General features: G+C 65.1%; 39 protein-coding genes and 1 tRNA gene (1 of these 40 only partly in view). 14 read left to right on the plus strand and 26 right to left on the minus strand.

The features are described from left to right. The 6 genes in view from narH to A9J21_RS08250 are tightly spaced (at most 17 nt apart) and all read left to right on the plus strand, a layout consistent with a single transcriptional unit that may run on beyond the window. Nucleotides 1–95, plus strand: the 3' end of a protein-coding gene (gene narH, locus A9J21_RS08225; protein WP_066733750.1) for a nitrate reductase subunit beta. Its footprint begins 1,456 nt before the window's first position; 95 of the gene's 1,551 nt are visible here — the last part of the coding sequence; the start codon falls outside the window, past its left edge; the stop codon is at nt 93–95. Between the two features lie 17 nt (nt 96–112). Further along, nucleotides 113–799: a nitrate reductase molybdenum cofactor assembly chaperone gene (gene narJ, locus A9J21_RS08230; RefSeq protein WP_066733752.1), complete on the plus strand. Its 687-nt coding sequence runs from the start codon at nt 113–115 to the stop codon at nt 797–799. 15 nt (nt 800–814) lie between these two features. Further along, nucleotides 815–1,498, plus strand: a complete 684-nt coding sequence (gene narI / locus A9J21_RS08235) for a respiratory nitrate reductase subunit gamma (protein ID WP_066733756.1) — start codon at nt 815–817, stop codon at nt 1,496–1,498. Nucleotides 1,499–1,509: 11 nt separating this feature from the next. Then, nucleotides 1,510–2,229 carry a carbonic anhydrase gene (locus A9J21_RS08240; RefSeq protein ID WP_066733759.1) on the plus strand — a complete coding sequence of 240 codons (720 nt, stop codon included), beginning with the start codon at nt 1,510–1,512 and terminating at the stop codon, nt 2,227–2,229. Between the two features lie 4 nt (nt 2,230–2,233). After that, a complete protein-coding gene (locus A9J21_RS08245; RefSeq protein WP_066733762.1) occupies nt 2,234–2,611 on the plus strand; it encodes a putative zinc-binding protein in 378 nt (125 codons plus the stop codon). After that, nucleotides 2,608–3,813, plus strand: a complete 1,206-nt coding sequence (locus A9J21_RS08250; RefSeq protein ID WP_066733765.1) for a nitronate monooxygenase family protein — start codon at nt 2,608–2,610, stop codon at nt 3,811–3,813. Before A9J21_RS08245 ends, A9J21_RS08250 begins: the two co-directional genes overlap by 4 nt. 44 nt (nt 3,814–3,857) lie before the next feature. Here A9J21_RS08250 and A9J21_RS08255 read toward each other — a convergent pair whose 3' ends face one another. Continuing rightward, nucleotides 3,858–5,183 (minus strand): hypothetical protein, encoded by a 1,326-nt coding sequence (locus A9J21_RS08255; protein ID WP_066733767.1) that lies wholly within the window; start codon nt 5,181–5,183, stop codon nt 3,858–3,860. 219 nt (nt 5,184–5,402) lie between these two features. Here A9J21_RS08255 and A9J21_RS08260 point away from each other — a divergent pair, with 219 nt between their 5' ends. Then, a complete protein-coding gene (locus A9J21_RS08260) occupies nt 5,403–7,472 on the plus strand; it encodes a type IV pili methyl-accepting chemotaxis transducer N-terminal domain-containing protein (protein WP_082926305.1) in 2,070 nt (689 codons plus the stop codon). Nucleotides 7,473–7,484: 12 nt separating this feature from the next. After that, nucleotides 7,485–8,150 carry a response regulator gene (locus A9J21_RS08265; RefSeq protein WP_066733771.1) on the plus strand — a complete coding sequence of 222 codons (666 nt, stop codon included), beginning with the start codon at nt 7,485–7,487 and terminating at the stop codon, nt 8,148–8,150. A gap of 30 nt (nt 8,151–8,180) precedes the next feature. On the opposite strand, the gene rpiA is transcribed toward A9J21_RS08265, so the two are convergent. After that, nucleotides 8,181–8,867 carry a ribose-5-phosphate isomerase RpiA gene (gene rpiA, locus A9J21_RS08270; RefSeq protein WP_066733774.1) on the minus strand — a complete coding sequence of 229 codons (687 nt, stop codon included), beginning with the start codon at nt 8,865–8,867 and terminating at the stop codon, nt 8,181–8,183. 212 nt (nt 8,868–9,079) lie between these two features. On the opposite strand from rpiA, the gene tal reads away from it, so the two are divergent. Continuing rightward, entirely contained in the window at nt 9,080–10,036 is a 957-nt protein-coding gene (gene tal / locus A9J21_RS08275) for a transaldolase (RefSeq protein ID WP_066733777.1), read from the plus strand. 93 nt (nt 10,037–10,129) lie between these two features. On the opposite strand, the gene A9J21_RS08280 is transcribed toward tal, so the two are convergent. The 3 genes from A9J21_RS08280 to rnr are packed head-to-tail and all read right to left on the minus strand — an operon-like array spanning nt 10,130 to nt 14,280. After that, nucleotides 10,130–10,873, minus strand: a complete 744-nt coding sequence (locus A9J21_RS08280) for an NAD-dependent deacylase (RefSeq protein WP_066733779.1) — start codon at nt 10,871–10,873, stop codon at nt 10,130–10,132. Nucleotides 10,874–10,875: 2 nt separating this feature from the next. After that, nucleotides 10,876–11,613: a 23S rRNA (guanosine(2251)-2'-O)-methyltransferase RlmB gene (gene rlmB, locus A9J21_RS08285; RefSeq protein WP_066733910.1), complete on the minus strand. Its 738-nt coding sequence runs from the start codon at nt 11,611–11,613 to the stop codon at nt 10,876–10,878. Nucleotides 11,614–11,658: 45 nt separating this feature from the next. Next, nucleotides 11,659–14,280 (minus strand): ribonuclease R, encoded by a 2,622-nt coding sequence (gene rnr, locus A9J21_RS08290; RefSeq protein ID WP_066733781.1) that lies wholly within the window; start codon nt 14,278–14,280, stop codon nt 11,659–11,661. 69 nt (nt 14,281–14,349) lie between these two features. Between rnr and A9J21_RS08295 the strand changes: the two genes are divergently transcribed. The 3 genes from A9J21_RS08295 (at nt 14,350) to A9J21_RS08305 (ending at nt 15,818) form a co-directional block, all read left to right on the plus strand. Continuing rightward, nucleotides 14,350–14,436, plus strand: a tRNA-Leu gene (locus A9J21_RS08295). Nucleotides 14,437–14,709: 273 nt separating this feature from the next. Further along, nucleotides 14,710–15,144, plus strand: a complete 435-nt coding sequence (locus A9J21_RS08300; RefSeq protein WP_066733783.1) for an Rrf2 family transcriptional regulator — start codon at nt 14,710–14,712, stop codon at nt 15,142–15,144. Between the two features lie 62 nt (nt 15,145–15,206). After that, a complete protein-coding gene (locus A9J21_RS08305; RefSeq protein ID WP_066733786.1) occupies nt 15,207–15,818 on the plus strand; it encodes an NAD(P)-dependent oxidoreductase in 612 nt (203 codons plus the stop codon). A gap of 63 nt (nt 15,819–15,881) precedes the next feature. On the opposite strand, the gene A9J21_RS08310 is transcribed toward A9J21_RS08305, so the two are convergent. The 16 genes from A9J21_RS08310 to ndk all read right to left on the minus strand — a co-directional run bounded on the left by A9J21_RS08310 (nt 15,882) and on the right by ndk (nt 33,538). After that, complete coding sequence (locus A9J21_RS08310) at nt 15,882–16,451, minus strand: phosphoribosyltransferase (RefSeq protein ID WP_066733789.1); 570 nt, start codon at nt 16,449–16,451, stop codon at nt 15,882–15,884. 134 nt (nt 16,452–16,585) lie between these two features. Next, nucleotides 16,586–17,929 (minus strand): adenylosuccinate synthase, encoded by a 1,344-nt coding sequence (locus A9J21_RS08315; protein WP_066733792.1) that lies wholly within the window; start codon nt 17,927–17,929, stop codon nt 16,586–16,588. A gap of 189 nt (nt 17,930–18,118) precedes the next feature. Beyond that, nucleotides 18,119–19,270: an ATP phosphoribosyltransferase regulatory subunit gene (locus tag A9J21_RS08320; RefSeq protein WP_066733794.1), complete on the minus strand. Its 1,152-nt coding sequence runs from the start codon at nt 19,268–19,270 to the stop codon at nt 18,119–18,121. A gap of 140 nt (nt 19,271–19,410) precedes the next feature. Next, nucleotides 19,411–20,316 carry a protease modulator HflC gene (gene hflC / locus A9J21_RS08325; RefSeq protein WP_066733797.1) on the minus strand — a complete coding sequence of 302 codons (906 nt, stop codon included), beginning with the start codon at nt 20,314–20,316 and terminating at the stop codon, nt 19,411–19,413. A gap of 11 nt (nt 20,317–20,327) precedes the next feature. Then, a complete protein-coding gene (gene hflK / locus A9J21_RS08330) occupies nt 20,328–21,665 on the minus strand; it encodes an FtsH protease activity modulator HflK (RefSeq protein ID WP_066733799.1) in 1,338 nt (445 codons plus the stop codon). Nucleotides 21,666–21,772: 107 nt separating this feature from the next. Then, complete coding sequence (gene hflX / locus A9J21_RS08335; RefSeq protein ID WP_066733802.1) at nt 21,773–23,029, minus strand: GTPase HflX; 1,257 nt, start codon at nt 23,027–23,029, stop codon at nt 21,773–21,775. Between the two features lie 265 nt (nt 23,030–23,294). After that, entirely contained in the window at nt 23,295–23,534 is a 240-nt protein-coding gene (gene hfq / locus A9J21_RS08340) for an RNA chaperone Hfq (protein WP_066733804.1), read from the minus strand. Between the two features lie 210 nt (nt 23,535–23,744). Then, a complete protein-coding gene (gene der, locus A9J21_RS08345) occupies nt 23,745–25,088 on the minus strand; it encodes a ribosome biogenesis GTPase Der (protein ID WP_066733806.1) in 1,344 nt (447 codons plus the stop codon). 258 nt (nt 25,089–25,346) lie between these two features. Continuing rightward, nucleotides 25,347–26,498 carry an outer membrane protein assembly factor BamB gene (bamB, locus tag A9J21_RS08350; protein ID WP_066733808.1) on the minus strand — a complete coding sequence of 384 codons (1,152 nt, stop codon included), beginning with the start codon at nt 26,496–26,498 and terminating at the stop codon, nt 25,347–25,349. 41 nt (nt 26,499–26,539) lie between these two features. Then, complete coding sequence (locus A9J21_RS08355; RefSeq protein ID WP_066733811.1) at nt 26,540–27,169, minus strand: tetratricopeptide repeat protein; 630 nt, start codon at nt 27,167–27,169, stop codon at nt 26,540–26,542. A gap of 87 nt (nt 27,170–27,256) precedes the next feature. Further along, a complete protein-coding gene (gene hisS, locus A9J21_RS08360) occupies nt 27,257–28,609 on the minus strand; it encodes a histidine--tRNA ligase (RefSeq protein ID WP_066733814.1) in 1,353 nt (450 codons plus the stop codon). 51 nt (nt 28,610–28,660) lie between these two features. Further along, nucleotides 28,661–29,953: a flavodoxin-dependent (E)-4-hydroxy-3-methylbut-2-enyl-diphosphate synthase gene (gene ispG, locus A9J21_RS08365; RefSeq protein WP_066733817.1), complete on the minus strand. Its 1,293-nt coding sequence runs from the start codon at nt 29,951–29,953 to the stop codon at nt 28,661–28,663. Between the two features lie 48 nt (nt 29,954–30,001). Beyond that, nucleotides 30,002–31,141: a RodZ domain-containing protein gene (locus tag A9J21_RS08370; RefSeq protein ID WP_066733824.1), complete on the minus strand. Its 1,140-nt coding sequence runs from the start codon at nt 31,139–31,141 to the stop codon at nt 30,002–30,004. Further along, nucleotides 31,134–31,913 (minus strand): type IV pilus biogenesis/stability protein PilW, encoded by a 780-nt coding sequence (gene pilW / locus A9J21_RS08375; RefSeq protein WP_066733827.1) that lies wholly within the window; start codon nt 31,911–31,913, stop codon nt 31,134–31,136. The genes A9J21_RS08370 and pilW overlap by 8 nt, the downstream gene beginning before the upstream one ends. Continuing rightward, complete coding sequence (gene rlmN, locus A9J21_RS08380) at nt 31,910–33,061, minus strand: 23S rRNA (adenine(2503)-C(2))-methyltransferase RlmN (protein WP_066733830.1); 1,152 nt, start codon at nt 33,059–33,061, stop codon at nt 31,910–31,912. Before rlmN ends, pilW begins: the two co-directional genes overlap by 4 nt. 51 nt (nt 33,062–33,112) lie before the next feature. After that, a complete protein-coding gene (ndk, locus tag A9J21_RS08385; protein ID WP_066733833.1) occupies nt 33,113–33,538 on the minus strand; it encodes a nucleoside-diphosphate kinase in 426 nt (141 codons plus the stop codon). Between the two features lie 338 nt (nt 33,539–33,876). Here ndk and A9J21_RS08390 point away from each other — a divergent pair, with 338 nt between their 5' ends. Beyond that, nucleotides 33,877–34,584: a Bax inhibitor-1/YccA family protein gene (locus A9J21_RS08390; protein ID WP_066733836.1), complete on the plus strand. Its 708-nt coding sequence runs from the start codon at nt 33,877–33,879 to the stop codon at nt 34,582–34,584. 82 nt (nt 34,585–34,666) lie between these two features. On the opposite strand, the gene rlmD is transcribed toward A9J21_RS08390, so the two are convergent. Then, complete coding sequence (gene rlmD / locus A9J21_RS08395; RefSeq protein WP_066733841.1) at nt 34,667–36,052, minus strand: 23S rRNA (uracil(1939)-C(5))-methyltransferase RlmD; 1,386 nt, start codon at nt 36,050–36,052, stop codon at nt 34,667–34,669. A 124-nt stretch (nt 36,053–36,176) separates the two neighbouring features. Here rlmD and A9J21_RS08400 point away from each other — a divergent pair, with 124 nt between their 5' ends. Further along, nucleotides 36,177–37,031, plus strand: coding sequence for an endonuclease/exonuclease/phosphatase family protein (locus A9J21_RS08400; RefSeq protein WP_066733844.1), 855 nt, complete (start codon nt 36,177–36,179; stop codon nt 37,029–37,031). 43 nt (nt 37,032–37,074) lie between these two features. On the opposite strand, the gene A9J21_RS08405 is transcribed toward A9J21_RS08400, so the two are convergent. The 4 genes from A9J21_RS08405 to A9J21_RS08420 form a co-directional block, all read right to left on the minus strand. After that, a complete protein-coding gene (locus A9J21_RS08405) occupies nt 37,075–37,911 on the minus strand; it encodes a 3'-5' exonuclease (RefSeq protein WP_066733853.1) in 837 nt (278 codons plus the stop codon). After that, nucleotides 37,908–39,110, minus strand: coding sequence for an RNA polymerase sigma factor RpoS (rpoS, locus tag A9J21_RS08410; RefSeq protein WP_066733856.1), 1,203 nt, complete (start codon nt 39,108–39,110; stop codon nt 37,908–37,910). Before rpoS ends, A9J21_RS08405 begins: the two co-directional genes overlap by 4 nt. A gap of 6 nt (nt 39,111–39,116) precedes the next feature. Further along, nucleotides 39,117–39,998, minus strand: coding sequence for a peptidoglycan DD-metalloendopeptidase family protein (locus A9J21_RS08415; RefSeq protein WP_066733858.1), 882 nt, complete (start codon nt 39,996–39,998; stop codon nt 39,117–39,119). Nucleotides 39,999–40,006: 8 nt separating this feature from the next. Next, nucleotides 40,007–40,745: protein-L-isoaspartate(D-aspartate) O-methyltransferase (locus A9J21_RS08420; RefSeq protein WP_066733912.1), on the minus strand; the 739-nt coding region annotated here is incomplete at its 5' end.

The following is a 40,745-nucleotide window of genomic DNA, read 5'->3' on the forward strand; positions in this document are numbered from 1 at the left end:
GCACATCGGACGGCACGCTGTTCGGCCGCAAGAAGCCCCAGCCCGAAGTGGCCTATGCCGACCTGCCCCGCTCCCGCAAGGCGCTGGCAACCTGACCGAACCGGAGAACGCCATGACTATTCATCGAGTACTGAGCGCCGTGCTCAGCTATCCGGACCAGGCGCTGGTCGACGGCCTGGCCGAGATCGACTGGGCGCTGGCCGAATGGCCGCAGGCCCGCGAGATGCTCGCGCCGCTGACCGGCGTGCTGCGCCGCGAACCGCTGATCCGGCTGCAGGAAAACTACGTCGCCACGTTCGACCGCAACCCGGCCCATTCGCTGCACCTGTTCGAGCATGTGCACGGCGAAAGCCGGGATCGCGGCCAGGCGATGGTGGACCTGCTGGAGGAATACCGGCGCGACGGCTTCGACCTGACCACCGGCGAGCTGCCTGACTATGTGCCGCTGTTCCTGGAGTATCTGGGCGCCCTGGTCATGGACGGCAAGGAAGCCCGTGCCGAGCAGTTGCTGGGCGACGCCATCCATGTGCTGGCCGCCATTGGCGACCGCCTGGCCCGCAGCGAAAGCCCCTACGCAGCCGCGTTCCTGACGCTGCGCACGCTGACGGACGTCCAGCCGCAGGCGCAGGAAGAGCCGCCCGTGCGCGACATGGACGAAGCGCTGGAGACGTTCGGCCCCGGCGCCGACGGCGTGGAGCCGCTGCTGGCGCGCAAGCCCGACGTCGAGACGGTGCGCTTCTACAAGCGCGACGCGGCGGCCGCCGCGCGCGCGATGCCGTCCGCCATCAACCCCTGCTAACCGAGGACCCTTGCCATGAACCTGGTCCATCAATTCCTGTTCGGGATCTACCCGTATATCGCCGCCGCCATCTTCCTGTTCGGCAGCCTCGCGCGCTTCGAGCGCGAGCAGTACACGTGGAAGTCGGACAGCTCGCAGGTGCTGTACCGCGGCAACCTGCGCATGGGCAACATCCTGTTCCACGTAGGCATCCTCGGCCTGTTCTTCGGTCATATGGCCGGCCTTCTCACGCCGGTGGCGGTGTGGGACGCCCTGGGCGTCTCGCACAGCTTCAAGCAGGCCGTGGCGATGACCGCCGGCGGCGTGATGGGCACCATGTGCCTGGCCGGGCTGCTGATCCTGCTGCATCGCCGCCTGACCAATGCCCGCGTGTCCGCCGTGACCCGTACCGGCGACAAGGTGCTGCTGCTGTGGCTGCTGGTCACGCTGCTGCTGGGGCTGTCGACCATCTTCGCGTCGGCCAGCCACATGGACGGCCACATGATGGTGCAGCTGATGACCTGGGCCCAGCATATCGTCACGCTGCGCGGCGATGCCGCAAGCTACGTGGCCGACGCGCCACTGGTCTTCAAGGCGCACCTGTTCATGGGCATCTCGCTGTTCGCGATCTTCCCGTTCACGCGGCTGGTACATGTGTGGAGCGGCTTCGCCTCGGTGGGCTATCTCGGACGCGCCTGGCAACTGGTGCGCAGCCGCTGAGAGGTATCGCCATGCACACGATCGAGCGCCTGCTGAAAGGGTTCGAGCGTTTCCAGCAGCATTACTTCGAGGATGCCCCGGCGTTGTACGACGCGCTGCGCGTCGGCCAGCATCCTCAGACATTGCTGATTGGATGCAGCGATTCCCGCGTGGACCCCGGCCTGCTGCTCGGCAGCGACCCCGGCGACCTGTTCACCGTCCGAAATGTCGCAAATCTGGTTCCACCGTGTAGCGAAATGGAGACCGGACGGCTCCACGGCGTATCGGCGGCCATCCAATTTGCGGTAGAGCAACTCCGCGTGGCCAGAATTATTGTCATGGGTCATAGCGGATGCGGGGGAATTCGCGCATTGTTGGCGCGGCCCGAGGTCGAGGGCGACACGGCACCGGCGCGGGCCGGCCAGGATTTCATCGGCCCCTGGGTGCGCATTGCGGCACCCGCCCGCCAACTGGTGGAGCAGACCATGCCCGGCGCAAGCGCCGAGCAGCGTCAGCATGCCTGCGAACAGGCATCGATCCTGGTGTCGCTGCGCAACCTCGAGTCGTTCCCGTTCGTGCGCGCAGCGTGCGAGCGTGGCGAACTGACACTGCATGGCTGGTATTTCGATATCGCCGCCGGCGCGCTGCTCGCTTACTCCGACCGCGCCGACAGCTTCCTGCCGCTGGTTTGCCCGCTGCCCGACGCCCCCGTACATGACGCCCGTCACAACGTCACTGCCGTTTGCCCCTGATGCAATGAGTCCGTCGCCCGCTTCTGCCCTGCCACTGGTCTACGCCTGCTCCGGCTGCTCCAGTGTCGCCCAACTCGCCAATCAGTTCGCCGTGCGGCTCGACCGTAGCGGGCGGGCGGAGATGTCCTGCATCAGCGGCGTTGGCGGTGGCGTCCCGGCGCTGACGCGCGTGGCGCGGTCAGGACGGCCGATCCTGGCACTCGACGGCTGTCCGCTGGCCTGCGTCAAGGCATGCCTGGCGTCGGCGGGCGTTGCACCGACCCGCCATCTGGTCCTGAACCGGTTGGGTGCGACCAAGCGCCAGCACGGCACGTGCACCGACGATGAAGAGGCGGCCACCTGGGCCGCCGTTGAGCAAACACTATCCGGAATGGACTCATGACAGAACACTGGCTGAAACTCGCTGGACGGCGGCTGCTGCCGGTCGTCCAGGGCGGCATGGGCATTGGCATTTCCGCCCATCGCCTGGCTGGCACCGTGGCCGCCAACAATGGCGTGGGCACGATTGCCAGCATCGACCTGCGCCACCATCACCCCGACCTGATGGAACAGACGCGCGGGACGCGGGACAAGGAAAAGATCGAGGCGGTGAACCGCGTGGCGCTTGATCGCGAGATCCAGGCTGCGCGTGCGCTGTCGGGGGGCAGCGGCCTGATCGCGGTGAACGTGATGAAGGCGGTGGGCTCGCACGCCCAGCTGGTACGACAGGCCTGCGAGAGCGGCGCCGACGCCATCGTCATGGGTGCCGGGCTGCCGCTCGACCTGCCCGAACTGGCCGCCGGTCATCCCAAGGTGGCACTGATCCCGATCCTGTCCGAAACACGCGGCATTGGCCTGGTCCTGCGCCGCTGGATGAAGAAGGGCCGCCTGCCCGACGCCATCGTGATCGAGCATCCCGCGCACGCGGGCGGTCATCTCGGGGCCGCCACGATCGAAGACCTCGGCAACGAGCGCTTTTCCTTCTCCCGCGTGCTGAACGAATGCCGCGAACTGTTCCAGACGCTGGGGCTGGCCTGGGACAGCATCCCGCTGATCCTGGCTGGCGGTATCAATACGCACGAGAAGGTGCGTCACTGGCTGGGTGAAGGCGCGTCGGCCGTGCAACTGGGCACGGCGTTCGCCGTGACCGAGGAATGCGATGCCCATCCGGACTTCAAGCATGTGCTGGCGACGGCGACCCCGGAAACCCTGCGCGAGTTCACCAGCGTGGCCGGGCTGCCGGCGCGCGCCGTGCTGACACCATGGCTTTCACGCTACCTGTCGAGCGAAAGCCGGCTGCAACGCCGCGCCAAGGCGCGCGATTGCCTGGAGGGCTTCGACTGCCTGCAGGCATGCGGGTTGCGTGACGGCGTGGCCAAGATCGGCCAGTTCTGTATCGACCTGAAACTCGCGCAGGCCGTGCGCGGCGATGTGGAGCGCGGTCTGTTCTTCCGTGGCAAGGGCAAGCTGCCGTTTGGCGAGGCGATCCGGCCCGTTGCCGAACTGATGCACTATCTGCTGACCGGCGAGAAACCCGCCGCGCTGGCGGCGGCGCCGGCTACCATCGCTCCTGTTGCCACGGCCGGCACGGTCGCCGCGGTCTGACGGCGGGACGCACTCTCCTTACTCCCCCTTCCCTGTCTTCCCACTCAATCTCGCGGTACGCGGGGCGGCAAGCCGCCCTGCTTGCGCATCCTGAGCATGCATCGCAACGCGGACAGCAACTGATATCCGAGCCAGGCGTTGGATGCCGCAAACAACACCCCTCCCACGCGCGCCAGCCATGCCGGCGCCAGCGGCAACGCCAGCAGCACGACGAACGCCGCCAGCAACAACCAGCCCTGCTGCCGCTGCCGGACGGGCGAAATGATGTCCTGCATCACCGGCACCCGCGCACGCGGCGGCAGCAGGCGACGCAAATGCAACCACACCAGGAATGGCACGATCTTGCCGAGCATCGCCGTGATCGGCAGCACGCCGCCACCCACCAGGGCCAGCACGCCAATCCACCAGGGCAAGGCCATCGGCGCATCGCCGGACTGGAATAGCTGGATGGCAGTCAGAATCGAAGCCATCACCATGCTGGCGATGGCCGTGGGCCAGAGCAGCCAGTGGGGATCATGGCGACGGCGCGCGCGCAGCACGGCGGCCAGCATCGATATCCCCAGCAACACGACAAAGGCCAGCCAGGGCAACAGCGCGAACGATGCCAAATGGTGATCCGGAAAGACCACCGCGACAACGCTGAACGCGAACAGCAGAAGCCAGTGCGCCATCGGCAGGCAGCGCTGCAGGGCAGCGGGCAGCTGGCGGGTCTGCCAGAACATCGGCAGCACGGTGGTCGACACCCCCGTGACCAGGGCACAGAGCCAGCCGCCCAGACCCCACGCCACATGCAATGACAGCAGCGTAGGCAACTGCGCGGAAAACCATGTCGATATCGACGGTGTCCACCCGCCTCCAAGCGTGAAGGCCAGCCCGACGCCTGCGGCGACGGCCAGCAGCAAAGGCACCCCGACCCATGCCAGCGTGCGTGTGGTGGCGTCGACACGGGCCACCCGGCGTCCTGCCGACAGCAGGATGATCGAGACAAGCAGCGGAAACAGACCCAGCATCGCCGCCCAGCGAAACGCGGTGGCCTGCGCGCCGACAAAGCCGACAGCCAGCGCCGCCGCAATGCCGGCCCCAGCCAGTGCCACAAACGGCGCCAGCCATCGCACGCGCGGTACGGGCGCACGTGCAATCACCGGCAACATCTGAAAGAGTGCGCCCAGCATCACCGGCAACAGCATGGCAAGTGCCAGCGCATGGACCGAAGCCAGGGCCAGCGGCGCAAAGCGGTGCGGCAGGCCATCGGCCGGCCCGCAGGCCAGCAGCAAGCCTGCCGCCGCGCCCAGCCATGGGGCAGGCATCAGACAGCCGAACACCACGGCTGGCCGTGGCGCCTGCGCATAGTCAAGGTTTGCCGCTTTCACTGACCGATTCCCTCGAGTCCCCGCCGGGTAGATACCGGAATCGGCACATTGTCCGCCTCGGACTGGCGGTGGTTCAAGACCCGCTGGCGTCCGCGCCACGGTCAGGCCGCAGTTACGCCGCGGATTGCATGTTTCTTGATCTGGCGCAGAAATCACATGCCCCTTCAGGCCGAAAATCAGCCCGAGGTTGTGCCCGCCCCCTTGCGCCAACCCGATCAGATGCCAGGCCCCACGATTCCAACACCCTCAGATATTGCCGCGGCAGTCACCGCCGCCGACACCCCGTATCCGCTGCCCGAGACCGGTCACGTCCCGGATACGGTTCGGCTGACCCCGCCGCGCCACCGGCTGTCCACGCGCATCATCCTGTTGTCGCTGGTGTCGCTGATGGCCGTGCTGACGATGATCGCCGGCACGCTCTACCTGTCCTGGAAGCTCGAAGGCGCGGGCGCCGCCATCAATGACGCCGGCAGCCTGCGCATGCGTGCCAACCGCGTCGCCATCGAGCTGTCGCTGTCGGCATCGGGCAAACCCAACACCCTGGCCGAGCAGATTGCCACCCTGGACAACACGCTGGCCCAACTCCGCAAGGGCAATCCGGCGCGCCCGCTGTTCCTGCCCGACGAACCCGCCATCCATGCCCAACTGGATGCCGTGCTGGCCGACTGGTCGCAGGAGCTGAAGCCCCTGGCCCTGGCTGGCAACGCCAGCCAGTACGTCCGCGCACTGCCCGGCTTTGTGGACCGGGCCGACCGGCTGGTCCGGCAGATCGAAAACGACAGTGCGCGCAAGACCGACATGTTGAGACTGTCCCAGGTTGGTCTTGCGGTGATGGCATGCGTGGGCACCGTGGCGGTCATCTACCTGCTCTACCTCTGGATCATCCTGCCCGTGCTGCGCCTGCAGGATGGCCTGCGCCGCATGGCTGCGCGCGAATTCTCGCTGCGGCTGCCGGTGGAGACCCGCGACGAGTTCGGCACGCTGACCTCCGGCTTCAACCGGATGGCCGCCGAACTGCAGGATCTCTACCAGGACCTGGCCGCCCGGGTGACCAGCAAGACGGCCGAACTGGCACGCCAGAATCGTGACCTCGAAGCGCTCTACGACATGGCCGCCTTCCTGAACCAGGCTGGCGATTCCGAAAGCCTGGCACACGGCTTCCTGGAGCGCGTCATGCAGCAGTTCGGCGCCGATGGTGGCTCGGTGCGCATGTACGACGCCCGCCAGGGCAAGCTCCACCGGCTGGCATCGGCGGGCTTGTCCACAACCCTGGCCGACAACGACCACTGCTCGGATATCGATGCCTGCCATTGCGGGCACGCCACGCAGGCCGGCATCGTCACGGTTGCCGACCTGCGGCGGGCCGTGTCACCGGCGCTGGCCCCGATGCCGCCTGCCCTGCCATCGCCATGCCGGCGCGAGGGCTTCCTGTCGATGGCTGCGTTCCGGCTGGACACGCTGCGTGGTCCGGTCGGCACGTTGACGCTGCACTTCCGCGTGGCGCGCGAACTGCCGCCGTCGGATCGGCAGTTGCTGGAAACGATGGCCCAGCATCTGGCCACCGCGCTGGAACACGTGCGCCTTTCCGCCAGTGCGCGCCAGCTTGCGGTGGTCGAGGAACGCAACCTCGTGGCGCAGGGGCTGCACGACAGCATCGCGCAGGGCCTGAATTTCCTGAATCTGCAGGTGCAGTTGCTGGAAGACGCCGTGGACCGGGGCGCCGATGGCGAGGTTCAGGAGATCATCCCGCTGCTGCGCCATGGCGTGGACGAGAGCTATCAGGACGTGCGCGAGCTGCTGCACAACTTCCGCTCGCGGCTGACCACCGGGGAGTTGCGCCCCGCCGTGGAAGAAACAGTGGCTCGCTTCCGGCGCCAGTGCCGCACCGAGGCCACGCTGACCATCGACGACAAGGGCCTGCCGCTGCAGCCCGAAGACCAGTTGCAGGTGCTTTTCATCCTGCAGGAAGCGCTGTCCAACGTGCGCAAGCATGCCATGGCCGAGCATGTGACCATCTCGATCCGGCATGACCGGCTGTTCCGGCTTGTGGTTCAGGACGATGGCGACGGCTTCGACGCCGGCCGCCTGAACGAGCACGACGCCAGCCACATCGGCCTGCACATCATGCGCGAACGCGCGGCCCGGCTTGGCGCGCAGCTTGCCATCGACGCAAGCCCCGGCCTTGGCGTGCGGATCGAACTGACGCTGCCGCGCGACCTGGCATCCGACGCCAGCCCCGGCACATCGGCCGACCAGCCGGACATTGCGCCGGCCACCACACCGGCCTGAGGAACCCGCATCATGACAATCCGAATCCTGTTGATCGACGACCACACGCTGTTCCGGTCGGGTATTCGCGCCCTGCTGCAGCGGCAAGCGGATTTCGAGATCGTCGACGAAGCCGCCGACGGCGTGGAGGGCATCAAGCGGGCCAAGCAACACCGGCCTGACGTCATCCTGCTGGATCTGAACATGCCGGGCCTGTCCGGGCTGGAGGCACTGCATCTGCTGGTGGAAGACCTGCCCGACAGCGCGGTGATCGTGCTGACCGTGTCGGAAGAGGCCGAGGAACTGGCGACCGCACTACGCAGCGGCGCGCGCGGCTATCTGCTCAAGAACATCGAGACCGAAGCGCTGACCAGCGCCATCCGGCGCGCGGCGGCCGGGGAACCGGTGATCTCGGACAGCATGACCGCGAAGCTGGTGCAGCAGTTTCGTGCACCGAGCATGCAGGCCGGCGCGGGGCGCGGCCATGATGGCGGCCAGGGGAACGCCCCGCTGACGGCGCGCGAGCGCGACATCGTGCAGGGGCTGGTGCGCGGCGAAAGCAACAAGGAAATCGCCCGCGAGCTTGGCGTGGCCGAAAGCACCGTGAAGATTCACGTGCAGAACATTCTAAAGAAGCTCAATCTGGCCAGCCGCGTGCAGGTGGCGGTCTACGCCGTCGGGCACGGGCTCGCGGGCTGACCGCCCGCCTGGGCGGCAAGACTGCGCCGCTCAGTAATCGGTACGCTGGACGCCCTGCTCGGTGCCCAGCAGCAGCACATTGGCGCCACGCAGCGCGAACAGGCCCACCGTCACCACGCCTGGCAGATGGTTGATGCGCTCTTCGAGGGCCTTCGGGTCCTCGATCTTCAGGCCGGCCACATCGAGAATCACATTGCCGTTGTCGGTCTTGTAGATGCCGCCTTCCTTGGTCATGCGCAGGCGCGGCTGACCGCCAAGCGCTGCCAGCTGGCGAGCCACCGCCGCGCGTGCCATCGGAATCACCTCGACCGGCAGCGGGAACGTGCCCATGACCGGCACCAGCTTGCTGCCATCGGCGATGCAGACGAAGCGCTGGGCCACCGACGCCACGATCTTCTCGCGTGTCAGCGCGCCGCCGCCGCCCTTGATCATCGCACCCGAGGCGTCGATCTCGTCGGCGCCGTCGACGTAGACGGGGATGGTGTCGACATCATTGAGGTCCAGCACGGTAAAGCCATGCTGCTGCAGGCGGCGCGTGGATGCTTCCGAGCTGGAAACGGCGCCGCTGAAGCGTTCCTTGAACGCCGCGACGGCGTCGATGAAGAGATTGGCGGTGGAGCCCGTACCCACGCCGAGAACGGCACCTTCGGGCACTTCCTGCTTCACATAGTCCGCGGCGGCTTGCGCGACCTGCGCCTTGAGTTCATCCTGAGTCATGACAACAGCCAGAATTGCGTTGGGAAAGGGCGTAGTGTAGCGGATCGCGGCCGCTGCCCGGCGATTGCCGCCGTGCCTGCTGCCAGATCGGCCACCTGCATCTGTAGCCGCACCGGCCGCCCATGCCGGCTTGCCGCATCACGCCACGCCGTTACAATGACCCATTCCCGGCGACCCCTCGCCCCAAGACTTCTTCCAGACGGAACCAGATCATGAACGCGCTCGAACAACTGAAGCAGTTCACCACGGTAGTGGCCGATACCGGCGACTTCCAGCTGATGAAGCAGTACACGCCGCAGGACGCGACCACCAATCCGTCGCTGATCCTCAAGGCCGTGCAGAAGCCCGAGTACCGGCCGCTGCTGGAGCAGGCCACGCGCGACCATCACGGCAGCGCGGGCGTCGAGGCAGTCATGGACCAGCTGCTGATCGCCTTCGGCTGCGAGATCCTGGCGATCGTGCCGGGCCGCGTCTCCACGGAAGTTGACGCGCGCCTGTCGTTCGACACGCAGGCCACCGTCGACAAGGCGCGCCATCTGATCAGCCTGTACGAGCAGCGCGGCGTGGCCCGCGAGCGCGTGCTGATCAAGATTGCCTCGACCTGGGAAGGCATCCAGGCCGCCGCGATCCTGCAGCGCGAGGGCATCCGCTGCAACATGACGCTGCTGTTCTCGCTGGTGCAGGCCGTGGCCTGTGCCGAAGCCGGTGCGCAGCTGATTTCTCCGTTCGTCGGCCGTATTCTCGACTGGTACAAGAAGCAGGCGGGCGACAAGTGGGACGCCGATGCCAACGCCGGCGACAACGATCCCGGCGTGCGTTCGGTGCGCCAGATCTATGACTACTACAAGAAATTCGGCTACGAGACCGAGGTGATGGGTGCCAGCTTCCGCGGCACGGGCCAGATCCTGGCGCTGGCGGGCTCCGACCTGCTGACCATCAGCCCGGACCTGCTGGAACAACTGGCAGGCAGCCAGGCCACGGTGGAACGCAAGCTGTCGGTGGAGCAAGCCCAGGCAGGCAACATCGCGCGCATCGCCGCAGACGAGGCCGCTTTCCGCTGGCAACTGAACGAGGATGCGATGGCCACCGAGAAGCTGTCGGAAGGCATCCGCCTGTTCGCGGCGGACGCGGTCAAGCTCGAAAAGCTGGTGGCGGAACTGGCGGGCTGAGCGAAGCAGCCGACGGCACGCCGCTGTCCCCCTGACTTGCCTGCCCTGCTGCCATTGGCGGGGAAGGCAAATCGGGAAAAAACCGTCAGACGATCAGCCCGCAGCTTGCGACCACAGCATCGGCAGGCACTCCCCTGCCGCCGCCGGCAACACCAGGTCTGCCGTGGCATCCAGCGCCGAAGGCTGCGGATTGACCAGAAGCACACGGGCACCCGTTTCCTTCGCCAGTCCTGGCAGGGCCGCGGCCGGATATACGAGCCCCGACGTTCCCACGACCAGGCACAGATCGCAGTTCTGCGCGGCATGATCGGCACGAAAGCGCGCCACGCGCGGCAGATCCTCGCCAAACCACACCACGCCGGGGCGCATCATCGCCCCGCACAGCGCGCAATGCGGCGGCTCGCCCGGCACGGGCGGCACCGTGTCGCAGCGGCCGCAGCCGTCCAGCCATTTGTTGGCGAACAGGTTGCCGTGCAGTTCCACCACGTGCTGGCTGCCGGCCTGCTGATGCAGGCCGTCGATATTCTGCGTGACCAGCGTCAGTGATTTCTGACTGGCCAGCGCCGCCAGCGCAAAGTGGGCGGGATTCGGCCTGGCGGCCGCCACCAGTTCGCGCCGGTGCTCGTACCACTGCCACACCAGCGCCGGCTGACGCCGGTAGGCTTCCTCGGTGGCGAGTTCCTCGGGATCGAAGCGCGCCCAGAGCCCCGTCAGGGCATCGCGGAAGGTCGGCACGCCAGACTCCGCCGAGATCCCCGCGCCGGTCAGCACGAAGATATTGCGCGCGGCGTCGATCCACTGGCGAGCCTGCTCCAGCGCGGCGGCGTCGACGATCATGCTCAGCTTCGGCGCTGGCGCACTGCCTCGTACAGGCACACGCCGCTGGCTACCGATACGTTGAGGCTTTCCACGCCGCCAGCCATCGGAATGGCTACCAGCTCGTCGCAGGTTTCGCGCGTCAGACGGCGCATGCCCTCGCCTTCGGCGCCCATCACGATCGCGGTCGGGCCCTTCAGATCCATGTCGTAGAGCGACTTGTCGGTGCCGTCGGCCGTACCGATCACCCAGATGCCGCGCTCCTGCAGTTCGCGCAGCGTGCGCGCCAGGTTGGTCACGGTGATGTACGGCACGGTTTCGGCGGCGCCACTTGCCACCTTCGCCACGGTGGTATTGAGACCGACGCTGCGATCCTTCGGCGCGATCACCGCATGGGCGCCGGCACCGTCGGCCACGCGCAGGCACGCGCCGAGGTTGTGCGGATCGGTGACGCCATCCAGCACCAGCAGCAGCGGCGTGCCTTCGATGCCGTCCAGCAATTCGTCGAGATTGAGGGCGAGCGAGACATCCTCGGCACGCGCCACCACACCCTGGTGGCGGTCGGTGCCGGCCATGCCGCGCAGGCGATCGGCATCCACAGGATGCAGCGTCACGCCAAGACTTTCCGCCAGCCGGACGAAGTCCAGCATGCGGCGGTCCTTGCGGTTCGCTTCGATGTAGATGTCGGAAACGCTCTGCGCGTTCTGGCGCAGGCGTGCGTTGACGGCGTGAAAGCCGATCAGGAGTTTGTGTTTGGCCATGGCGCGCATTGTACCCGCCATGGCCTCACAACAACGCCGATTTGCTTACCGCTTGCGCGTGGCGCGGCTGGTTTTGCCGGCTGGCTTGGGCGCCCGCTTGGCAGCGGACTTCTTGGCCGTCTTCAGGTGCGGCGGCTTGGGCTTGGCGGCCCGCTTGGCCTGCTTGCCAGCAGGCGTCTGGCGGCCCGGATGCGGCGCATGCCCGACATTCGCTTCACGCGGCTTCACCGGCGTGATCACGGCCTCGAACACCGGTTGCTCTTCGATCACGCGGTCCAGCGTTTCGTCGAACGATTCCTCGGGCTTCGAGGTGCCGCCCAGCAGCGCGGCCAGTTGCCGACCCTTCTTGCGCGCGGGCACCGCATGGGCTGCCGGCACGCGCGGTTGCTCGGGAGCACCGGCGCGCCCACGCAGCGTCTTGGCCGACGGCTCCTGCACCAGGCGGAAGTCGATCTTGCGCGCATCCAGGTCCACGCGCGATACCTGCACGCGCACGCGATCGGTCAGCCGGTAGCGGATGCCGGTGCGCTCGCCACGCAGTTCGTTGCGCGCCTCGTCGTACTGGAAGTAGTCGCTGCCCAGTTCGGTGACATGCACCAGCCCTTCCACGTACAGCTCGTCGAGCTGCACGAAGATGCCGAACGACGTGACCGCGCTGATCGTACCGGCGAAGTCGCTGCCAAGCTTGTCACGCATGAAGTAGCACTTCAGCCAGGCTTCCACGTCGCGCGATGCCTCGTCGGCACGGCGTTCGTTGGCCGAGCAGTGCAGCCCCAGTTCGTCCCAAATACCCTCGTCGCGCTTGGCGCGAGCGGCGGCGTTCTCGGCACGTTTCTCGGCATCGGCGGCCTGCATGCGGCGCGCCTTGGGCGAGATCTGCGTGTTGAGTTCCGTGCCGTGGATAAAGGCCGGCCGGTACTTGGTATGCGCCAGGATCGCCTTGATCGAGCGATGCACGAGCAGGTCGGGATAGCGCCGGATCGGACTCGTGAAGTGCGCGTAGGCCTCGTAGGCCAGGCCGAAGTGGCCGATATTGTCCGGGCTGTAGACGGCCTGCTGCATCGAGCGCAGCAGCATCGTCTGCAGCATCGGCGCATCGGGGCGGGACTTGATCTTGTCCATCACCTCGGCATAGTCCGATGCCTGCGGCTTGTCGCCGCCGCCCAGGGACAGGCCGGCCGTCCTCAGGAATTCGCGCAGGTTCTTGAGCTTTTCCTCGCTCGGGCCCGCGTGGATGCGGTACAGCGCCGGGTGCTTGAACCGTTCGAGGAAGTCGGCCGCGCAGACGTTGGCCGTCAGCATGCACTCCTCGATCAGCCGGTGCGCATCGTTGCGGGTACGCGGCAGGATCTGTTCGATCTTGCCCTGCGCGTTGCAGACGATATACGTCTCGGTCGTGTCGAAGTCGATTGCACCCCGCTCGCGGCGCGCCTTGAGCAGGACCTGAAACAGCTCGTACAGGTTCTGCAGGTGCGGCACCAGTTCGGCACGCTTGTGCGCCTCGGGGCCCTTGGTGTTCGACAGCACGGCCCAGACCTCGTTATAGGTCAGGCGCGCCGCCGAGTGCATCACGGCCGGATAGAACTGGTAGCCCTTGAGTTCGCCCTTGGCCGTAATCACGGCATCGCAGACCATGCACAGGCGGTCGACATTCGGATTCAGCGAGCACAGGCCGTTCGACAGCTTTTCCGGCAGCATCGGAATCACACGCCGCGGGAAGTACACAGAGGTGGCGCGGTCGAGCGCATCGGCATCCAGCGGCGTGCCGGGCCGCACGTAGTGCGACACGTCGGCGATGGCCACGATCAGGCGCCAACCCTTGGCGCGGCCGATCTTGACCGGCTCGCAGTAGACCGCATCGTCGAAGTCGCGGGCATCCTCGCCGTCGATCGTCACCAGCGGCACGTCGCGCAGGTCGATGCGGTGATCCAGGTCGGCCTGGCGCACTTCGTCCGGCAACGCCTGCGCTTCCTTGGCGGCAGCCGCCGAGAACTCGTGCGGCACGCCGTACTTGCGCACGGCGATCTCGATTTCCATGCCGGGATCATCGATATCGCCCAGCACCTCGACCACGCGGCCCACGGGCTGCACGTAACGGTCCGGCCATTCCATCAGTTCGACGCTGACCACCTGGCCCACGCGCGCCTTGCCTTGCGACTTGGGCGGGATCAGGATGTCCTGGCCGATGCGCTTGTCTTCGGGCGCCACCACCAGCACGCCGTTTTCGGACAGCAGCCGGCCGATCACGAAGCGGTTGGCCCGCTCCACGATCTCGACGATCTGCCCTTCCGGACGCCCGCGGCGGTCGTAGCCCACCACGCGCACCTGGGCGCGGTCGTTGTGCATCGCCTTCTGCAGTTCGCGCTCGGGCAGGAAGATATCGTCCTCGCCATCGTCGCGAATCAGGAAGCCAAAGCCGTCGCGGTGGCCCTGTACGCGGCCCACCACGAAATTCGGTTGATGGGCCAGTTCGTAGCGGCCCTTGCGGTTCAGCTCGATCTGGCCGTCGCGTTCCATCGCGGCAAGCCGTTTCTGAAAGCCGTCATGCTCCTTGCGCGTGACGGCCAGGGCCTTGGCGATGTCGCCGGCCGACAGGGGCGACCCCGAAGTTCTCAGTACGCCGAGGATTTCTTCCCGGCTAGGGATCGGATAGTTGTTCTGATTCAATTTTTCTCGAAACTATTTGACAAACGTTTGACGGTCGCTATAATGGCCGCTTCGGTTGTTTCGACACCTGCCCAGGTGGCGGAATTGGTAGACGCACTAGGTTCAGGTCCTAGCGGTGGCAACACTGTGGAGGTTCGAGTCCTCTCCTGGGCACCAAGATTCAGCAAGGAACCCGCAACGTGAGTTGCGGGTTTTTTGTTTTCTGCTGCTGAATCCTTCAAATTCTCTCCCTCTTGCCTGTTGCCTTTGTCCGTGGCTCTTTTCTGACTTGGAGCCGTGGATGAGTGTATCAGTTTCAGTGCCGATTCCGGCATTATCTCGCCATCTTCGCCACATCCATCGCGAAAAATAGAGTGGCCTCCCCATTCAACTCACCGATTGACGGTGGGCCGATCTGTAACTATGATGGTTTCACATTGAGATTTCCGCATGAGCACCAGCAGCCGGTTTGCCGTCGCCGTCCATATTCTCACCCTGCTCGCGCAGGCTGAGGGCCCGGTCCCGTCGTCGATGATCGCTGGCAGCGTAGGCACCAACCCGGCGCTGATCCGCCGCATGATCGGCACGCTGACCGAAGCGGGCTTTGTGACGACGACGATGGGTAGCACCGGCGGCGCGACACTGGCGCGGGCTGCGTCAGACATCACGCTGCTCGACGTCTTCCGTGCCACCGAGACCACGGCGCTGATCACGCTGCACCAAAGCGCGCCGAATCCGGCGTGCATGGTGGGCCGCGAGATCACGGGCGCCCTGCAGGTGGTGGCCGATCGCGCACAAGCTGCCATGGACGCCTCGCTCGCGGAGATCACGATTGCCAGCATGCTCGGCGAGGTCGAGCATGCCGCCCGGCGCCGCAAGCGCTGATTTTTTTACCTCGATATGTAACCAACTTGGTTTCACATCCACCTAGCCAAAAGGAATCCATCATGAAGATCGCCATCATTGGCGCCACGGGCAACGTGGGCAGCCGCCTGACCGACGAAGCCCTGCGCCGTGGCCATACCGTGACCGCCCTCGCCCGCCAGGCATCCAAACTGCCCGCGCGCGAAGGCGTGACCGCCCATGACGTGGATGTCGCCAACGCATCGGCACTGGCCGCTGCACTGCGCGGCAGCGATGTCGTCATCAGCACGGTGCGCTTCCTGCAAACCAGCGCCGCGCAGATCTTGGCCGCGGTCAAGGCCGCTGGCGTCGACCGCCTGCTGGTGGTGGGCGGCGCGGGCAGCCTCTATGTGGCACCCGGCGTGCAACTCGTAGATACGCCAAATTTCCCCGACGCCTACAAGGCCGAGGCATCGGCCGGGCGCGATTTCCTCAACGCATTGCGCGGAGAAACGGCCCTGGCGTGGACCTTCCTGTCGCCTTCGGCCCTGTTCACACCGGGCGAACGGACAGGCAAATTCCGTCTGGGGAACGATGATCTGCTCACGGCTGCCGATGGCAAGAGCTGGATCTCGATGGAAGACTATGCGATCGCAATGCTCGACGAAATCGAGCAGCCGAAGCACGTGCGGGAGCGGTTCACGGTTGGGTACTGATTACCCGCCCGGCAAGGCCTCCCCACCCCCGCGTTCGGGCGTGGGGAGCAGACAAGGCGGCGCTTACGCAGCGCTGTCGTCTTCCAGCAGGCTGGCGCGCTTGCCGCGCTTGAGCCAGGCGGCCAGGTTGTGCGGGCGCAGCGTGTCGTATTCCTCGAACGGCTGGTGGATCCACGGGTTCGACGGCAGGAACGTCACGTGATAGTCGGGCTCCACCTTCGAGCAGGCCTTGTACCAGAGCACGGCCGAGCGCACGTCGGTCACGGCCGGGTAGCGTTCCTTCAGGTGACGGCCCACGCGCTCCAGCGTGACACCGGAGTCGACCAGGTCGTCCACGAGCAGGATCTTGCCCGACAGTTCGCCACGGGTCATCGTGATGTATTGCGCGATGTCCAGGTCGCCCTGCTGCGTACCGGCGGCTTCACGGTACGAGCTGGTCGCCAGGATCGCCAGCGGCACATCGAAAATACGCGACATCTGGTCGCCCACGCGCAGGCCGCCACGGGCCAGGCACAGGATCTTGTCGAACTTCCACCCCGACTCATGCACGTTCAGCGACAAGCGTGCGATCAGGCGGTGGTACTCGTCCCAGGAGACCCACAGGTTCTCTTCGTCGTTGACAGGCAGGTTCATGGCGTCTTTTCTTCTAATGGCCGGATCATTGGCCAGTGGATAAAGCATCGGCCCGCATGTCGCGGGCCGAATGGCTTTTGTGAGGCCGCGGCGCTCATGGCGCCACGGTCATGCTCACGGATATTTCCGTCGCGTCAGGCGACCTGGTACGGATGGCGCAGCAGGATAGTTTCGTCGCGGTCCGGACCGGTCGAGATCATGTCGATCGGAATACCGACGACTTCCTCGACCCGCTTCAGGTACACGCGCGCCTGTTCCGGCAGCGCTTCCCAGGTCTTCACGCCGAACGTCGACTCGTTCCAGCCCGGGTATTCCTCGTAGATCGGCTTGCAGTTCGCCACGGCATCCGAGCCACGCGGCAGGATATCCACGCGCTGGCCGTCCAGCTCGTAGCCCACGCACAGGTTGATCGTTTCCAGACCGTCCAGCACGTCGAGCTTGGTCATGCACAGGCCCGACACACCATTGATCTGCACCGAGCGCTTCAGCGCGGCGGCATCGAGCCAGCCCGTGCGGCGCGGACGGCCGGTCACCGAGCCGAATTCCTTGCCGACGTTGGCCAGGCGCACACCCACGGCGTCCTGACGGGCCGGGTTGTCGTTGTCGTACAGCTCGCTCGGGAACGGACCCGCACCCACGCGCGTGCAGTACGCCTTGGTGATGCCCAGGATGTAGTTCAGACGGCCCGGGCCCACGCCAGCACCGGCAGCGGCCGCACCGGCCACGCAGTTGCTCGACGTCACGAACGGGTACGTGCCATGGTCGACGTCCAGCAGCGTGCCTTGCGCGCCTTCGAACATCAGGTTGCCGCCGGCCGCGTTCACGGCGTACAGCTCGGCCGACACATCGGCCACCATCGGCTTCAGACGCGGCGCGTAGGCCAGCATCTCGTCCAGGATCTGCTGGAAGTCCACGGCTTCGGCGCCCAGGTACTGGGTCAGCATGAAGTTGTGGAAATCGACGTTCTCGCGCAGACGCTCGGCGAAATGCTTCGGATCGAACAGGTCCTGGACGCGCAGCGCGCGACGGGCCACCTTGTCTTCGTAAGCCGGGCCGATGCCGCGGCCGGTCGTGCCGATCTTGGCGGCGCCACGACGGGCTTCGCGTGCCTTGTCGATGGCAACGTGGTACGGCAGGATCAGCGTGGCGGCTTCGGAGATGCGCAGGCGGTTCTGCACCTGCAGGCCGGCGCCTTCGAGCTCTTCGATTTCACGGAACAGCGCTTCGGGAGAGAGCACCACACCATTGCCGATATAGCAGACGGTGCTTTCGCGCATGATTCCCGACGGGATCAGTCGCAGAATGGTCTTCTTGCCGCCGATGATGAGCGTGTGGCCAGCGTTGTGGCCGCCCTGGAACCGCACCACGCCTTTTGCATGATCGGTAAGCCAATCGACGATTTTCCCTTTGCCTTCGTCACCCCACTGGGTTCCGATCACGACGACATTGCGTCCCTGGCCTACTGCGGATGCGGACATGTTGAATTGGTCAGAAGGTTAAAAACGTATTCTACTCTCGTTGTTCGACGGTTCCGGGTTTTCACGGGTCCGTGTCACAGACGTTTGCTGTCCATTCCGGGCGATAACAGGCCGCCACGGGCAGCAAACGTCATTTGAAAGCAGGTGGAAAGCGCCGGCACGGATCGGCCGGCAGTGGAAATCAGCGAATCAACGCGGGACTACGACCCAGGCATCGCCCTGGCGCTGCAGTTGGCGGTCGCAGTTGAATTCATCGAGTTCGTGCGTATGGCCGGGCAGCGACTGGATCACGATCTCGCCCGCCGCGCGCAGCGTGGCGATGGTCGCACTGAGCGCGGGATCGGCATCCCACGGCGCAAAAATGGCCAGCGCACGGACTTCTACCGGCGACAGGGCTGCCACTTCGCGCAGATCGAGCGAAAAACCAGTGGCCGGGCGAGCACGGCCGAACGCCTCGCCCACCTTGTCGTAGCGGCCGCCACGGGCCACGTAATTCGGCAGGCCTGCAACATAAGCCGTGAACATCACGCCGCTGTGATAGTGGTAACCGCGCAAATCCGAAAGATCGATGTTCACGCTGGCACCGCGCACCTGTCCAGCCAAAGCGGCCAGTTCGTCCAGCGCTCGGCCGATGGCCGGGTCGGCGGGCAACGTTCCACGCGCACGTTCGATCACTTCAACGCCCCCATACAGCGTCGGCAATGCCAGCAACGCATTGCGCTCGGTGTCGGGCAGGCCTTGCGTCAGTTCACGCAGGGCCGGCACATCCTTCGTTTCAAGTGCCGCAAACAGCGCATCCTCGATATTGCGCACTGACGGCAGCGCCGACAGCAGTGCTTCGAGAATGCCGGCGTGGCACAGGTCCAGCCGGATGTCGACCAGCCCGGCGGCCTGCAGGGCAGCCAGCATCAACTCCTGGATCTCGACGTCGGCTTCCAGGCCCGCATGGCCGTAGATCTCGGCACCAATCTGAATCGGCTCGCGCGTGGCGTGGAAACCGGCCGGACGCGCATGCAGCACGTTGCCCGCGTAGCACAGGCGCGTCACACCCGGACGGTTCAGCAGGTGCGCATCGATACGCGCCACCTGCGGCGTAATGTCGGCACGCAGGCCCATCGTGCGGCCCGAAAGCTGATCCACCAGCTTCAGCGTACGCAGGTCCAGGTCATGGCCGGTACCAGTCAGCAGCGACTCCAGGTACTCGAGCATCGGGGGCATGACCAGCTCATAGCCATAGGTGCGGAACAGGTCCAGCATGCGGCGGCGCAGTTCTTCAATCTTGCGCGCTTCCGACGGCAGGACGTCGGCAATGTTTTCGGGCAGGAGCCAGCGGTTGGACATGGGGGTCTCTTCTATCAAAATCCGGGCCGGCGAGGCGCAAGCCCCCCAGCCGGACAAAACCCCGGCGGACCGGGGTTCTGTCGAATGTTGCGTTTCACGGCCCCCGCTTTGAGCGGGATGCCCGATGCGCGCCGTGCGCGCTACTTCTTGCCGCCGCTACCGGAAGCCGGCGCCGCGTTGCCGCCCGCCGACCGCATATAGCGGAAGAAGTCCGAATTCGGCTCCAGCACCATCACGTTGCCCTTGTCGCGGAACGTGTTGCGGTAGGCTTCCATGCTGCGCCAGAACTGCGCGAAGCTGGGATCCTTGCCAAAGGCATCGGCGTAGATCTGCGACGACTTGGCATCGCCCTCGCCCTTGACGATCTGGGCATCGCGATAGGCTTCGGCCAGTACCACCTCGCGCTGACGGTCGGCATCGGCACGGATTTTCTCACCTTCGGCGGCGCCCGTCGAACGCAGTTCGTTGGCAACGCGCTTGCGCTCGGCTTCCATGCGGCGATAAACCGACTCGCTGATCGCGGGCAGCAGGTCCACGCGCTTCAGGCGCACGTCGAGGATTTCGACGCCCACGGACTGTGCGTATTCGGCCATGCCGACGCGAATGTTCTGCATGACCTTGTCGCGCTCGCCTGCCACCACGTCGGACACGGTGCGCTTGCCGAACTCCTCGCGCGCCACGGCGTCGATACGCTGCGTCATGCGGTCCTGGGCGCCACGGACGTTGCCGGCGAATGCCACGAAGAACTTGCGGGGATCGGTAATTCGCCATTTGACGAACCAGTCCACCACCATCGACTTCTTCTCGGCGGTCAGGAAACGCTCACTGGCGGCCACGTCGATCGTCTGCAGGCGACGATCCATGAACACCACGTTCTGCAGCGGCGGCGGCAGCTTGAAATGCAGGCCCGGTTCACGCACCACCTGCTTGATCTCGCCGAAGGCAAAGACCACGGCATACTGGCGCTGATCGACCACGAACAGCATCGACGATACGACGGCCAGCAGGATAAACAGGCCAATGGCAAAGGAAATCAGTCGGTTCATGACGGGTCTCCTTAGCGAACGTCGCGGTCGCGGTTGCGCATCGACTCACGCGACCGGATGTCCGGCGTGGGCGTGTCGGTCGTGGCCGGCGTGCTGGAGCCCGCCGCCGGCGCAGTGGCCTGCGACGGCAGTTGCGACATCAGCTTGTCCAGCGGCAGGTACAGCAGATTGTTGCCCGCCTTGGCGTCAACGAGGATCTTGTTCGTGTTGCTGTAGATCTGCTGCATGGTCTCCAGATAGATTCGGTCGCGCGTCACCTGCGGCGCCTTGGCATATTCGGTCTGCACCGAGCGGAAGCGCGCGGCATCACCCTCGGCCTGTGCCACCACACGGGCACGGTAGGCTTCGGACTCTTCCTTCAGGCGCGCCGCCGTGCCGCGGGCACGCGGCAGGATGTCGTTGGCATAGGCCTGGCCTTCGCTGATCGCGCGTTCGCGATCCTGGCTGGCCTTGTTCACGTCATCGAAAGCAGCCTGCACCTGCTCGGGCGGCTGCACGCTCTGCACGTTGACGGAAATCACCCGGATACCGGTCTTGTAGGCCGTCAGGATCGACTGGATCGACTTGGCCAGACCCTGGGCGATCTGCTCGCGGTTTTCGTACAGCACCGCATCCATCTTGTTGCGGCCGACGATTTCGCGCACGGACGTCTCGGCGGCCTGCGTCACCAGCTCTTCGTCGCCACCGCGATCGGTCCTGTTGAAGAACAGGAATTCGCTGGCGTCCTGGATGTCGTACTGCACCGTAAAGCGGACGTCGATGATGTTCTCGTCCTGCGTCAGCATCGACGAGTCCTTGAGGTTGCTGTCCTTGATCGACGTGGCGCGGCCAACTTCCACCGAGCGCACCGCCGACAGGTTCACCACCTCGGCCGACTGGATCGGCCACGGCGCGCGCCAGTTGATACCGGGGCCCGTGGTGTACTTGAACTTGCCAAACTGCAGGATCACGGCGGTCTGCCCTTCCTGCACCATGAAGAAGCCGCTGGCCAGCCAGATGCCGACCACGGCCGCGACGATCACGCCGATACCGACGTTGGAGCCCTTGCCCGACGGGCGCGAGCCAAAACCATTGCCCTGGCCGCCACCGCCATTGTCCTTGCGGCCCAGCAGGCCGTTCAGGCGGCGGTTGAAGTCGCGCCACAGCTCGTCCAGGTCGGGCGGGCCGTCCTGCGGACGCTGGTTCTGCTGGCGACCTTTGTCCTTGTTGTCTTCATCGTCCTGTCCGTTACGACCCCAGCGCGGGTCGTTCAACGAGAAGATGGCGCGCAGGCGCGGCCAGCGAGCAAACCGCGCGGCGCGGCTGCCTGGCACGAAGTGCGAGTCAGGATTCCGAGGGAACAGGGGCATGTAGGGCACGGGTCCGGGAAAGTTTGGAACAGGGGGATTCTAGCAGCCATCTTGATCACTTTTGCTCAAATTCCCCCAATCGGGCGGCCATTCGCAGCGAACGGCTATCAGTCTGGGCGGTCGGCACCCCGATCCGGGGCGCTTTCGGGGCCCTCCAGGGGGTCTTCGGCGTCCCAGTCATCGTCACCGGCCGAAGGCGGAATGCCCGCCAGGCGCGGATCGTACGGGGCGGGATCGTCGGGCCGCGATGCCAGCCATTGAGCAACTTCGACCACGGCTTCGCGCAGCGCGTCGAGGCCCAGCCCGTCGCGCGCCGAAATGAACACGCGTGTCGGCACGCCCTCCTCGTTACGCTCGATGCGCGGGCCCTGCTCCAGCAGTTCCGGCGCGGCATCGATCTTGTTCATCACCACGATCTGCGGGATGTCGGAAGCGTTGATTTCCGCCAGCACGCGGTTCACCTGCTCGATCTGCTCGTGGCGCACCGGGCTCGATGCATCCACCACGTGCAGTAGCAGGTCGGCATGGACGGTTTCGTCCAGCGTGGCGCGGAACGCCGCCACAAGCTGCGTCGGCAGGTCGCGGATAAAGCCGACCGTGTCGGACAGCACCACGTTGCCGAATCCATCGAGAAACAGCCGGCGCGACGTGGTATCGAGCGTGGCGAACAACTGGTCCGCCGCATAGGCGCGGGCCTTGGTCAGCGCATTGAACAGCGTCGACTTGCCCGCGTTGGTATAGCCCACCAGCGAAATGCTGAGCGTGTCGTTACGGGCCCGCGCGCGGCGCTGCGTATGGTGCTGGCGCTGCAGTCGCGCCAGATCGGACTTGAGCCGCTTGGCGCGGTCGTCCAGCATCCGGCGGTCCAGTTCTAGCTGACGCTCGCCGGGGCCGCCGCGCATGCCGATACCGCCCTTCTGGCGCTCAAGGTGGCTCCACGCGCGCACCAGGCGCGACGCCTGGTATTGCACCTGGGCCAGTTCCACCTGCACCTTGCCCACGTGGCTTTGCGCACGCTGGCCGAAGATATCGAGGATCAGGCCGGTACGGTCGATCACGTGACGCCCCAGAAAGCGCTCCAGGTTACGTTGCTGGGCGGGGCTCAGCGCGTGGTTGAAGACGACCACATCGGCGTCCAGCGCGTCCGCCGCCTCCTTGAGCTCTTCCGCCTTGCCCGAACCGATGAACAGCGCCGGATCGGGGCGCGAGCGCTTGCCGGTCAGCGTGTGTACGGGCAACGAGCCGGCCGTGGAGGTCAGCAGCGCCAGTTCGGAAAGGCTTTCCTGGAAGTCATGCTTGCCGAAATCCACGCCGACGAGAATCGCGCGCGAAGGATCGGTCTGGGAGGTAGCTCTGGGTTGCAAGCGGGTGGACGCCAAGCGCCGGAAAAATTGGTTGGAAAACGGGGTTGGATCCGATTGTCAAGACAATGGCAGGCCGCGCTGCGGCAAGCTGTCGCACCTCATCGCCATTGGGCTCGGAGACGGACGCAGGCTTGATGGGGAACCGGATTTGGAAGGTGCCGCCCAGTCAGGGCAGCGCTGGCGGCGCAGGCCGGAGAACAGCTGGGACGGGAATGTGCAGCGTGACGGCCGCATGCGGATGCGGCCGCCCACAAACGAGGAAAAATCAGCCCTCGGAGGAATCATCCACACGGAAATTGACCGCGCGCGCAGGCACGACGGTAGAAATCGCATGCTTGTACACCATTTGGGTCACGGTGTTACGCAGCAGCACGACATACTGGTCGAACGACTCGATATTGCCTTGCAGCTTGATGCCATTGACGAGGTAGATGGAAACCGGCACGTGCTCTTTGCGCAGCGCGTTCAGGAACGGGTCTTGTAGCAATTGCCCTTTGTTGCTCATGGCACACTCCAAAATTATAGATTTAGTGATGGATCATGGGGACGAAAGTCCCCGGTTCAAGTCAGTTGGCGCAAAAACGCGCCAGAAAAAAGATCAAAACGGTACCAAGCTGGCATCTACGCGCAGGGCTTCCCCTGCTACTCGTGAATTTAGCCTCAGTTCCAAACGAACGCAAACGAAACTTCGGACGAGGAACGGCACCTTTTGGGCTCAATCCTTCGATTCGGCGTAAGGGTTTTTGTTCGTACGGAATTCGATGCGCAATGGCGTGCCCTTGAGCTTGAACGCCGTACGGAAGCGGTTTTCCAGGTAACGCTTGTACGCGTCCGTCACGTTCTGCAGCCCGTTGCCGTGGATGACCACGATCGGCGGATTGGAACCCCCCTGGTGCGCGTAGCGCATCTTGGGGCGCGATACCCCGGCGCGCTTGGGCTGCTGGAATTCCACTGCTTCCTGCAGCACCCGCGTGAGCTGCGGCGTCGGCAGCTTGACCATCGCGGCGGCGTACGCGTCGTCCACCGAACGCAGCAATGCACCAATTCCGGTACGTTCCTTGGCCGATACGTAATGGACGTTGGCGAAGCTCAGGAACTGCAGCTTGCGCTCCAGATCGTGCTTCACGCGGTCGCGCGCATGGCCGTCAAGACCGTCCCACTTGTTCACGCCCACCACCAGCGCACGGCCCGACTCCACGATAAAGCCGGCGATATGCGCGTCCTGCTCGGAAATGTCCTGCTGGGCATCGAGCAGCAGCACCACGACATTGGCATCGGCAATCGACTGCAGCGTCTTGACCACCGAGAACTTCTCGATGGCCTCGAACACCTTGCCGCGCTTGCGCAGGCCAGCGGTGTCGATCAGCGTGTAGGGCTTGCCACCGCGCTCGAACTCCACATAGATGGCGTCGCGCGTGGTGCCGGGCATGTCGAACGCGATCACGCGCTCTTCGCCGATCAGCGTGTTGACCAGGGTGGACTTGCCCACGTTCGGCCGGCCCACGATGGCGATCTTGGTGCCGCGCTGGTCAGCGTCGACCTCCTCGGCCAGCTCCGGGCGCTCCTGCACGGCCAGTTCCAGCGCCTCGTCGACGAGTTCGCTCACGCCGTCGCCGTGGGTGGACGAGATCGCATACGGATCGCCCATGCCCAGTTCATAGAAGTCGGCCGCCACCGAGGTGTACCTCATGCCCTCGGCCTTGTTGACGGCCAGCATGATGCGACGCCCGGTCTTGCGCAGGTAGTCGGCGATCACACGATCCTGCGGCGCGAGGCCCAGGCGGCCATCCACCAGGAAGATGACGACGTCCGCTTCCACCACGGCCTGGCGCGTCTGCTTGGCCATCTCGGCCACGATGCCGTCCTTGGCCACGGGCTCGAAGCCGCCGGTGTCGATCACGATGAACGGACGATCGCCGATACGGCCCTCGCCATAGTGGCGGTCCCGGGTCAGACCCGGCAAGTCGGCGACGAGTGCGTCGCGCGAGCGGGTCATGCGATTGAATAGCGTCGACTTGCCCACATTGGGACGGCCGACGAGTGCGATAACTGGTTTCATTCAATAAATGGAAACAGGGGCCGGCACGCGCCGTCCCCAGCAATTCCGGAGTCATGTTGATCCGACAACCGCCGTGTTTGTCCACGGCTGGCCGCTTTTCCTGTCGGGGCGGATAAGGAACCGGTGTTCCAGCCCGCTATGTTGGCACGACCAGGGATCATGCTACCGGATTGGCGCCGCCCATGCGACAGGGGCATGGGCGGGCTTGCGTGCGCTGGCACGCTTTTATTCTGGCGCCATCGCTGGCGCCCCTGGCGGTCAGTTCGGCACGAAACCGTAGACGTCGCCGTCGCGGGTCTGCACCACCAGCGTCTGACCGGCAATCACCGGTGCCGCGCTGATTGCACTGCCGTCCGTCTTCATGCGCGCCAGGACGGTGCCGTCCTCGCGCGACAGGAAGTGGACAAAACCTTCATAGTCGCCCATCACCACCGAACGGCCAATGGACGCCGGTGCGCCCAGGCTGCGGTAGCGCAGGTCCGTATTCTTCCAGCGCTCGTTGCCGTTCTGACGATCGAACGAGTACACCGCCGACGTTTCGTCGCTGGCGAACAGCGAGTTGTCATCCTGCGTCAGACCCATCGGCGACGAGAAATCCTTGCCCCACTGCGGCTGTCCGTTGGTCAGCTCCAGGCAGGCGATACGGCCCTGGAACGTGGTCGCACACACCTGCCGGCCCATGACGGCGGGCATGCCCGTCACATCGTTCAGGCGCTCGATCTCCGACACGCCCTTCGGATACGACACCGTGCTTTCCCAGCGCAGCACGCCATTGCCCGGGGCCAGCACACCAAGCTTGCCGCCCGGGAAACCCGTGACGATGCCATCACCGGCGTACACCATGCCCATTGCGGCACGCAGGTTCAGAGGCGCCTGCGAACGCTGGTAGATCCAGCGGCGGTCGCCCGTGCCGGCATCCAGGCCGATGATGCGGGTGTCGGTGGTACGCACCACCACCAGGCCGTTGCCGACCAGCGGCGCCGACAGGACCTCGCCATTGACCTGCTTCTTCCAGATCTGCTTGCCGCTCTTGTCGAACGCGTAGACCGCGCCCTTCTCGCCGGCCACGGCGGTCGTGTCGCCGTCCGAGCCCGGACCCGAAGTCAGGTCGAGGTCGGTCTTCGCCTTCCAGAGGGTCTGGCCGTTGGTGGCGTTGATGGCCATCAACGAGCCGCTCTTGCCCGACACGAACACCACATCGCCAGCCACCACCGGGGCCATGACGTACGGGCCGCTCTTGCCCACGTCGGCCTTCCAGGCCTGCTTGACCGACAGCGTGGCCGAAATCGGCTTCAGTTCGGTGGGCGGGTGCTTGTTTTCCTTGCTGAACAGCGAGCAGCCCGCCAGCAGGCCCAGGCAGGTGCCGGCCACGAGCGTACGGGATGCGGCTGTGCGAAGCAATGACGTCATAGGATGCGATCCTGAATTTTTTGAAAGGGTCCGCCGTCCGCTCACGCGGTGCCCAGCGCGTCGAGCTTGAACTGGATGATCTGGCGCATGCCACCTTCGCTCGCGCCAAGCTTTTCCAACGCGCGGCGATAGGCAGTGCGCGCTTCGTCGCGCTTGTCCTGGGCGGCCAGCAGATCGCCACGGCGATCGGCGAACAGCGCCTCATATTGCGCAGGCGCATCCTTCAGCAGCGCCAGGCCCTGGTCGTAGGCCTTTTCGTCCAGCAGCACGCCGGCCAGGCGCACACGCGCCAGCGGCGCGTAGTCGTCGCCGCCATGGTCGATGGCCCATTGCAGCTGCGTCTTGGCACCGGCCAGGTCGCCCGCGTCGTACAGCACCTTGGCTGCGGTCAGCGCGCTCATCGGGCCATAGGCAGTGCGGCCGAACTTGTCTTCCAGGTCGGTGGCCGCGCGCTTGACGCGCTCGGCGTCGCGCGCTTCGGCAGCCTTGGTTACCTGCTCGTACAGCACCGCAGCGTCACCGGCTTGCTTGCGCTGCCAGTAGTTCCAGCCGGACCAGCCCGCGAACGCCAGCAAGGCGACAATCAGCGCCCAGGTGACGGCGTTGCCGTACTGTTTCCACCAGGCCTTGAGGCTCTCAAGCTGTTCCTGTTCTTCTAGATCGTAAGCCATGTCGAGGCAGTTACCCGCGTTGGTTGAAATTGACACGGCCGCTTCCTGGCAGGACAGCGGCCGTGCGGCGCGATTCCGACGGCGTGCTTATTGCTCGTCGTCCTCGTCGTCCGATTCGATTTCGTCGACCATCCTGTCGATGATGAAGTCGACAACATTCTCGGCCGGCACGCTGGTCTGCGGACCACCTTCGGCCGCATTGCCGCTGCGCAGCTGCTTGACCTGCACCGTACCGGCGGCGATTTCGTCGTCGCCAATGATAACGGCAAAGGATGCGCCACTTGCGTCGGCGCGCTTCATCTGCGACTTGAAGCTGCCGCTCTTGCCGTCCGGCGTGGCATGGAAGACCACATCCAGGCCCGCATCGCGCAGCCGCTCGCCGGCAATCATCGCCTGCTCGCTGGCGGCCTGGCCCTGGTGGACCATGTACACGTCGCAGCCCTGCGATTCCGGCACCAGCTTTTCCTCGCGCAGCAGTTCGATGATGCGCTCGATACCCATTGCCCAGCCGCAGGCCGGCGCGGCCTTGCCACCCATCTGCTGGATCAGCGGATCGTAGCGGCCGCCGCCGGCGATCGTGCCCTGGGCGCCGAGCTTGTCGGTGATCCACTCGAACACGGTCAGGTTGTAGTAATCCAGCCCGCGTACCAGGCGCGGATTGATCTTGAAGGGAATGTTGTTCGCCTTCAGGATCCGCTGCACGCCCTCGAAGTGGGCCAGCGATTCCTCGCCCAGGAAGTCGATCAGCTTGGGCGCGTTCGCGGCCATCTCCTGCAGCGCCGGATTCTTGGTATCCAGCACGCGCAGCGGGTTGGTGTACAGGCGGCGCTTGCCATCCTCGTCGAGGATATCCTTGAAGCCTTCCAGGTACTTGATCAGTTCCTCGCGGTGCGCGGCGCGCTCGTGCGCCTGGCCCAGCGAGTTCAACTCAAGGCGTACGCCAACCAGGCCCAGGTCGTCCCACAGGCGCTGGCACATCAGGATGATTTCCGCATCCACGTCCGGGCCGGCAAAGCCGAGCGCCTCGGCGCCAAGCTGGTGGAACTGGCGATAACGGCCACGCTGCGGCTTTTCGTGACGGAACATCGGGCCGGTGTACCACAGGCGCTTCGGGCCGTCGTACAGCAGGTTGTGCTCGATCGTGGAACGCACGGCCGCCGCGGTGCCTTCCGGGCGCAGCGTCAGGTTCTCGCCGTTCAGGGCGTCGGTGAAGGAATACATTTCCTTCTCGACGATGTCGGTCACCTCGCCGATACCGCGCACGAAGAGCTGCGTATGCTCGACGATCGGCGTGCGGATCTGCTGATAGCCATAGGCGCGCAGCATGCTGCGCGCGGCATTCTCAAACATTTCCCACAGCGGGGCGTCGGCGGGCAGCATGTCGTTCATGCCCTTCACGCCCTGCAGTGCCTTGTCGGCCTTCGTCTTGTCTTCGCTCATTGTTCTCTTCGTGATACCGGTGCTGCGGGTGCTGACCTGGCGCCGCTGCGCTCAGGCCACCGCTTCCTGTTTTGCCTGCTTTGCGTTCGGGCCGTAGTGCGTGCGGACGTATTCGTCCACGATCGCCTGGAATTCCTGGGCAATGTTCTCGCCGCGCAGCGTCTTGACCTTCACGCCGTCGACGAACACCGGGGCAGCCGGCGATTCGCCCGAGCCCGGCAGCGAAATGCCGATATTGGCGTGCTTGCTTTCGCCGGGGCCGTTCACGATGCAGCCCATCACGGCCACATCCATCTCTTCCACGCCCGGGAAATCGTTCTTCCAGACCGGCATCTGCTCGCGCAGATAGCCCTGGATGCTGGCCGCCAGTTCCTGGAAGGTCGTGCTCGTGGTCCGGCCGCAGCCCGGGCATGCGATCACCATCGGGGTGAAATTGCGCAGGCCCATCGTCTGCAGGATCTCTTGCCCGACGTAGACTTCCTTCTCGCGCGCCGCGCCCGGTTCCGGCGTCAGCGAAATACGGATCGTGTCGCCGATACCTTCCTGCAGCAGCACCGACAGCGCCGCCGTCGAGGCCACGATGCCCTTGCTGCCCATGCCGGCCTCGGTCAGGCCCAGATGCAGCGCATACTCGCAGCGGCGCGACAGCTCGCGGTACACCGCCACCAGCTCCTGCACCTGCGACACCTTGCACGACAGGATGATCTGGTTGCCGGCCAGGCCGATTTCCTCGGCCTTCTGCGCCGACTCGATTGCCGACGTGATCAGCGCTTCCACCATCACGCTCTGCGCGGGCCACGGCTCGGCGCGTTTGGCGTTCTCGTCCATGACTCGCGCGAGCAGGTCCTGGTCCAGGCTGCCCCAGTTCACGCCAATGCGCACCGGCTTGTTGTACCGGCACGCCATTTCGATCATCTCGGCGAACTGCTTGTCGCGCTTGGCGCCCTTGCCTACGTTGCCCGGGTTGATCCGGTACTTCGACAGCGCCTGCGCGCACTCGGGATAGTCGTGCAGCAGCGTATGGCCGTTGTAGTGGAAATCGCCCACCAGCGGCACGTTGACGCCCATGCGATCGAGTTGCTCGCGGACGGCCGGCACGGCCGCCGCGGCTTCTGGCGTGTTGACGGTAATACGGACGATCTCGGAGCCTGCACGCGCCAGATCCTTGATCTGGATGGCGGTGCCGATCGCGTCGACGGTGTCCGTATTGGTCATCGACTGCACGCGCACCGGTGCGCCGCCGCCGATCGTTACGATATTGTCGCCCCACACGACGCTGGCCTGGCGCGACACGCGACGCGGCAGCGGACCCGGAATCACCGGTTGGGAAGCATTCTGGTGCATTGCGTTACCACCTTCAAATGGCATGGCTGATTGCGCTGCCCGGCCGCATTACTGCAGGGTCAGGCGCGCCACATTATTGCGGTCGGCAGACTTGAAGTTCACCGGCGCGCCATTGTGCGCCACCGATTCCACACCCTTCACGTTGCCGAGAATGACCTTGTACGGGCCACCTGCGCCGCTGCCGGTCACGGCATCGCCGCCCTTGGCCGTGCCGCCCAGGATCACCTTGCCGGTGCGGTCGCGCACCTCGTACCAGGTGTCAGCGACGAAGCGGATCTGCACCGCGCTATCGCCCGACGCGGCAGGCGCTGCTGCAGCAGGCGTGGCGACGGCCGGAACGGCTACGGCGGGCGCGGCCGGCTTTGCCGGGGCGTCCTGCGTCAGATTCACGGCGCCGCCCGTTGCCAGCGGCATGCCAGCCGTTGCGGTCGCAGCCGTCGTAGTGGCAGCCGGAGCAGGCGCCGGAGATGTCCTGGCAGCCGGCTCGGCCACTTCCGCCTTGGCCGGTTCCTTGGCCACAGCTTCGGCCGGAGCCGCTTCCGACGGTGCCGGCGAATCGTTGCCCGCCATCACCGGCGGCAATGCCGCAGTCACGGTGCCGTCGCCATTGCTTTGCGTGGCGCCTTCTTCCGAAACCTTTTCGGACGGCTTGTCGCTTGCCGGGGCTTCCGCCGCGGCCTTGCTGTGCGCGTCGAACCATGCCTTGGCATGGTCGTAACCAAAATAGACACCCACCACGACCAATGCCAGCACGCATACCAGCCAGATCCAGCGGCCGCCGCCGCCGCCCGTCTTGCTGCCGAAGCGCTTGCGGTCGTCGAACGCCTGGTTGATCGCGCCTTCGTGACGGCGCGTAATGCCAGTCACCGGCGTGGCCTGCGCCCGCGCGTGATACTGGCCAAGCAGGCTGTCGATATCGATCTGGAGCGTGCGCGCGTAGGCACGCATCACACCCTTGGCAAACGTCACGTCCATCAGGCTCGACACATCGCCTGCCTCGATCGCCACAAGCTTGTTCGGCGCCACCTTCAGGCGTGCACCGACATCTTCCAGTGACAGGCGTTGCGCCTCGCGACCCTCTTTCAGCTGCGCCCCGATCTCGCGGGCCACTGCCTCGCGGTCGGAGTCTGTCGCGCCGCCGGCAACTTGCGTTGCGGCCTGGCTACCGGCGCGCTCTTCTTCATTCATCCCAAGCTCCTCTCTCGTATGCGGTCAGCTCGCGCGAATCGGGGAAACGGTTACGCAGTTCCGCGATCATCGCGCCCTGCGTCTGGGTATCGCCCTGGCGGTGGGCAATGCGCGCACCCAGCCAGAGGGATTGCGCGCTGGCAAAGCGGCTCGCGTTGACGCGGCCGGCAAACTGCCGGGCTTGTCCCATGTCCCCGCGCTGGTAATTCAATTGCGCGAGATTCATGAGCACTGACGGATCATTACGGTCATAACCGTAGGCCGTTTGCAGATTTTTTTCGGCTTCGGCCAGATTGCCGTTACGCATCTCGCAAAGACCAAGGTTCGTCAGCGGCTTGATCGGACCATTGACCGAAGGGGTCTGCACCGCGCGTTGCAGCGTGGCCCTGCCCTCGGCATACCGGCCGGCCTGGCACAGGAACCAGCCGTAGTTGTTCAGCACGTCCGGATCGTTCGACCGCATGTTCAGGGCGGTACGGAAGCTGTCTTCCGCCAGTGCGTTCTCGTTCATGCCCATGTAGACCAGGGCACGCACGTGATAGGCGTCCGCGTTCGACGGATCGATATTGATTGCCTGCTTGACCTCGTCAAGCGCCACCGGATACTGGCGCGCCTCCAGGTACTGGGTAGCCAGGCGCAGCCGGAGCGACGAACGCTTGTCCGCGGCAGTCTGGTCGGAAGCGGTCTTGATGTCCTGCTGGGGCCCCGTGGGCAGCGTGCAGGCGGACAGCATCAGCAGCCCTGACAGGGCAGCGACAAGCAGACGGGTCATGCAGGACGGGCCTCCCGAGCAGTACCGGCAACCACCGGAACCAGTGGCGTGATCTTGCCGAACTTGCCGCGCTCGGCCAGACGGGTACGATCCATGACCTCGCCGGCCAATTGCCCGCAGGCGGCGTCGATATCGTCGCCCCGGGTCTTGCGGATCGTCGTGACGATGCCCGCATCCATCAACACCTGGGCGAAGCGGCGGATCTGCTCGTTGTTCGAGCGCTTCAGCCCCGATTCCGGGAACGGGTTGAACGGGATCAGGTTGAACTTGCATGGCACGTCGGCCACAAGCTTCAGCAGTTCCCGCGCATGCTCGACGGTGTCGTTGACGCCGTCGAGCATGCAATATTCGAAGGTAATGAAATCGCGCGGCGCGAATTCCAGGTAGCGGCGGCATGCCGCCATCAGGTCGGCCAGCGGATACTTGCGGTTCAGCGGCACGAGCACATCGCGCAGCGCATCGTTCGACGCATGCAGCGACACGGCCAGCGCCACGGGCAGATCCTTGGACAGGCGGTCCATCATCGGCACCACGCCGGACGTGGACAGCGTCACGCGGCGGCGCGACAGCCCGTACGCGTTGTCGTCGAGCATCAGGCGCATGGCCGGCACGACGGCATCGTAGTTCAGCAGCGGCTCGCCCATGCCCATCATCACCACGTTGGAGATGACACGGTCGTCCTTCGGACCACGGCCCAGCTGGGCACGCATGGCGAATTCAGCCATCCACAGCTGGCCAATGATTTCGCCGGTCGTCAGGTTGCGGGAAAAACCCTGCTTGCCGGTCGAGCAGAACCGGCAGTTGACGGCGCATCCCGCCTGCGACGACACGCACAGCGTACCGCGCGTGTCTTCGGGAATATACACCGTCTCCACCGCGTTGCCGGCGCCAACATCGAGCAGCCATTTCCGCGTGCCATCGCTCGACAGGTTGTCGGTGATGATGGCGGGCGAGCGGATCTCCGCCCGAGTCGCGAGCTTTTCGCGCAGCGACTTGGCGAGATCCGACATGGCGTCGAAGTGGCTGGCACCGAACTGGTGGATCCAGCGTTGCAGCTGCCGCGCACGGAACGGCTTCTCGCCGAGCTCGCCGCAATAGGCGGTGAGCGCGTCCGCGTCGAGGTCGAGCAGGTTGACGAGATCGTTCATGACGGCAGTTCCAGCTTGACTACAGGTTCAGTCGTGAGTGTCAGAAGACAATCAGCGGCTGTAAACGTTCATGCCCGGGAAGAAGAAAGCCACTTCCACGGCAGCCGTTTCAGCAGCGTCCGAGCCGTGAACGGCGTTGGCATCGATGCTGTCGGCGAAATCGGCGCGGATCGTGCCCTTTTCAGCCTTCTTCGGGTCGGTGGCACCCATCAGGTCGCGGTGCTTGGCGATGGCGTTCTCGCCTTCCAGAGCCTGGATGATGACCGGGCCCGAAACCATGAAGTCCACCAGGTCCTTGAAGAACGGGCGTGCCTTGTGCACTGCGTAGAACTGCTCGGCTTCACCGCGCGACAGGTGAACCATCTTGGCAGCAACGATCTTCAGGCCAGCGGCCTCGAAACGGGCGTAGATCTGGCCGATAACGTTCTTGGCCACGGCATCCGGCTTGATAATCGACAGGGTGCGTTCGATCGCCATGAAAAACTCCGAAAAATGAAGGGGTTACAAATGGATTAAACGTGCAATTCTAGCACGACCGCATGGCGGATTCGAGCACGCGTGCCAATGGCTTCCACGATACCTGCGGCATGCGGCATTGCCGCGATGATTGTTATTTTTAAATCACATTACATTCTTGAAATGTGGGAACGGCGGCGCAAACCCTTCGTCAAATGTTTGCGTTTTCGGAAAACAACTAATGACAAGGGTGATTGTGTGGACAAAGCCCCTTGCAAATCCGCAGGCGCGATGCCACATTGGCGCTGTGCCGTCGGGTTGCTCCGGCGCCTCACATAGATCTGATGACAGGAGTCACGATGAACGACAAGCTGAATACTTACGGATTCGGCAATAGTGCTGCGGGCGTCACCGACGTTGCCGTCCGCAACCGGGTCCTACGCAACACCTACTGGCTGCTGGCCATTTCGATGATCCCGACCGTGCTGGGCGCATGGATCGGCGTGGCCGCAGGATTCGCCGGCCTGGTCGCCGGCAGCCCCGGCATGTCGGCCATTCTGTTCCTGGCCGTCGCGTTCGGTTTCATGTTCGCGATCGAGAAGACCAAGAACAGCAGCATGGGCGTGGTACTGCTGCTGGCCTTCACGTTCTTCATGGGCCTGATGCTGGCGCGCATCCTGAGCCTGACGCTGTCGTACTCGAACGGCCCGGCGCTGATCATGTACGCGTTCGGCGGCACCGCGGCGGTATTTGGCGTAATGGCCTCGATCGCCACGGTCAGCAAGCGCGATTTCTCGGGCCTGGCCAAGTTCCTGTTCGTCGGCGTCGTCCTGCTGATCCTGGCCGGCATCGCCAACATCTGGCTGCAGATGCCGGCACTGATGATCACGCTGTCGGTGATCGCGATCGCGATCTTCTCGATCTTCATCTTGATCGACGTGCAGCGCGTGGTGAACGGCGGCGAGACCAACTACATCACCGCCACGCTGGCAATCTACCTGGACGTGTACAACGTCTTCGTGAACCTGCTGGCACTGCTGGGTATCTTCGGCGGCAACCGCGACTGAGTCGCCCCGTCGTCATGAAAATAGCCGCCCTCGGGCGGCTATTTTTTTGCGCGCGGCCGGCCTCGGCCGCGCCCTTGCCTGGTCAATCGCGTTCGAATACGGCGATCGACTCCACGTGCGACGTATGCGGGAACATGTTCACCACACCCGCGCCAGCCAGCCGATAACCCGCCTCATGCACCAGCAGGCCAGCATCGCGCGCCAGCGTGGCCGGGCTGCACGACACATAGACGATCCGCTTCGGCAGCACGTCGCTGCCAGCCTGGTGCAGTTCGCCCAGCGCCTTGCAGACGGCCAGCGCGCCTTCGCGCGGCGGATCCACCAGCCAGCGGTCGAAACGGCCCAGCGCGGCGATATCCTCGGCGGTCACTTCGAACAGGTTGCGGCAGGCAAACGACGTCTTGTCGGCCAGCCCGTTGTATCCGGCGTTGGCCAGTGCACGCGTGGTCAGCGCTTCGCTGCCTTCGATGCCCATCACCGACGCGCCCTGCGTGGCCAGCGGCAGCGTGAAGTTGCCGATACCGCAGAACAGGTCGAGCAGCCGGTCGGCAGGCTGCGCGTCCAGCAGGCGCAGCGCGCGGCCGATCAGCACCCGGTTGATCTGGTGGTTGACCTGCGTGAAATCGGTGGGCTTGAACGGCATGCGAATGCCGAACTCGGGCAGCGTATAGGCCAGCTCCTGCTCGGCCGGATAGAACGGATAGACCGTATCCGGGCCTTTGGGCTGGAGCCAGAACTGCACCTGGTGCTTGTCCGCAAAGGCGCGCAGCAGGTCTTTGTCGGCATCGGTCAGCGGCTCCAGGATGCGCAGCACCAGCGCCGTGACCTCGGCGCCGACAGCCAGCTCGATCTGCGGCATGCGGTCCCGGATCGACAGCCCAGTCACCAGTTCGCGCAGCGGCACAAGCATCGCCGAAACGTTAGGCGGCAGGATCTCGCAGCGCGTCATGTCCGCCACGTAACTGCTCTTGCGCTCATGGAATCCCACCAGCACCCCGCCCTTCTTGGCGACGTAGCGCACCGTCAGGCGTGCCCGGTAGCGGTAGCCCCAGTCCGGGCCGGCGATCGGGCGGAACACCACGTCCGGCTTCACTTTCGACAGGTGCCAGAGATTGTCTTCCAGCACACGCTGCTTGATAGCCAGCTGCGCGCGCGCGTCCAGGTGCTGCATCGAGCAGCCGCCACACACGCCAAAGTGCTGGCAACCGGGCTCCACGCGCATCACGGAAGCCTGCTTGACCTCCACCAGATGCGCCTGTTCGTAGCTGGGCTTGCGCCGGTAGCTCTTGTAGGAGACGGTTTCGCCGGGCAGCGCGCCCTCGACGAAAATGACCTTGCCGGGGGTGCCGTCCTCGTTGTTTTCCAGGCGGCCGACGCCACGCGCCTCCATGTCGAGGCTGTGAATGGTGACAACGGGATCGCTGGGGGTCGCGGATGCGGCGGGCGCGGCACCCGGCTTGCCCGTCATTTCGGGCTTGGAAGATTCGACGGCTTGAGACACCGGAGGGACCTGACGTATTGTTTTGCGAAAGCGCGATTGTAGTCCAGTCATCGCGCCGTCATGAAAGTCGCAGCGACGAAAAGAGGAAACGATGGAACTGATTTCGTGGAACATCCAATGGGGACGCGGTGCCGACGGCAAGGTGGATCTTGCCCGTATTGTCTCCACGATCCGCGATATGACCGATCCCGATGTCATCTGCCTGCAGGAGGTCACACGCGGCTTTCCGGACATGGCGGGACAGCCGCAGCGCGACCAGGTTGCCGAACTGACCGCGCTGCTGCCCGGGTATCGCGTCATCTTTGCCCCGGGCCTGGACCGCACCCATGGCGACGGCACGCCGCGCCAGTTCGGCAATGTCATCGCCACGCGACTGCCGGTGCGCGAAATCTTCCGTCATGCACTGCCCTGGCCCGCCGATCCCGACGTGGCATCGATGCCGCGCGTGGCGCTGGAAGTTACCGTGGAAGCCGGCGCCAGGCCATTGCGGGTCATTACCACGCACCTGGAGTTCTACTCGAAGCTGCAGCGGGCCGCGCAGGCCGACGCGCTGCGCCAGTGGCACCTGGAGGCGTGCGAGCACGCGCGGCGGCCCGGCAAGTCAGAAAAGAAGCCCGGCCCGTTTACACCCGAGCCGCGCCCGACCGAGGCCATTCTCTGCGGCGACTTCAACAGCAAGCCCGATGACGTGGCGTACAAGCGCGTGATCGAGCCCTATACCGATGCCACCGTGAACTGGAAAGATGCCTGGTGCCACATGCATCCGGGTCAGGCGCATGCGCCGACCTGCGCGCTCTACGACAAGGCGCAGTGGCCGGAGCCACCGTTTGCCTGCGATTTCATGTTTGTGACGGAAGACCTGCTGGGCAACGTGACGCGTTGCGAGGTCAATGGCAAGACAGATGCTTCGGACCACCAGCCGATCCACCTGAGCCTGGATCGCTGACGGCCGCCGACGGCCGGCGCCCGCCAGTGGCCGCGCGGAGCCGTCAGTCGTCTTCCTCGGCCTCGGGCGACATCGGCTGCAGCTTGAACGCGCGCAGATACTCCATCCACTGCGCGCCCGGCAGCTCGGCCAGCGATTCCTGGATCAGCGCTACTTCCATGTCGAACTCGCGCGGCGTCAGGCCACCGCGCATCAGCTGGAACCGGCAGTACATCAGGTACGTGTTGACGACGTCGGTCTCGCAATAGTCGCGGATCTCGTTCAGCTTGCCCTGCTGGAATGCCTGCCAGACCATGCTGCCGTCCATGCCCATCTTCCCCGGAAAGCCGCACAGCTTGGCCAGGTCATCAAGCGGCGCGCTGGCGCGCGGCTGGTACATCGCCAGCAGGTCCATCAGGTCGAGGTGCCGCATGTGATAGCGGCTGATGTAGTTGTTCCACTTGAAGTCACGGCTGTCGTCGTCGCGGCCCTCGCCCATTTCCCAGTAGCGTGGCGCCGCCACACCATGGACCAGGCCACGATAGTGCAGCACCGGCAGGTCGAACCCGCCACCGTTCCACGACACCAGCTGCGGGCTGTAGCGCGCAATCAGTTCGTAGAATTTCTGGATCAGGGTGGCTTCACCATCCTCGAGCGTGCCCAGCGATCCGACGTGGAATACCGCCGAACCATCGCGCTGGGTACGACGCAGCACGCACGAAATGGCGGCCACGCGCTGCAGATAGTGCGGCAGGAAATCGGAGCCGGACTTCTCCCGGCGGGCTGCAAACGCATGCTCGGCGACTTCGGCGTCGCTCATCGATGCGGGATGGTCATGCAAACGGCGCAGGCCGTCGACATCGGGAATCGTCTCGATGTCGAATACCAGCACAGGGGTCATAAAACGGCGTCCTTGCGTACACCTTGCGAAGCGAAATGCCGTTTGAGCTTGACCAGCGCTTCCTGCTGGATCTGGCGCACGCGTTCGCGGGTCAGACCCATTTCCTCGGCCAGCTCCTCGAGCGTGGCCGGCTCGATGTGGTTGAGCCCGAAACGGCGCTCCACCACATAGCGATGCTTCTCCGACAGGCGTGCCAGCCAGAGCTTCATCAGGTTTTCCAGCTCGCGGTGGGCCACTTCCTGATCGGGCGCGGCGTTATGTTCGTCGGACAGGAAATCGAGCAGGCTCGAACCCGGGTCAAGATCGAACGGCGTATCCAGCGAGGTGGTATGTTCATTGAGTGCCAGCACGTCCTGCACCTCGTCCGGCGTCTTGCCGAGCAGGTGGGCGATGTCCTCGAGGCTGGCGTCGCGGCCGTCGGTGCCACCTTTTTCAAGATGACGCTTGGCACGCAGGACCTGGTTGAGTTCGCGAATCACGTGCACCGGCAACCGCACGGTGCGGGCCTGGTTCATGATCGCGCGCTCGATGCTCTGGCGGATCCACCAGGTGGCATATGTCGAAAAGCGGAATCCGCGCGAGGGATCGAATTTCTCGATCGCGTGCATCAGGCCGAGATTGCCTTCCTCGATCAGGTCAAGGAGCGGCACGCCGCGATTCAGGTAGCCCTTGGCAATACTCACCACGAGACGCAGGTTGCGCTCGATCATGACCTGCCGGGCAGAGAAATCGCCGCCCTTTGCCAGCGTGGAGAAATGCAGTTCCTCCGGGGCCGAGAGCAGCGGCTTGATACTGATGCGATTGAGATAGTGCTGGACCGTGTCGGCAGCCAGTTCCGTATGCAGGACGGTGCGGAAGTCGTCGGGCTCCGGCGCAGCTTCGGTGCTGCTCTCTTCCTCTTCGTCTTCGGACTCCTCGTCCTCGTCGTCAGAATCGTCGGCGCTCAGGTCGGCGTTACGCTCGGTATTGCGTTCGGTGTTGCGTTCAGTGTTCCGGTCGCCATTGCGCAGGCTGCCGCGCGACACCGGCGCGATGGGCTCGTCGGCCACCGGCACCATGTCGGACGCGGGTTCGACCTCGAAGACTTCGGCGTCGCCCGCGTCAGCGGCTCGGGTTGCCACACCAGCCTTTCCTTCCGGCTGCTTGGGACGACGGGTCCTGCTGACAACTCCGGATGAAACAGTTTTCTGGCGTGGCATGAAACCTCACTGTGGCGGTAGATACCGCATCGGATCGACCGGTTTTCCGTTCTTGCGAACCTCGAAGTGCAGCTTGACCCTGTCAGTATCACTGTTACCCATTTCGGCAATCTTCTGGCCCTTGCGAACCGTTGACTGCTCTGCCACCAGCACCTTGTCGTTATGACCGTAGGCGGTGAGATACGTGTCGTTGTGTTTGATGATGACAAGATTCCCGTAGCCGCGCAAGGGGCCTACGTGAATCACCCTACCCTCGTCGGCAGCCAGCACCGGATCGCCTTTCTTACCAGCAATATCGATACCCTTGTTGCCTTTGTCGTCAAATTTACCGATCAATTGCCCGCTCGCGGGCCAAGCCAGGCGAATGTCGCCTGCCGGGGCCGACGCGCCACCTGCCGCGCTGGCGGCTGCGGCTGCCGCCGGCGCTGTGGCCGCGGGGGCCGCCGCCGGGGCGGAAGATGCGCTCATTGGCGTGCCCACCGGGCGCGCGGCGTCGATCGGCTGCGATTGCACCGCTCCCGGCGCCACCGGCACGGTGGCCACGCCCGGCGCGGCGTTCACGTCGGCGCTCGGCGGCATCACGCGCAGCAGCTGCCCCACTTCGATCTGGTTCGCGTTGGCCATGTTGTTCCAGGCCGCCACGTCGCGATACGACTGGCCATTTTCCAGCGCGATACGGTAAAGGGTATCGCCACGCTTGACCCGATAGTATCCGGGAGGTGCCGGTTCCAGCGGCGCGGCCGCCTGGGTGGTGCCGCCGGAAGTCCGGTCCACCACGGGGGCCGGCATCGGCGAACTGGCGCAGGCGGCCAGTACCGCCGCGCAGGCCAGGATGCTCAGATGTTGTCCGACTCGTGTGAAATTCTTCTGATTCACGATGTTGTGCATAGTTCGACTCAGATGGTGCCCGATTTTAAAGGCACAAAGAAAACGGCTTCAAGCGCGGTCCTGTGAAATCGATGCCGATTGAGGCGCTCGATCAGCAGCAGCTGCTGCGTCACCGTCTGACCCGGCGCGCCGTTGCCAGGTGTCACCACCGGCGCAATCAGACGTCCGCCAATGGCCAGTTGTTCCAGCAGGGCCTGCGGCACCTCCATGCCGGCGGCGGCAAGGATGATCGACGAGAACGGCGCGGCCTGCGGCAGGCCGAGCATGCCATCGCCGTAATGCAGGCGGATGTTCGGCACGCGCAGGGGCCGCAGGTTGGCCTTGGCTTGTTCGTGTAGCGGACGAATACGCTCGATAGAGAACACTTCCTGCGCGCACAGGCTCAGCACGGCGGCCTGGTAGCCGCAACCGGTGCCGATTTCCAGCACGCGCGCCAGCGGCTGGTCGGGGGTCAGGCCCTCGCGCAGCAGTTCGATCATGCGGGACACGACCGAAGGCTTGGAAATGGTCTGCTGGTGCCCGATCGGCAGCGCCGCGTCTTCATAGGCCTGCGAGGCCAGCCCCGGCTCCATGAACAAATGGCGCGGCACCGTGGCGATGGCACCCAGCACGCGTTCGTCGCGGATGCCGCCGGCGCGCAGGCGCGCGGCCAGCGCGGTGCGGGCCCGATCCGACGCCATGCCGCCGCCGCCAGCCGTGGCCGCCGACGCGCGCGCCTCCACGGCACTGCCCGGCGGGGGCGGTGCG

The sequence above is a fragment of the Cupriavidus sp. D384 genome (assembly GCF_001652915.1).
GTDB lineage: Bacteria > Pseudomonadota > Gammaproteobacteria > Burkholderiales > Burkholderiaceae > Cupriavidus.

What these genes read in the sequence shown, in the direction of transcription:
- pilW (WP_066733827.1), bottom strand. Translation starts at nt 31,913, where the DNA reads ATGACCCGTCTGCTTGTCGCTGCCCTGTCAGGGCTGCTGATGCTGTCC.
- narI (WP_066733756.1), top strand. Translation starts at nt 815, where the DNA reads ATGAACCTGGTCCATCAATTCCTGTTCGGGATCTACCCGTATATCGCC.
- narJ (WP_066733752.1), top strand. Translation starts at nt 113, where the DNA reads ATGACTATTCATCGAGTACTGAGCGCCGTGCTCAGCTATCCGGACCAG.
- A9J21_RS08355 (WP_066733811.1), bottom strand. Translation starts at nt 27,169, where the DNA reads ATGGCTTACGATCTAGAAGAACAGGAACAGCTTGAGAGCCTCAAGGCC.
- der (WP_066733806.1), bottom strand. Translation starts at nt 25,088, where the DNA reads ATGAAACCAGTTATCGCACTCGTCGGCCGTCCCAATGTGGGCAAGTCG.
- hfq (WP_066733804.1), bottom strand. Translation starts at nt 23,534, where the DNA reads ATGAGCAACAAAGGGCAATTGCTACAAGACCCGTTCCTGAACGCGCTG.
- ispG (WP_066733817.1), bottom strand. Translation starts at nt 29,953, where the DNA reads ATGCACCAGAATGCTTCCCAACCGGTGATTCCGGGTCCGCTGCCGCGT.
- ndk (WP_066733833.1), bottom strand. Translation starts at nt 33,538, where the DNA reads ATGGCGATCGAACGCACCCTGTCGATTATCAAGCCGGATGCCGTGGCC.
- A9J21_RS08240 (WP_066733759.1), top strand. Translation starts at nt 1,510, where the DNA reads ATGCACACGATCGAGCGCCTGCTGAAAGGGTTCGAGCGTTTCCAGCAG.
- A9J21_RS08260 (WP_082926305.1), top strand. Translation starts at nt 5,403, where the DNA reads ATGCCAGGCCCCACGATTCCAACACCCTCAGATATTGCCGCGGCAGTC.
- A9J21_RS08300 (WP_066733783.1), top strand. Translation starts at nt 14,710, where the DNA reads ATGAGCACCAGCAGCCGGTTTGCCGTCGCCGTCCATATTCTCACCCTG.
- A9J21_RS08310 (WP_066733789.1), bottom strand. Translation starts at nt 16,451, where the DNA reads ATGAACCTGCCTGTCAACGACGAAGAGAACCTGTGGGTCTCCTGGGAC.
- A9J21_RS08415 (WP_066733858.1), bottom strand. Translation starts at nt 39,998, where the DNA reads ATGCACAACATCGTGAATCAGAAGAATTTCACACGAGTCGGACAACAT.
- A9J21_RS08280 (WP_066733779.1), bottom strand. Translation starts at nt 10,873, where the DNA reads ATGATCGTCGACGCCGCCGCGCTGGAGCAGGCTCGCCAGTGGATCGAC.
- A9J21_RS08265 (WP_066733771.1), top strand. Translation starts at nt 7,485, where the DNA reads ATGACAATCCGAATCCTGTTGATCGACGACCACACGCTGTTCCGGTCG.
- hflK (WP_066733799.1), bottom strand. Translation starts at nt 21,665, where the DNA reads ATGCCCCTGTTCCCTCGGAATCCTGACTCGCACTTCGTGCCAGGCAGC.
- A9J21_RS08315 (WP_066733792.1), bottom strand. Translation starts at nt 17,929, where the DNA reads ATGTCCGCATCCGCAGTAGGCCAGGGACGCAATGTCGTCGTGATCGGA.
- bamB (WP_066733808.1), bottom strand. Translation starts at nt 26,498, where the DNA reads ATGACGTCATTGCTTCGCACAGCCGCATCCCGTACGCTCGTGGCCGGC.
- rlmB (WP_066733910.1), bottom strand. Translation starts at nt 11,613, where the DNA reads ATGGCCAAACACAAACTCCTGATCGGCTTTCACGCCGTCAACGCACGC.
- A9J21_RS08320 (WP_066733794.1), bottom strand. Translation starts at nt 19,270, where the DNA reads ATGTCCAACCGCTGGCTCCTGCCCGAAAACATTGCCGACGTCCTGCCG.
- A9J21_RS08245 (WP_066733762.1), top strand. Translation starts at nt 2,234, where the DNA reads ATGAGTCCGTCGCCCGCTTCTGCCCTGCCACTGGTCTACGCCTGCTCC.
- rlmD (WP_066733841.1), bottom strand. Translation starts at nt 36,052, where the DNA reads ATGACGGGCAAGCCGGGTGCCGCGCCCGCCGCATCCGCGACCCCCAGC.
- A9J21_RS08405 (WP_066733853.1), bottom strand. Translation starts at nt 37,911, where the DNA reads ATGACCCCTGTGCTGGTATTCGACATCGAGACGATTCCCGATGTCGAC.
- hflC (WP_066733797.1), bottom strand. Translation starts at nt 20,316, where the DNA reads ATGAACCGACTGATTTCCTTTGCCATTGGCCTGTTTATCCTGCTGGCC.
- A9J21_RS08250 (WP_066733765.1), top strand. Translation starts at nt 2,608, where the DNA reads ATGACAGAACACTGGCTGAAACTCGCTGGACGGCGGCTGCTGCCGGTC.
- A9J21_RS08370 (WP_066733824.1), bottom strand. Translation starts at nt 31,141, where the DNA reads ATGAATGAAGAAGAGCGCGCCGGTAGCCAGGCCGCAACGCAAGTTGCC.
- tal (WP_066733777.1), top strand. Translation starts at nt 9,080, where the DNA reads ATGAACGCGCTCGAACAACTGAAGCAGTTCACCACGGTAGTGGCCGAT.
- A9J21_RS08305 (WP_066733786.1), top strand. Translation starts at nt 15,207, where the DNA reads ATGAAGATCGCCATCATTGGCGCCACGGGCAACGTGGGCAGCCGCCTG.
- A9J21_RS08390 (WP_066733836.1), top strand. Translation starts at nt 33,877, where the DNA reads ATGAACGACAAGCTGAATACTTACGGATTCGGCAATAGTGCTGCGGGC.
- rpoS (WP_066733856.1), bottom strand. Translation starts at nt 39,110, where the DNA reads ATGCCACGCCAGAAAACTGTTTCATCCGGAGTTGTCAGCAGGACCCGT.
- rpiA (WP_066733774.1), bottom strand. Translation starts at nt 8,867, where the DNA reads ATGACTCAGGATGAACTCAAGGCGCAGGTCGCGCAAGCCGCCGCGGAC.
- A9J21_RS08400 (WP_066733844.1), top strand. Translation starts at nt 36,177, where the DNA reads ATGGAACTGATTTCGTGGAACATCCAATGGGGACGCGGTGCCGACGGC.
- hisS (WP_066733814.1), bottom strand. Translation starts at nt 28,609, where the DNA reads ATGAGCGAAGACAAGACGAAGGCCGACAAGGCACTGCAGGGCGTGAAG.
- rlmN (WP_066733830.1), bottom strand. Translation starts at nt 33,061, where the DNA reads ATGAACGATCTCGTCAACCTGCTCGACCTCGACGCGGACGCGCTCACC.